This window comes from Marivita sp., from assembly GCF_965656765.1.
GTDB lineage: Bacteria > Pseudomonadota > Alphaproteobacteria > Rhodobacterales > Rhodobacteraceae > Marivita.
In genome coordinates this window covers 56616-112434 of record NZ_CBFHLV010000001.1, presented here as the reverse complement: position 1 = coordinate 112434, position 55819 = coordinate 56616, and the positions used below count along the sequence as shown (strand labels likewise).

General features: G+C 56.4%; 57 protein-coding genes (1 of these 57 running past the window's edge). 31 read left to right on the top strand and 26 right to left on the bottom strand.

Annotation, left to right across the window (positions count from 1 at the left end):
- Positions 1 to 110 precede the first annotated feature (110 nt).
- The 3 genes from ACTG4M_RS00565 to ACTG4M_RS00555 all read left to right on the top strand — a co-directional run bounded on the left by ACTG4M_RS00565 (position 111) and on the right by ACTG4M_RS00555 (position 3139).
- A complete protein-coding gene (locus ACTG4M_RS00565; RefSeq protein ID WP_439121680.1) occupies positions 111 to 521 on the top strand; it encodes a BLUF domain-containing protein in 411 nt (136 codons plus the stop codon).
- 466 nt (positions 522 to 987) lie between these two features.
- A complete protein-coding gene (locus ACTG4M_RS00560; RefSeq protein ID WP_439121679.1) occupies positions 988 to 2157 on the top strand; it encodes a type III PLP-dependent enzyme in 1170 nt (389 codons plus the stop codon).
- 136 nt (positions 2158 to 2293) lie between these two features.
- Positions 2294 to 3139, top strand: coding sequence for an urea carboxylase-associated family protein (locus tag ACTG4M_RS00555; RefSeq protein ID WP_439121678.1), 846 nt, complete (start codon positions 2294 to 2296; stop codon positions 3137 to 3139).
- Here the strand turns inward: ACTG4M_RS00555 and ACTG4M_RS00550 are convergent.
- The 5 genes from ACTG4M_RS00550 to ACTG4M_RS00530 form a co-directional block, all read right to left on the bottom strand.
- Positions 3136 to 3747: a hypothetical protein gene (locus tag ACTG4M_RS00550; RefSeq protein ID WP_439121677.1), complete on the bottom strand. Its 612-nt coding sequence runs from the start codon at positions 3745 to 3747 to the stop codon at positions 3136 to 3138. The two genes, ACTG4M_RS00555 and ACTG4M_RS00550, sit on opposite strands and share 4 nt — an antisense overlap.
- Positions 3748 to 3839: 92 nt before the next feature.
- Positions 3840 to 4544, bottom strand: a complete 705-nt coding sequence (deoD, locus tag ACTG4M_RS00545; protein ID WP_439121676.1) for a purine-nucleoside phosphorylase — start codon at positions 4542 to 4544, stop codon at positions 3840 to 3842.
- Between the two features lies 1 nt (position 4545).
- The gene (locus tag ACTG4M_RS00540) at positions 4546 to 4860 is read right to left on the bottom strand and encodes an H-NS histone family protein (protein ID WP_439121675.1); all 315 of its coding nucleotides are present in this window, start codon (positions 4858 to 4860) and stop codon (positions 4546 to 4548) included.
- Positions 4861 to 5031: 171 nt separating this feature from the next.
- Complete coding sequence (locus ACTG4M_RS00535) at positions 5032 to 5511, bottom strand: hypothetical protein (protein ID WP_439121674.1); 480 nt, start codon at positions 5509 to 5511, stop codon at positions 5032 to 5034.
- Positions 5512 to 5591: 80 nt separating this feature from the next.
- Entirely contained in the window at positions 5592 to 7568 is a 1977-nt protein-coding gene (locus ACTG4M_RS00530) for a methylmalonyl-CoA mutase family protein (RefSeq protein WP_439121673.1), read from the bottom strand.
- Between the two features lie 273 nt (positions 7569 to 7841).
- Between ACTG4M_RS00530 and ACTG4M_RS00525 the strand changes: the two genes are divergently transcribed.
- From ACTG4M_RS00525 to ACTG4M_RS00500, 6 genes are all read left to right on the top strand, one after another.
- Positions 7842 to 9185 carry a 1-acyl-sn-glycerol-3-phosphate acyltransferase gene (locus tag ACTG4M_RS00525; protein ID WP_439121672.1) on the top strand — a complete coding sequence of 448 codons (1344 nt, stop codon included), beginning with the start codon at positions 7842 to 7844 and terminating at the stop codon, positions 9183 to 9185.
- A gap of 161 nt (positions 9186 to 9346) precedes the next feature.
- Positions 9347 to 10633, top strand: a complete 1287-nt coding sequence (gene ccrA, locus ACTG4M_RS00520) for a crotonyl-CoA carboxylase/reductase (protein ID WP_439121671.1) — start codon at positions 9347 to 9349, stop codon at positions 10631 to 10633.
- Positions 10634 to 10839: 206 nt separating this feature from the next.
- A complete protein-coding gene (locus ACTG4M_RS00515) occupies positions 10840 to 11055 on the top strand; it encodes a hypothetical protein (RefSeq protein WP_439121670.1) in 216 nt (71 codons plus the stop codon).
- Positions 10994 to 11713 (top strand): helix-turn-helix transcriptional regulator, encoded by a 720-nt coding sequence (locus tag ACTG4M_RS00510; RefSeq protein ID WP_439121669.1) that lies wholly within the window; start codon positions 10994 to 10996, stop codon positions 11711 to 11713. The genes ACTG4M_RS00515 and ACTG4M_RS00510 overlap by 62 nt, the downstream gene beginning before the upstream one ends.
- A 116-nt stretch (positions 11714 to 11829) precedes the next feature.
- Positions 11830 to 12468 carry an acyl-homoserine-lactone synthase gene (locus ACTG4M_RS00505; protein ID WP_439121668.1) on the top strand — a complete coding sequence of 213 codons (639 nt, stop codon included), beginning with the start codon at positions 11830 to 11832 and terminating at the stop codon, positions 12466 to 12468.
- A gap of 38 nt (positions 12469 to 12506) precedes the next feature.
- Entirely contained in the window at positions 12507 to 14039 is a 1533-nt protein-coding gene (locus tag ACTG4M_RS00500) for an ATP-dependent DNA helicase (protein ID WP_439121667.1), read from the top strand.
- Position 14040: 1 nt separating this feature from the next.
- On the opposite strand, the gene ACTG4M_RS00495 is transcribed toward ACTG4M_RS00500, so the two are convergent.
- Positions 14041 to 15060, bottom strand: a complete 1020-nt coding sequence (locus ACTG4M_RS00495; RefSeq protein ID WP_439121666.1) for an NADP-dependent oxidoreductase — start codon at positions 15058 to 15060, stop codon at positions 14041 to 14043.
- Between the two features lie 91 nt (positions 15061 to 15151).
- Between ACTG4M_RS00495 and ACTG4M_RS00490 the strand changes: the two genes are divergently transcribed.
- A complete protein-coding gene (locus tag ACTG4M_RS00490; RefSeq protein ID WP_439121665.1) occupies positions 15152 to 16783 on the top strand; it encodes a long-chain fatty acid--CoA ligase in 1632 nt (543 codons plus the stop codon).
- A complete protein-coding gene (locus ACTG4M_RS00485) occupies positions 16773 to 17207 on the top strand; it encodes a MaoC family dehydratase (protein ID WP_439121664.1) in 435 nt (144 codons plus the stop codon). Before ACTG4M_RS00490 ends, ACTG4M_RS00485 begins: the two co-directional genes overlap by 11 nt.
- On the opposite strand, the gene rpe is transcribed toward ACTG4M_RS00485, so the two are convergent.
- From rpe to ACTG4M_RS00450, 7 genes are all read right to left on the bottom strand, one after another.
- Positions 17204 to 17881 carry a ribulose-phosphate 3-epimerase gene (gene rpe / locus ACTG4M_RS00480; RefSeq protein WP_439121663.1) on the bottom strand — a complete coding sequence of 226 codons (678 nt, stop codon included), beginning with the start codon at positions 17879 to 17881 and terminating at the stop codon, positions 17204 to 17206. The two genes, ACTG4M_RS00485 and rpe, sit on opposite strands and share 4 nt — an antisense overlap.
- Positions 17882 to 17911: 30 nt before the next feature.
- Positions 17912 to 18847 (bottom strand): 2-hydroxyacid dehydrogenase, encoded by a 936-nt coding sequence (locus ACTG4M_RS00475; protein ID WP_439121662.1) that lies wholly within the window; start codon positions 18845 to 18847, stop codon positions 17912 to 17914.
- 3 nt (positions 18848 to 18850) lie between these two features.
- Positions 18851 to 19990 carry a rod shape-determining protein RodA gene (gene rodA, locus ACTG4M_RS00470; protein ID WP_439121661.1) on the bottom strand — a complete coding sequence of 380 codons (1140 nt, stop codon included), beginning with the start codon at positions 19988 to 19990 and terminating at the stop codon, positions 18851 to 18853.
- On the bottom strand, positions 19987 to 21930 hold the full coding sequence (gene mrdA, locus ACTG4M_RS00465; protein ID WP_439121660.1) for a penicillin-binding protein 2: 1944 nt from the start codon (positions 21928 to 21930) through the stop codon (positions 19987 to 19989). The genes rodA and mrdA overlap by 4 nt, the downstream gene beginning before the upstream one ends.
- Positions 21927 to 22463: a rod shape-determining protein MreD gene (locus ACTG4M_RS00460; protein ID WP_439121659.1), complete on the bottom strand. Its 537-nt coding sequence runs from the start codon at positions 22461 to 22463 to the stop codon at positions 21927 to 21929. Before ACTG4M_RS00460 ends, mrdA begins: the two co-directional genes overlap by 4 nt.
- Positions 22463 to 23368 carry a rod shape-determining protein MreC gene (mreC, locus tag ACTG4M_RS00455; protein ID WP_439121658.1) on the bottom strand — a complete coding sequence of 302 codons (906 nt, stop codon included), beginning with the start codon at positions 23366 to 23368 and terminating at the stop codon, positions 22463 to 22465. Before mreC ends, ACTG4M_RS00460 begins: the two co-directional genes overlap by 1 nt.
- Before the next feature lie 97 nt (positions 23369 to 23465).
- The gene (locus ACTG4M_RS00450; RefSeq protein ID WP_292289349.1) at positions 23466 to 24512 is read right to left on the bottom strand and encodes a rod shape-determining protein; all 1047 of its coding nucleotides are present in this window, start codon (positions 24510 to 24512) and stop codon (positions 23466 to 23468) included.
- A gap of 332 nt (positions 24513 to 24844) precedes the next feature.
- Here ACTG4M_RS00450 and ACTG4M_RS00445 point away from each other — a divergent pair, with 332 nt between their 5' ends.
- On the top strand, positions 24845 to 25267 hold the full coding sequence (locus ACTG4M_RS00445; RefSeq protein WP_439121657.1) for a hypothetical protein: 423 nt from the start codon (positions 24845 to 24847) through the stop codon (positions 25265 to 25267).
- Positions 25268 to 25377: 110 nt separating this feature from the next.
- Entirely contained in the window at positions 25378 to 27876 is a 2499-nt protein-coding gene (locus tag ACTG4M_RS00440; RefSeq protein ID WP_439121656.1) for a GcvT family protein, read from the top strand.
- A gap of 75 nt (positions 27877 to 27951) precedes the next feature.
- Here ACTG4M_RS00440 and ACTG4M_RS00435 read toward each other — a convergent pair whose 3' ends face one another.
- The 4 genes from ACTG4M_RS00435 to ACTG4M_RS00420 all read right to left on the bottom strand — a co-directional run bounded on the left by ACTG4M_RS00435 (position 27952) and on the right by ACTG4M_RS00420 (position 31235).
- Positions 27952 to 28383 carry an EF-hand domain-containing protein gene (locus ACTG4M_RS00435; protein WP_439121655.1) on the bottom strand — a complete coding sequence of 144 codons (432 nt, stop codon included), beginning with the start codon at positions 28381 to 28383 and terminating at the stop codon, positions 27952 to 27954.
- Positions 28384 to 28464: 81 nt separating this feature from the next.
- Complete coding sequence (locus tag ACTG4M_RS00430; protein WP_439121654.1) at positions 28465 to 28800, bottom strand: carboxymuconolactone decarboxylase family protein; 336 nt, start codon at positions 28798 to 28800, stop codon at positions 28465 to 28467.
- 65 nt (positions 28801 to 28865) lie between these two features.
- Positions 28866 to 29345 (bottom strand): hypothetical protein, encoded by a 480-nt coding sequence (locus tag ACTG4M_RS00425; protein WP_439121653.1) that lies wholly within the window; start codon positions 29343 to 29345, stop codon positions 28866 to 28868.
- A 201-nt stretch (positions 29346 to 29546) separates the two neighbouring features.
- Positions 29547 to 31235: an acyl-CoA dehydrogenase family protein gene (locus tag ACTG4M_RS00420; protein WP_439121652.1), complete on the bottom strand. Its 1689-nt coding sequence runs from the start codon at positions 31233 to 31235 to the stop codon at positions 29547 to 29549.
- Between ACTG4M_RS00420 and ACTG4M_RS00415 the strand changes: the two genes are divergently transcribed.
- The gene (locus tag ACTG4M_RS00415; RefSeq protein ID WP_439121651.1) at positions 31234 to 31398 is read left to right on the top strand and encodes a hypothetical protein; all 165 of its coding nucleotides are present in this window, start codon (positions 31234 to 31236) and stop codon (positions 31396 to 31398) included. The genes ACTG4M_RS00420 and ACTG4M_RS00415 overlap by 2 nt on opposite strands.
- A gap of 50 nt (positions 31399 to 31448) precedes the next feature.
- On the opposite strand, the gene ACTG4M_RS00410 is transcribed toward ACTG4M_RS00415, so the two are convergent.
- Positions 31449 to 33047: a phosphoenolpyruvate carboxykinase gene (locus tag ACTG4M_RS00410; protein ID WP_439121650.1), complete on the bottom strand. Its 1599-nt coding sequence runs from the start codon at positions 33045 to 33047 to the stop codon at positions 31449 to 31451.
- A gap of 348 nt (positions 33048 to 33395) precedes the next feature.
- Here ACTG4M_RS00410 and ACTG4M_RS00405 point away from each other — a divergent pair, with 348 nt between their 5' ends.
- The 7 genes from ACTG4M_RS00405 to ACTG4M_RS00375 are packed head-to-tail and all read left to right on the top strand — an operon-like array spanning position 33396 to position 38842.
- Complete coding sequence (locus ACTG4M_RS00405) at positions 33396 to 34100, top strand: response regulator transcription factor (protein WP_439121649.1); 705 nt, start codon at positions 33396 to 33398, stop codon at positions 34098 to 34100.
- 2 nt (positions 34101 to 34102) lie between these two features.
- Positions 34103 to 35818 carry a sensor N-terminal transmembrane domain-containing protein gene (locus ACTG4M_RS00400; RefSeq protein ID WP_439121648.1) on the top strand — a complete coding sequence of 572 codons (1716 nt, stop codon included), beginning with the start codon at positions 34103 to 34105 and terminating at the stop codon, positions 35816 to 35818.
- 9 nt (positions 35819 to 35827) lie between these two features.
- The gene (locus ACTG4M_RS00395) at positions 35828 to 36262 is read left to right on the top strand and encodes an HPr kinase/phosphorylase (RefSeq protein ID WP_439121647.1); all 435 of its coding nucleotides are present in this window, start codon (positions 35828 to 35830) and stop codon (positions 36260 to 36262) included.
- A 22-nt stretch (positions 36263 to 36284) separates the two neighbouring features.
- Positions 36285 to 37208, top strand: coding sequence for an RNase adapter RapZ (gene rapZ / locus ACTG4M_RS00390; RefSeq protein ID WP_439121646.1), 924 nt, complete (start codon positions 36285 to 36287; stop codon positions 37206 to 37208).
- Positions 37205 to 37606: a PTS sugar transporter subunit IIA gene (locus tag ACTG4M_RS00385; protein WP_439121645.1), complete on the top strand. Its 402-nt coding sequence runs from the start codon at positions 37205 to 37207 to the stop codon at positions 37604 to 37606. Before rapZ ends, ACTG4M_RS00385 begins: the two co-directional genes overlap by 4 nt.
- 27 nt (positions 37607 to 37633) lie before the next feature.
- Positions 37634 to 37912: an HPr family phosphocarrier protein gene (locus ACTG4M_RS00380; protein WP_439121644.1), complete on the top strand. Its 279-nt coding sequence runs from the start codon at positions 37634 to 37636 to the stop codon at positions 37910 to 37912.
- A 48-nt stretch (positions 37913 to 37960) separates the two neighbouring features.
- The gene (locus ACTG4M_RS00375) at positions 37961 to 38842 is read left to right on the top strand and encodes a lysophospholipid acyltransferase family protein (protein WP_439121643.1); all 882 of its coding nucleotides are present in this window, start codon (positions 37961 to 37963) and stop codon (positions 38840 to 38842) included.
- On the opposite strand, the gene ACTG4M_RS00370 is transcribed toward ACTG4M_RS00375, so the two are convergent.
- Positions 38839 to 39714 (bottom strand): 3-hydroxybutyryl-CoA dehydrogenase, encoded by an 876-nt coding sequence (locus tag ACTG4M_RS00370; RefSeq protein WP_439121642.1) that lies wholly within the window; start codon positions 39712 to 39714, stop codon positions 38839 to 38841. The genes ACTG4M_RS00375 and ACTG4M_RS00370 overlap by 4 nt on opposite strands.
- 150 nt (positions 39715 to 39864) lie before the next feature.
- Here ACTG4M_RS00370 and ACTG4M_RS00365 point away from each other — a divergent pair, with 150 nt between their 5' ends.
- Entirely contained in the window at positions 39865 to 40833 is a 969-nt protein-coding gene (locus ACTG4M_RS00365) for a DUF6473 family protein (RefSeq protein ID WP_439121641.1), read from the top strand.
- Here ACTG4M_RS00365 and ACTG4M_RS00360 read toward each other — a convergent pair.
- The 5 genes from ACTG4M_RS00360 to ACTG4M_RS00340 all read right to left on the bottom strand — a co-directional run bounded on the left by ACTG4M_RS00360 (position 40733) and on the right by ACTG4M_RS00340 (position 47207).
- Positions 40733 to 41662 carry an electron transfer flavoprotein subunit alpha/FixB family protein gene (locus ACTG4M_RS00360; protein WP_439121640.1) on the bottom strand — a complete coding sequence of 310 codons (930 nt, stop codon included), beginning with the start codon at positions 41660 to 41662 and terminating at the stop codon, positions 40733 to 40735. The two genes, ACTG4M_RS00365 and ACTG4M_RS00360, sit on opposite strands and share 101 nt — an antisense overlap.
- Complete coding sequence (locus tag ACTG4M_RS00355; protein ID WP_439121639.1) at positions 41662 to 42420, bottom strand: electron transfer flavoprotein subunit beta/FixA family protein; 759 nt, start codon at positions 42418 to 42420, stop codon at positions 41662 to 41664. The genes ACTG4M_RS00360 and ACTG4M_RS00355 overlap by 1 nt, the downstream gene beginning before the upstream one ends.
- Positions 42421 to 42587: 167 nt before the next feature.
- Entirely contained in the window at positions 42588 to 43709 is a 1122-nt protein-coding gene (locus ACTG4M_RS00350) for a M48 family metallopeptidase (protein WP_439121638.1), read from the bottom strand.
- On the bottom strand, positions 43706 to 44923 hold the full coding sequence (locus ACTG4M_RS00345) for a DUF898 family protein (protein ID WP_439121637.1): 1218 nt from the start codon (positions 44921 to 44923) through the stop codon (positions 43706 to 43708). The genes ACTG4M_RS00350 and ACTG4M_RS00345 overlap by 4 nt, the downstream gene beginning before the upstream one ends.
- The gene (locus ACTG4M_RS00340) at positions 44892 to 47207 is read right to left on the bottom strand and encodes a DNA topoisomerase IV subunit A (RefSeq protein WP_439121636.1); all 2316 of its coding nucleotides are present in this window, start codon (positions 47205 to 47207) and stop codon (positions 44892 to 44894) included. Before ACTG4M_RS00340 ends, ACTG4M_RS00345 begins: the two co-directional genes overlap by 32 nt.
- A gap of 136 nt (positions 47208 to 47343) precedes the next feature.
- Here ACTG4M_RS00340 and ACTG4M_RS00335 point away from each other — a divergent pair, with 136 nt between their 5' ends.
- From ACTG4M_RS00335 to ACTG4M_RS00320, 4 genes are all read left to right on the top strand, one after another.
- Positions 47344 to 47889 (top strand): SH3 domain-containing protein, encoded by a 546-nt coding sequence (locus tag ACTG4M_RS00335; RefSeq protein ID WP_439121635.1) that lies wholly within the window; start codon positions 47344 to 47346, stop codon positions 47887 to 47889.
- A gap of 1 nt (position 47890) precedes the next feature.
- Positions 47891 to 48718, top strand: a complete 828-nt coding sequence (locus ACTG4M_RS00330; RefSeq protein WP_439121634.1) for an SDR family NAD(P)-dependent oxidoreductase — start codon at positions 47891 to 47893, stop codon at positions 48716 to 48718.
- A gap of 68 nt (positions 48719 to 48786) precedes the next feature.
- Positions 48787 to 48987, top strand: a complete 201-nt coding sequence (locus ACTG4M_RS00325) for a twin transmembrane helix small protein (RefSeq protein WP_439121633.1) — start codon at positions 48787 to 48789, stop codon at positions 48985 to 48987.
- Positions 48988 to 48990: 3 nt separating this feature from the next.
- Positions 48991 to 49563, top strand: a complete 573-nt coding sequence (locus ACTG4M_RS00320) for a cob(I)yrinic acid a,c-diamide adenosyltransferase (RefSeq protein ID WP_439121632.1) — start codon at positions 48991 to 48993, stop codon at positions 49561 to 49563.
- A 137-nt stretch (positions 49564 to 49700) separates the two neighbouring features.
- Here the strand turns inward: ACTG4M_RS00320 and ACTG4M_RS00315 are convergent, their stop codons facing one another.
- Complete coding sequence (locus tag ACTG4M_RS00315) at positions 49701 to 50018, bottom strand: DUF1244 domain-containing protein (RefSeq protein ID WP_439121631.1); 318 nt, start codon at positions 50016 to 50018, stop codon at positions 49701 to 49703.
- A gap of 16 nt (positions 50019 to 50034) precedes the next feature.
- Positions 50035 to 50772: an N-formylglutamate amidohydrolase gene (locus ACTG4M_RS00310; protein ID WP_439121630.1), complete on the bottom strand. Its 738-nt coding sequence runs from the start codon at positions 50770 to 50772 to the stop codon at positions 50035 to 50037.
- 180 nt (positions 50773 to 50952) lie between these two features.
- Between ACTG4M_RS00310 and pyk the strand changes: the two genes are divergently transcribed.
- The 5 genes from pyk to rplT all read left to right on the top strand — a co-directional run.
- The gene (gene pyk, locus ACTG4M_RS00305; RefSeq protein ID WP_439121629.1) at positions 50953 to 52398 is read left to right on the top strand and encodes a pyruvate kinase; all 1446 of its coding nucleotides are present in this window, start codon (positions 50953 to 50955) and stop codon (positions 52396 to 52398) included.
- A gap of 282 nt (positions 52399 to 52680) precedes the next feature.
- Entirely contained in the window at positions 52681 to 54402 is a 1722-nt protein-coding gene (locus tag ACTG4M_RS00300) for an AMP-binding protein (RefSeq protein WP_439121628.1), read from the top strand.
- Positions 54403 to 54407: 5 nt separating this feature from the next.
- Positions 54408 to 55289 (top strand): bile acid:sodium symporter family protein, encoded by an 882-nt coding sequence (locus ACTG4M_RS00295; protein ID WP_439121627.1) that lies wholly within the window; start codon positions 54408 to 54410, stop codon positions 55287 to 55289.
- Between the two features lie 110 nt (positions 55290 to 55399).
- Complete coding sequence (rpmI, locus tag ACTG4M_RS00290; protein ID WP_085628113.1) at positions 55400 to 55600, top strand: 50S ribosomal protein L35; 201 nt, start codon at positions 55400 to 55402, stop codon at positions 55598 to 55600.
- Between the two features lie 12 nt (positions 55601 to 55612).
- Positions 55613 to 55819: the 5' portion of a 50S ribosomal protein L20 gene (gene rplT / locus ACTG4M_RS00285; protein ID WP_439121626.1), read on the top strand. 159 nt of this gene lie beyond the right edge of the window; 207 of the gene's 366 nt are visible here — the first part of the coding sequence; the start codon lies at positions 55613 to 55615; its stop codon lies off the right edge, out of view.

The following is a 55819-nucleotide window of genomic DNA, read 5'->3' as shown; positions in this document are numbered from 1 at the left end:
AAACCGCGCTACATCATTTCGACAGGGACGTGGCGCGGGATTTGGTCTAGGCTACTTCTATACCTTCAGAGCATCAGGTGAAGTTTGGTGTTCGCGATGGGCTCATAGGAGTGGCTAGTATTTCCCAACTTATCCAGATCATCTATTCTTCGCGGCCTTTCGGGTATGACGACGCCATTTTGAACGGCGTTTTGCTCGATGCGCGGCGCTGCAATGCGCGAGACAACGTAACTGGAGCACTGGTTTGTCGACAGGATGTGTACCTGCAATTGCTTGAAGGGCCTGAGGCCGTTGTTCAGGCCACTTGCGATCGCATCAAGCGGGATGACAGGCATGTCGAAATGATTGTTCGCGTGACTGAAAACGTGACGGAGCGCCTGTTTGGAGACTGGGCGATGTTTCACGACCCGGCGCAAAGCTGGATATGGTCGGCGCAGGACATCTCGGATGGGGCGCTGGATCAAGCAAGCAGTGAAGCGTTCAAAACCGTTTTTGAGACCATCGCGGCGAAAGCGCGGTAATCCGCACTCGGCGCAGGGTTGCGTTCTGGGTCGGTGGATCGATAGACATCCGACATGCCCATCCTTCTGATCCTTTTGCTGCTTGGTGTGCTGGCGTATCTGTATTGGCGCCGCAAAACGACGAGTTTGACGCGGGAATGTCGATGGCGACGCACTGCACCCGGCGCGTGGCGTTGTGCCTTTTGTGGAGCCGAGATCGCGTCAGAGGACAGCCCGATTGTCTGTTTGCGGTGGGAAAACCGGCCGTCCTGAAAAAAATGATCTCAGTCTAAATTTTCTATTGCGTCGAATCCTGTTCGACTCCATATGCGCAAATATAGACGCCAACGCACGCGCCTCTGGCGAGGTGGGCAAGCTCAGCGCAAGCGATGCACCCACGCGGTTACGTAGCGACGGTAACGTCTCTGAAAGAAATGAGCGGTCTGTGCCGGAAAACCGGAATGGCCGAGTCTGTTGGAGATGACCAATGAACGCATACGTAACCGGGCTTTCCGCCCGCGAAGGCGCATCTGTATCTCGCGCCGAAGCCTTTATCTTAAGCAATCGTTTTGAGCGCCCGACGCTTGTGATCGATACCGAAGCCGTGGCGCGTCAATACGCGGCGTTGGCACAGGGTCTTGGCCGCGCGCGGATTCATTATGCCATCAAGGCAAACCCGGCACCGGAAATCCTGCAAACACTGGTCGCTTTGGGTAGTAACTTCGACGCGGCCTCCCGGGTTGAGATCGAAATGTGTCTTGCCGCTGGTGCGGACGTGTCGCGCATTTCTTTTGGCAATACCATAAAGCGGTCCTCTGACATTGCATGGGCGCACGGCATGGGCATCAGCCATTTTGCTGCTGATTCCGAGGAAGAGCTGCACAAGTTGGCGACCCATGCGCCGGGTGCCGAGGTTTACATCCGTTTGATCGTTGGCTCTTTGCACGCCGATTGGCCGCTGTCTCGGAAGTTCGGGTGTGCATTGGACAAGACACCGTCTTTGTTTGCTTTGGCGATCGAGTTGGGGCTGAAGCCGGTGGGGCTGTCGTTCCACGTAGGCTCGCAAACGCGTCATGCTGAAATGTGGGGTGAGACGCTCGATCAGGTGGCCGATGTTTGGCATGGTTTGAAAGCGGACGGCTTTGACCTGACGCTGCTCAACATCGGTGGTGGCTTTCCAGCCTTCCATGGTGAGGAGTTGGACGCGCCGCAGAATTATGCATCTGACGTGATGCGCCAGATCCATGAAAGGTTCGGTGACGTTCCTGCGATCATGGCAGAGCCGGGCCGCGGTTTGGTTGCTGAAGCAGGTGCTATTGCCGCGGAAGTGCTGCTGGTGTCGCGCAAGTCGGATAGCGAGCTGCACCGCTGGGTATATCTGGATATCGGCAAATTCTCGGGTCTTGCCGAAACAATGGACGAAGCGATCCGCTATCAGTTTATTACCGACCGAGACCATGAACCGACCGGTGCGTGCATCCTGGCTGGCCCGTCCTGTGACAGTGCCGACGTGCTTTACGAAAAGCAGCCGGTGCAATTGCCGCTGGGCCTGCAATCGGGTGATCGTATCGTGATCCGCAACTGCGGGGCCTATACCTCGACCTATGCGTCGGTTGGCTTTAACGGTTTTCCGCCGCTGGATGTGATCGCGATCTGATTGCGTCATTCCGAGCGCGCACTGGGGCGTGCGCGCCGGATTATTTTTGCCCATTTGTGCAAAAGATAAGGTGTCATGGGCTTGCGCCGGTGGTCGCTCTGCGGTCCTTTGATCCGAAGATAAAAGGATCTTGCCAATGGTACATGTCCCCGAGGATGCCGAAGCCCGCCGCGCGATTGCGCCCGTGATTTGCTATCCGAACGATACGCTGCCAGTGCCGGACCTTGGGCTTTATGCGCAGGCGTTGGCCGGGGCAGAGGAGGTGGATGTGGCGATTGCTGCACCGCGCGAGGCTTGTACGTTCCGGGTTCCTGCTGGGTCTTTCTTTCGGATCATGAGTGTTGGCGGCCCACAGGTGGGAGATTTGAACTTGTGGAACGCGAATGATCTTTCGGAGCGGTTTTATTCGGGCAAGACCCGCGCGTTGCACGGAACGCATGTGACAACGGGCGAACGGCTGTGGTCGTCGTTTCCGACGCTCCGTCCAATGGCAACGATCGTGGAGGATACGCTAGAGTGGTACGGGATCGATGCCTATGGTGGGTCTGTGCATGACGTTATCGGTACGCGGTGTGATCCTTATACCGGCAACTTGTTGTCGGGCGTTCAGTACCACTATTGCTGCCATTCCAACTTAACCCGGGCTTTGGCGGATGCGACCGGCTTATCCTTGGCAGAGGCAGAACCACATGTTCATGATGTGCTCAACGTATTCATGTGCACCGGTTTTACACGTGATACCGGGCAGTATTTCATGAAGGCCAGTCCTGTAAGGCCGGGGGATCATCTAACCTTCTTTGCCGAGATGGACCTATTGGGCGCCCTTTCGGCTTGTCCTGGTGGGGATTGTTCTGCCGAGCATACCAGTGATGCGGCTGAGTGTTACCCGTTGCGGGTGGAGGTTTTGAAACCCGCCGATGGTGCTTTGTCTGGTTGGGAGCCGCCACTGGTCAATCGGTATGACCGCAGCCACGGGCGTTAGTCTGATGGAGACCGCTTGTCATAGGGATGCGTTGCGAGGATTGTCCAGAACATCAGGTAGTGCAGTGCAATCGGGCCAAGTGTGATTGCGACGATCCAATCGAACGGTGTCCCGTACCTTGAGGTTATTTCATTCAGGAGGATCAGTGCGACGAGCCGCACGATATGCCAATTCGCTGCGTTATGTTGGCCATCGTCCCAGTCACAGGCGAACCAGCCGACTTTGTCTCCGTCGCCCAACAGGTAGAAAACCAATACGAACATCGCGATATAAATCGTGATTGCGAGGCTAAGCGCGAATTGCGCCACCGCCAGAGTAGGCAGGGCCATTATCCCGGCATAGGCGGCAAGGCAGATCAGCAGCAATTTTCCGCCGGGATTGCGTATGCCTATGCGGTCGAACGTCTGAAGCGAGTCCGGCAGTTTGACGGCAACCACCGCGACATGACCAAAGAGCGCGCACATAACGGGCAAGACCAATCCGACCTGAGCCAGTGTTTCATGATGATGTGCGGTCAGGGTGAAAAGCGACAGGGTCACAACGCTGAACAAGAACAGCATGCGAGGAAGCGGCACGCGGCTTGTCAGCAGAACATAAATGTCGATCATCCAGTTTGGCATATCGACGATGTTGCAGAAGAATGTGGCGGGAATAGGTAGCAACCGGGAGAAAACTAGTTTCCCCGGTCATTAAATCGTATTCAGCTGAAGGCGGCTGTCAGCGCGATATCGACCATGTCGCCAAAGCTTCGTTCGCGATCCTCGGGTGGCAATGCCTCACCGGTTTGTAGGTGATCCGAGACTGTCAGAACGGCCAGCGCCCTGACCGAATGACGCGCGGCCAGATTGTAAAGTTCGGCCGCTTCCATTTCGACACCAAGGATGCCGTGACGGGTCATTTGTTCATTCAGATCGGGGCGTTCGTCGTAAAACACATCGGACGAATAAATACCGCCAACATGGGTATTGGTGCCCTTTTCCGCAGCGGCATCAGCGGCAGCGCGCAATAGGCCGTAATCGGCGCAAGGGGCGAAATTCAGTTCTTTGAAAATGCCCCGGGACGGCGTCGAAATTGTGCTTGCCGTCATGGCGAGGATGACGTCGCGAATACCGACATGCGGCTGCATTCCACCGCAAGAGCCAATCCGGATCAAGGTTTTTGCACCGTAATCACGGATCAGTTCATTTGCGTAGATTGACAGCGAAGGCATTCCCATGCCGGAGCCTTGAATGGTCACACGGTGTCCATTCCACGTGCCGGTAAAGCCAAGCATCCCACGCACTTCGTTTACAAGCTGTGCGTCTTTCAGAAACGTTTCTGCCGCCCATTTCGCGCGGTACGGATCGCCCGGCAAAAGGACGGTTTCTGCGATCTCGCCTTCTTTGGCGCCGATATGGATTGTCATATCAGATTTTCAGGTCATCAATGGATTTGCCGGATGCCAAGGCATCGTTGACCCAATTGGGTTTGCGGCCCTTGCCGGTCCAGGTTTGCGACGCGTCTGCCGGGTTGGCATATTTCGGCGCGCTTTTTGAGCCCTTCTTTTGAGTGCGACCACCCAAAAGCTCATCCAGCGAAAAACCGTATTCCTTAGCAGCTGATTCTGCGGCCTTTTTGGCTTCTGACAGGCGGCGCGTTTCGATTGTCTTAAGCGCCTTTTCCGCGTCCTTGATCAGCTTTTTCAGCTCATCTTTGGACATATTATTGAGATCGATGCTCATATTTCCCTCCGAGAGGATTTGTTATTCACGGTGGGATTGGAATACTCCTCCTGTGCAACAAGTCAATTCAAGAACGGCCTTGCTATCTTTTGGCAAGGCTTGGTTACAATAGAGAGTTGTTTACATGGGCGGGTGCCGCAAGGATGAGTTGTTAGTGACCGTTTTCTGGAGTCATTGCCCGGCCATCGCTTGCATTACGGCTGCCATGAAGCCCGAATTCTCCATCCGATCCATCATCAACTCGTTCATCCCGCAATCAGAATTGACCTGCATTGAATATTCTTCAGAAACGCCCTCGGGCAAAAAGTCTTGATCGGCTTCAAGTGACTCAAGGTCAATCCCAGCCATCTTGGGAATAAAGGCTTCCATTTCGTCGAGCATTTTATCGACGGCGGACGTGCTTGACGCTTCGACATATTTCTCGAGCAGACACGACCCTGCCTCCCGGTAATCTGCGTCCCAATCACTGTCGGGCACCGCCTCGAGCAGGGGCGCAGGATCACCGCCTTCTTTTTCGACCATACGGACCATCGCCCCGAACATCGCTTCGCTCATCTGTTCGGCAACGTTTTCGAGGCGTTCCAATTGGGTATCGGCCATTGCCGCAACCGGGAGGAATACAAAAAGGGCAGCTGCAAATAGGTTTTTCATCTTATCTCTTTCGAAAGCAAAACACTGGAACGGGGTTAAGCGTACCTGCTCCATTCAACTTGTAAAAGTCGATGGTGCGATTATTCGGCTGCAACAGCTTTTGGGTCTGCAAGTGTGACAATGTCCATCATGATCGCGTTCAGTTCGAAGTCTTTAGGGGTATAGACCTTGGCCACACCCATCGCGCTGAGGCGTTTCGCGTCGTCGTCTGGGATGATGCCGCCGACGATTACTGGGATATGACCGAGGCCTGCATCGCGCATCTTGGTCATCATGTCTTCGACCAGCGGGATGTGACTGCCTGACAGGATCGACAGGCCAACAACATGGACTTCGTTTTCCTGCGCTGCGGTGACGATTTGATCTGGGGTCAGGCGGATGCCTTCGTAATCAATCTCCATCCCGCAGTCGCGGGCGCGGAAGGCGATTTGTTCGGCACCGTTCGAATGTCCATCAAGACCAGGTTTGCCAACCAGGAATTTGAGGCGTCGACCGAGTTTGTCGCTGACGGCGTTGACGGCATCGCGGATATCATCAAGACCTTCAGTTTTGTTGCTGACGGATTTCGACACGCCGGTTGGGCCGCGATATTCACCGTAAACGTTGCGCATTTCGCCCGCCCATTCGCCGGTTGTGACGCCCGCCTTGGCGCAGGCAATGGAGGCGGGCATGACGTTTGCGCCTTCCTTGGCTGCGGCGCGCAAGTCTGCGAGGGCTTTGGTCACTGCAGTCGCATCGCGTTCAGTGCGCCAGTTATTCAGTCGGTCGATCTGTTCCTGTTCGACCGCCGGATCGACGACCATGATCCCACCATCCTCGGTCTGGAGCGGTGAAGGTTCGCCTTCGACCCATTTGTTCACACCGACGACGATGGTTTCTTCGCGCTCGATTTTGTTAAGGCGGTCGGCGTTCGAATCAACCAGACGTCCCTTCATGTATTCAATCGCTCCGATTGCCCCGCCCATGCTATCGAGGTTGGCAAGCTCGGCGCGCGCACCCTCTTTCAGCGCTTCGACCTTGCGGTCCACGGCGGGGTTGCCGTCGAACAGATCGTCAAATTCCAAAAGATCGGTCTCATAGGCGAGGATCTGTTGCATCCGCATCGACCATTGTTGATCCCATGGGCGCGGAAGACCTAGCGCCTCGTTCCATGCGGGCAGTTGCACGGCGCGGGCACGAGCGTTTTTCGAAAGGGTGACAGCCAGCATTTCGATCAGGATGCGGTAAACGTTGTTTTCTGGTTGCTGTTCGGTCAGGCCAAGGCTGTTCACCTGCACACCGTAACGGAAGCGGCGGAATTTGGGGTTCTCTACTACGTACCGGGATTCAAGGATTTCGTCCCAGAGATCGACAAAGGCGCGCATCTTGCACATTTCGGTGACAAAACGGATGCCGGCGTTGACGAAGAAGGAAATTCGACCGCAAAGCGCTGGGAAATCTTCGGCAGGAACGCGGGGCTTCAATTCGTCCAACACGGCAATGGCTGTGGCCAGGGCAAAAGATAGCTCCTGTTCCGGCGTCGCACCTGCTTCTTGCAGGTGGTAGGAACATACGTTCATCGGGTTCCATTTGGGAATGTTCGTGTAGCAATACTCAGCCACGTCCCCGATCATCTTGAGGGATGGTTTCGGCGGGCAGATATAGGTGCCGCGCGACAGGTATTCCTTGATCAGATCGTTCTGCACGGTGCCTTGCAGTTTGCTGACATCCGCGCCCTGTTCTTCGGCCACGGCGACATAAAGCGCGAGCAGCCACGGAGCAGTCGCGTTGATCGTCATGGAGGTGTTCATCTGTTCAAGCGGGATCTGGTCGAATAGCGTGCGCATATCGCCCAAGTGGCTGACGGGAACGCCAACTTTACCAACCTCGCCGCGTGCGAGAACGTGATCACTGTCATAACCGGTTTGCGTCGGCAGGTCGAAGGCGACCGAAAGGCCAGTTTGGCCCTTCGATAGGTTCGAACGATAAAGCGCATTCGAGGCTTCGGCGGTCGAGTGGCCAGCGTAGGTGCGGATCAACCAAGGGCGGTCTCGGGTCGGTGTCTGTGAGTCTGTCATATCGGCTCCGTCAACGGCGAGATTCGCCCGGTAATCTTGTTGCGTTTTGCGATGCATACGTGAAACTTTGTGTCGCTGTCAATTCGCCGCGCTGCGGCGTTACGCTTTTTTTTGCGTAACAGCATACTCCATGCCCGCTACCTTGGAAAAGCCAAAGAGGTGTCGCAGGATACGCGCATGGACGCTAATTGAGCCGAAGCAAACAAGAGCCTGTCGTTTGGGTGGTCGTCATAAGGTGTTTACCCGGTTCAGCTTCGTTGCGAGAGTGCGGTCATGACATCGCAGGTGACATTACCTTTATGGGCTTTTTTGCTCATCTTGCTGTTCGCGGCGGTAACCTTTGCATCGCATTTCCTGTTTCCCTCGGTGCGGTGGTTCTTTCGCAGACGGATGGAAAAGGCGGTCAAGCGATTGAACGCGCGGCTTGAGAGGCCGATCCAGCCGTTCAAGCTGTTGCGCAGACAGGACATGATCCAGCGCTTGGTCTACGACCCCGAGATAACGCAGGCGATTGTCGACCACGCCAAGGTCGAAGGGGTTCGCGAGGACGTCGCCTTTGAACGTGCGCGCCGATATGCGCGGGAAATCGTGCCGTCGTTTTCGGCTTGGGCGTATTTCAGCTTTGCCATTCGTGCGGCGCGGTTTCTGAGTACAGCGCTTTACCGTGTGCGGATGGTACACCAAGACGCCGGATTGGCGGACGTTGATCCAGAAGCGACTGTCGTGTTCGTAATGAACCACAGGTCGAATATGGACTACGTGTTGGTTACGTACCTTGCTGCCGACCGGTCTGCGCTGTCCTATGCTGTTGGTGAATGGGCACGAGTTTGGCCCTTGTCACGGCTTATTCGGGCGATGGGCGCTTACTTTATCCGGCGCAAATCCCGCAATGATCTTTATCGCAAGGTTCTGGCAAAGTACGTGCAGCAAGCAACCGGGGCTGGTGTCACACAAGCGGTGTTTCCCGAGGGTGGGTTAAGCCTTGATGGCAGTGTTGCCGCGCCAAAGGTTGGCATTCTGAAATACATCCTTGAAGGTGCGGCTACGGCCCAAAGGGATGTGGTGTTTGTGCCGGTGGCGCTCAATTATGACCGGGTGCTTGAGGACACGATCCTGCTGCGTGCCCAAGTGCAGGGCGACCGCAAGTTTCGCGCTCGGATCAGTGTCGTGTTTCTAGCGATCTTGCGACAGCTTTGGCTTCGGATCACTGGCAAGTTTCACAAATTTGGATATGCCGCAGTGAGTTTCGGCAAACCTTTGACCTTGCGTGAAGTGGAGCTTGGGCACAGTAACCCTGATGTTCTGTCCGAGACCATCATGTCTCGCATTGCCGACGCGGTGCCCGTCTTGCCCGTGCCTTTGATCGCATACTTGTTGCTGACGAAGGGATCGATGGCGCGCGACCAGCTTGAGATCGCGTTTGGCGATGCGATGAAATCCCTTGAAGGCGCGCAGGTGCATTTGCCACGGAACAACCGGGATTATGCGGTCGAGTTCGGTCTGCGCAATCTGCTGGAACGGCGGATCGTGGTCGAAACGGATGACGTGCTAAGCATTCCGGCCGAGAAAGCGCAGCTGGCGCAGTTCTATGCCAACTCGATCAAGCACTTGCTATAGTTTCTGCTGCGGTTGCGAAGGCTTTGCTGCGGTTGCTGGGTCATAAAATTACAAAAACAGATGAAATCTTGTTGCATAATTTCAAGCGGCCCCCTATTTCAGGGTCAGACGCCGCGATTCTGCATTGCGGCACGAATTGAACATCACTGAAGGAGGCTCCGATGGCATTGGACCAGCAGACGGGCATCGCGGCATATGACGCGCCTGAAAAAGACCTGTACGAGATCGGCGAAATGCCTCCGCTTGGGTATGTCCCAAAGCAGATGTATTCGTGGGCTATTCGCCGGGAACGTCACGGTGAGCCGGAAAAGTCGTTTGAAGTCGAAGTCGTCGACACATGGGATATCGACAGCCACGAGGTGCTGGTTCTCGTGATGGCGGCCGGTGTGAACTACAACGGCGTCTGGGCCGGTCTTGGCCAGCCGATCAGCCCGTTCGATGGTCACAAGGCAGATTACCACATCGCTGGGTCTGATGCGTCTGGCATCGTTTGGAAAGTTGGCGATAAAGTTAAGCGCTGGAAAGTTGGCGACGAGGTTGTCATCCATTGTAATCAAGATGATGGCGACGACGAGGAATGCAACGGCGGTGATCCGATGTTCAGTCCCACGCAGCGCATCTGGGGTTATGAAACGCCGGATGGCTCGTTTTCGCAGTTTACCCGCGTTCAGGCGCAGCAGTTGATGCCACGTCCAAAGCACCTGACCTGGGAAGAAAGCGCCTGTTATACGCTGACTTTGGCGACAGCCTATCGGATGTTGTTCGGGCACCAGCCGCATGAGTTGCGCCCGGGTCAGAACGTTCTGGTTTGGGGCGCTTCTGGTGGCCTGGGGTCGTATGCGATCCAATTGGCCAACACGGCAGGTGCGAACGCAATCGGTGTCATTTCTGACGAAGACAAGCGTGATTTCGTGATGTCGATGGGCGCCAAGGGCGTCATCAACCGCAAGGATTTCAAATGCTGGGGGCAGCTGCCGACAGTTAACACGCCCGAATATAAAGAATGGTTCGCTGAGGCGCGGAAGTTCGGCAAAGCCATTTGGGATATCACTGGCAAGGGCAATAATGTGGACATGGTGTTTGAACACCCCGGTGAATCGACTTTCCCTGTGTCCACGCTGGTCTGCAAAAAAGGCGGTATGGTTGTGATCTGCGCTGGCACCACCGGTTTCAACTGTACGTTCGACGTGCGGTATATGTGGATGCACCAGAAGCGTCTTCAGGGATCGCACTTTGCGCATCTCAAGCAGGCGGCATCTGCGAACCAGTTGATGGTCGAGCGCCGTCTGGATCCGTGCATGTCGGAAGTTTTCCCGTGGGACGAGATCCCACAGGCGCATACCAAGATGCTGCGCAATGAACATAAGCCAGGCAACATGGCCGTGCTGGTTCAATCCCCCAAAACCGGGTTGCGCACGTTCGAGGATGCTTTGACAGCGCGGTCGTAACCTTCTGCTTACTTCTGTTTGCTATCTAGACCCGTGGGCCATCTGGCCTGCGGGTTTTTTTGTTGGGCAGCGTGTTTGATAAGTCAAAGTCCCTGATGTCACATCCTCGCCATATTTGGGGAGTTGGAATCAGGGAGTTTGCCAAATTTCTGCCACATGCTATGGTTGTGTTAACTTTCTGTTAACTATCTCAGGGTGACGGTGTCATGGGACATGACTGGATCATAGATGTGTTGACCGACCTCAAGACGTTTGCCGTGGCGAACGATCTGGATGCGTTGGCTGCCAAGCTGGATGATACGCAACTGGTAGCACAAGCAGAGATTGGTTCGCACGGCAAAGGGATAGACCGTGGGCTTCTTGGAACGAGTGCCGCAACTGGACGACGTGATCGCACGATTGGAGTGCGCCGCTCGTCTTGAGGAATTGCAGAACATCATGGAATGGCTGCGCGATTACTACGCGGTGGACGACATGGTGTATCATTGGGTGTCAAGCAACGGCACGCAATATGGATGCGGGACATATGATCCGAAATGGGTCGCACGATATCTTGAAAAGGGATACTTGCGTGTCGATCCGGTGGTGATTGGCTGCTATCAACGCTTTCATCCAGTTGATTGGAAACGGCTTGATTGGTCCGGCAAGGCCGCCCGTGCGTTCATGACCGATGCCGTCGCACATGGGATCGGAAATCAAGGTTATTCCATTCCGATACGCGGTCCGAATGGGCAATTTGCCTTGTTTACGGTCAGCCATACCTGCGCAGACGACGAATGGACGCGCTTTACCGAATTGAACCGACGCGATCTGATTTTGTTGGCGCATTACTTCAACCAAACCGCGTTAAAGCTGGAACCGGGACGCAAGCCTGAGCCGACGCAGCCGTTGTCACCAAGAGAGGTTGAAACGATGACCCTGCTGGCGGTGGGCTACAGCCGCGCGCAGGTGGCCGATACCTTGTCGATCTCTGAGCACACGCTGCGGGTCTATATCGAAAGCGCGCGGTTTAAACTGGGTGCTCTCAACACCACGCATGCGGTTGCGCGTGCAATGGCACGCGGGCAGATCGTGGTCTGACGACTGATTGTTTCCAAATTAGCTACAGTACTCCGCGCAACGGCCAACGTTCGGCGCTGAAAGACTCCCTTCACCTTTGAATACCAGCCTGTCCGCCAGCAACGGAGGATAGTCTCATGATTCGATACCTGTATGGCGATCAGCTGACAAAGTACCCGCTTTTGGCGCGCACCATGTTCGAGGATCGGGCGGATCAGTTTAAAACCCGGTTGGAGTGGGACGTCACGGTCAACAAGGCCGGGCAAGAGCGTGATGCCTATGACGACCTCAACCCGCTTTATGTGATTTGGGAAACTGCGCAGGGCACACATGGTGGATCAATGCGGTTCTTGCCCACGACGGGCCGCACTATGGTGAACGAGCATTTCCTTGATTTGACGGACGGTGTGCCCTTCCAAAGCCCGTTGATCTGGGAATGCACGCGGTTTTGTCTGTCTCAGAATGCAGAGCAGGGGACCGCAGCGGCGTTGATGCTGGCCGGTGGTGAAATCATGCAAGGCTTTGGTGTAAAACACTTTGTCGGCGTGTTCGATGCGCGTATGGTGCGAATTTACAATCGGATCGGCGCGGCGCCCGAGGTGTTGAGTATGCAAGGCGAAGGCCGACAGTCGATCAGCGTGGGACTTTGGGAGTTCTCGGAGGCGGCGCAGAAACAGGTGGCGCGCGTGTCCGACGTGACGCTGGAGGCATCGCGTGGCTGGTTCGATGCGGCGTTTCGTGACGTGGTGCCGCAACCCGATGTTAGTGCGGCCTGACGCTGGTGCCTTATGGCGGCTGAGGATAGTGTCGCGGCATGATAGTGCCCGCGCTTATATATTCGGAAGATCAGGCTGCCGCACATGATGCGGTGGCGGACATGCTGCGCGATGCAGGTGTCGATCTGGATGACGGTATCTTGCTGCCGCCGAATGACAGCAAAACCAAGATCATGGCGATCACCGGCAAGGCCGGATCCGGCAAGACGCTGCTTTTGGCAGAGCTGTGCAAGTCTTTGCAAAACGCGGGCGTCGACATCGTGTCGGCCGATTACGAAGGTCGCCGGCGTAAGGATCGGCGCACGCTGGCTGTTTTGGCGCCCACGAACAAAGCCGCGTTTGTCTTGCGTATGCGCGGCGTACCTGCAACGACGATCCATCGCATTCTCTATACGCCAGTTTATGACCCGGAATACGAGCGCATCGCCGAATGGCTGATGGGCAACGGCGAAAAGCCCGAGATTGAAGGCCTCACCGAAGAGGGCCTTGCGCGCGCTCAACTGTCTTACGAGTCGCATAAGTCGATCCCGGCGGCCTTGGCTGCTGCAGGACTGCGAGGATCAGATTTCATCACCGGATGGAAGCGGCGAGAAGATCCGTTGGATATCGGGTTCGTGGATGAGGCGTCGATGCTGGATGAACGTCAGGTCGAAGATCTGCGCGAGATTTTCCCGAACCTGCTTTTGTTTGGCGATCCAGCGCAGTTGGCCCCAGTGAACCAGTCCGGCAAGATGGTGTTTGAAACCCTTGCAACCAGCCAAGTGCTGAACCTTAGCCGTATCCACCGGCAAGATGCAGACAATCCAATCCTTGATCTGGCCCATGCGCTGGCTGATCCGCAGCTCGACTTTGAGGGTTTCGAGCGGATGGTCGAAGACATCGCGCGGACCGATGATCGGGTGATCTGGGGGCAGCGAGTCGAGGTTGATCTGATGGCACGGTCGCCGGTTCTGGTCTGGCGCAATGCGACGCGTATCCGTCTGATCAACGCATTCCGGGCCGTGCATGGCGCGCCGGAGGATTCGTTGCTGGAAGGTGAACCGCTGATCTGTGATGGGCTTGAATTGCCCCTGAAACACAGGAAAAAACGGCTCGATCTTGAGGCGCGTGGCCTGATCAAAGGGGCTCAGGTTATTTATCTGGGACCAGGGCGCAAGCCGGGGTTTTCACGTTTGCATGTGATCGGGGCGGAAGATCCGCAAGTGTCGGCGGCGTCGATTGTGAAGATCGAAAAGCCCGACGAAGAAGAACCATTCATCCCGTTTGCCGCACGGATGGGGGCAACCTTTTTGCACGGCGCGGCTGTGACTATTCACAAGGCGCAGGGGTCACAATGGGACGCGGTACAGGTCTTTGCGCCAGACTTATATGCCGCCGCACGGATGGGGCGGAGCGAGGCGGGTCAGCCTTTGTGGAAACGGTTGGCCTATGTGGCGATCACCCGCGCGTCGACCCGGCTGCATTGGGTGGTGCGCAACCGGTTGTCGAAACCTTCCGGGCCGTTGCAGCTTGATGATCTGAGGGCCGCACCTGCGGCCCCCCTGGCGCTTGAGGTTGAAGCCGAGTTGTAGCTCAGAGCTTTACGATCTGCTTGCCGGTATTGCCGCCTTTGAGCATGGAGATGAACGCATCCGGCGCGTTTTCCAACCCTTCCGCCACATCTTCAAGATAAGCGATTTCGTTCGCCGCAACCTTTGGGCCAACGTCTTTGAGGAACGCGGGATACTGATCCCAATGGTCGAAGATGATAAAGCCCGAGACCTGAAGCCGTTTGACCAGAATGCTGCGCCACATGGCGGGCAGTTGGTTTTCTGGCGCGATGTTTGAACCGCCATACCACGCGATCATACCGCATACCGGGATACGCCCGTGTACGTTCATCAGTGGCATCACGGCTTCCAAGACTTGGCCCGCGACGTTCTCCCAATAGATATCAACGCCGTCCGGGGCGGCCTCGGTAATGGCAGCGCGCAGAGATGTGGCGTCTGCGTGGGCGCGGTGGTCGATGGCAGCGTCAAAGCCGAAGGTGTCCGTGGCGAGGCGGCATTTTTCCGCCCCCCCGGCAATGGCGATGGTACGAAGGCCCATTTGTTTCGCCAATTGTCCGACCATGGACCCAACTGGGCCAGTGGCGGCACCGACGACCAGTGTTTCGCCAGACTTGGGTTTCCCGAATTCATTGAGGCCGACCCAACCGGTCAACCCGGGCATTCCAAGCACACCCAAAGCGGTCGAGGGCGGTAGCGACGGGTCAAGCTTGCGCAGTTCATTGCTCGGCAGGCAGGCATGGCTGGCCCATCCGGTCATGCCAGTGACCATGTCGCCTTTGGCAAAACCGTCTGATTTGCTTTCAAGCACGCGACCGACGCCTTGGCCTGTCATCGTGCCGCCCAGATCGACCGACGGGGCATAGCTTTTGACGTCATCCATGCGGCCGCGCATGTAGGGGTCCAGGGACAGATGGGTCACTTCGATCAGAACGTCGCCTGTCGATGGGGTGGGAACAGCACCGGTTTCCAGTTTGAAGTCTTCCGGCACCGGCGCGCCTTTGGGGCGGCGCGCGAGGGTGATGCGGGACATCGTATCGGACATGAATTCTCTTCCTCAAGGTTTGGGGTTGCGCGTGTTCAGTCGGATGCTCAGTGTATCTGGAACCACAGGGCAGAAGGCAAGGGAGGGCTTGATGCACGGATTGATGATGAACCGACCATTGTCGGTGATCGAATTGCTGCGCTACGCAGCAGAGATTCACAGCGCAGGTGAAATCGTATCGGTACGAACCGAGGGCGACCTTCACCGTCAGACGTATGCCGATACTTTCAAACGGACAGCGCAGCTTGCGCACGCCATGGCGGCTATGGGTGTGCAGCAGGGTGATCGTGTCGCGACTCTAGCGTGGAACGGGTATCGTCATTTCGAACTTTACTACGCGATTTCTGGCATGGGGTCTGTGTGTCACACGATCAACCCACGTCTGTCTGCGGAACAGATGCTATACATCATTGGCCATGCCGAAGATCGCGTGCTGTTTGTTGATCTAACCTTTGTGCCAATCCTTGAGGCGTTGAAGGATCAACTTCCTGTTGGATTGACGTTGGTGGTCATGACAGATGCGGCGCACATGCCCGACTCCACGTTGGATCTACAATGCTACGAAGACCTGATTGCGCCGCATCCAACGACGTATGACTGGCCAGATCTGCCCGAGGATACAGCGGCTGGGCTGTGTTACACGTCGGGGACGACAGGAAACCCGAAAGGGTCTCTCTACTCGCATCGGTCGACCGTGTTGCATGCCCTATTTATTGCGGTGTCGTTGCCGCGGTCGTTGCACGAGGGGGCGCGGCTTTTGCCCGTGGTGCCGATGTTCCACGTCAATTCCTGGGGCATGCCCTATGCCGCGCCTATTGTCGGAGCGTCGCTGGTCATGCCGGGGGGCAAACTGGATGGACCATCGCTTTATGATCTGATGGACCGTGAACAGGTCTCTGCAAGCTGGGGCGTGCCGACAGTCTGGCTCGGGCTGCGGGCAGAGATCGAAGCGCGCGGTAAGCCGCCATCAACGCTTGATCAAGTGGTGATTGGCGGATCTGCAGCGCCGCGCAGCATGATCGAGTTTTTCGAGAAGTTGGATATCGATGTCTGCCATGCGTGGGGCATGACAGAAATGAGCCCGGTTGGAACGCTGGGTCAGCTGCCCAAATCCATGGATGATGCACCGTTCGGTGACCGCATGGCGCGCAAGTCTTTGCAAGGACGGCGCATGTTTGGGGTGGACCTCAAGATTGTCGGTGAAGATGGACAACGCCTTCCGCATGATGGCGAGGCGGTTGGAGAGCTTTACGTGCGCGGCAACGGTGTGATTTCCGGCTATTTTGGGAACGATGCAGCAACCGAGGCGGCGATGGACGCGGAAGGCTGGTTTGGTACTGGTGACGTGGCGAGCATCACTCCTGATGGGTATCTGAGCATTCAGGACCGATCGAAAGACCTGATCAAATCGGGTGGAGAGTGGATCAGTTCGATTGATCTGGAGAACATCGCGATGGCCCATCCAGACGTTGCCAATTGTGCGGTGATTGCGATTGCGCATCCGAAATGGGATGAACGCCCGGTGCTGGTGGTTCAGTGCAAGGACGGCAAAGAGCCCGATCTGCAGGCCTTTCACACGCTGATGGAGCCACACTTCGCCAAATGGCAATTGCCGGATGACGTGCTTTACGTTGATGGTCTGCCGCTGACCGCGACGGGTAAGGTGTCCAAGCTTACGCTGCGCAAGCAGTTTGCTGACTACGTGTTGCCGGATGCCCGCTGACCTTTTGCGGAACCTGCCGCCCAGTCTGTCGCGGTGGTACGAGATCGGACAGGAGCGGATCAACGCGTTTTCGGATGTGACCGAGGATTGGCAGTTCATCCATTTGGACGAAGAGCGTATGGCCCCTTTGGGTGGGACAATGGCGCATGGCTTTCTCACGCTGTCGATGTTGTCGGCCATGTCCTACGACGTGCAACCCGAGATACCGGGGATGGTGCAAGGGTTGAACTATGGGTTCGATCGCATCCGTTTTGTCAGTCCAGTGCGCGCCGGACAACGGATACGCGGGCGATTCAGCGTGGCAGACGTGGTTGAAAAACCGGGCCGCTATGACATGACATGGGATGTCATGGTGCAGATAGATGGATCAGACCGGCCTGCACTGGTAGCGCAGTGGATCACCGTGTTTGAGGTTGCCACTTAGACAACGCTACGGATCGCGCGGATGTTTTCGCCGTATGGGGCAGGGTTTTCGACCGATCCGCCACGGAACACCGCAGAACCTGCGACCAGGACATCGGCACCAGCGGCCACAACCAGTGGTGCGGTGCTGGGATCAACGCCGCCGTCAATTTCAATATGCACTTCGCGATCGCCGATCATCTCGCGTAGCTCGGTGACTTTCTGCACGCAGGAATGAATGAATTTCTGTCCACCAAATCCCGGGTTCACGGTCATCACGCAGATCAGGTCGACCATATCGAGCAGAGGCGCAGCCGCCTCGGCCGATGTGCCGGGGTTCAATGCAAGGCCAGCCTTGGCACCGGTTGCGCGGATCGCCTGAAGTGTGCGGTGAATATGAGGGCCTGCTTCAACATGGGCGGTGATCACGTCTGCGCCTGCATCCGCAAATGCTTCAATGTAGGGATCGACGGGCGCGATCATCAGATGCACGTCCATCACCGTTTTGATGTGGGGGCGGATCGCTGCACATGTTGACGGTCCGAAGGTAATGTTGGGCACAAAATGCCCGTCCATGACATCGACGTGAATCCAGTCTGCGCCTTGCGCCTCGACCGCCTGGATCTCTGCGCCGAAATTGGCAAAGTCGGCAGACAGAATAGACGGGGCAATTTTTACCGAACGGTCAAATTTCATTGTGGCAGCTCCTGCTTGGTTGGTGCGGGCTTAGTACCCGGCGTCCCGATCGACAAGGTGCAAGAACGGCTCACCCGCCTCGCCGCGCCGGATATTTTCGGCAATGGCACGCGATGCGCTGGGCGGTCGGGTTTCAGACGCGATGTGGGGCGTGACAGTGACTTTCGGATGCGCCCAAAAAGGGTGGTCCTGTGGCAGGGGTTCAACGCGGAACACGTCAAGCGTCGCATGGCCGATCTGGCCACTGTCAAGCGCGGCCAGCAGCGCGTCATCGTCTATCAAAGGGCCGCGCCCAGGGTTGATGATAAAAGCGCCCTTGGGCAACATCGCCAGTGTTTCTGCATTGAGCGTGTTTTCTGTTGCAGGCGTGCTGGGCAGCAGCAGAATCAGGATTTGAGACTGTTTCAGAACTGCATGCAAACCGTCTGTGCCTGCGTGGCAGGAAATGCCGTCGATCTGTTTTTGGCTGCGCGCCCAGCCGCTGACCGGAAAGCCAAGGCGTGTGAGAGACTGACCGCACGCGGTGCCCAATTCGCCCAACCCAAGAATGCCGACTGGGCGGTCTGATGCCACTGGCGGTGCATCCGCGATCCAAGTGTGATCCGGGTTGACGATATGCGCGTCCATCCCAAGATGGTGACGCAGTGTGTGGCCGGTGACCCATTCGACCATGCCTTGCGTCAGGCCTTCATCATCGACCATGCGGGCGTAAGGCACTTTGAGTGTTGGGTTGCTCACCGCGTCTTCGACTCCGGCCCAAAGGTTCAGGACCGCCTTGAGTCGTGTGTAAGGTGTGAAATCCTGCACCGGGGAATTGGGGGCATAAACGATGTAGTCCACGTCCGCAGGGGGCATGTCGGTGTTCAGTGCGTAGTCCACGCCGATATCGTCAAACGCCGCGCGCAACGGGGCTTCGTATTGCGCCCAGCGTTTTTCGTGGGCGGCGAATAGAACATTGATGGGCATGGCTTACCTCGGTCGGTGGATATGAGCGCTCTGTACCAAGCCAAACGCGATCATCAAGACCAACATCGCAGATCCGCCGTAGCTGACCAATGGCAGCGGTACGCCCACAACCGGGGCAAGGCCCATGACCATTGACATGTTGACAGCAAAGAACAGGAAGAATGTCACGCCAATGCCGAGGATCAGGAGCGAGGAATACCGGTCGCGGTTTTGCAGTGCGGATACGATGCAAAAGACAAGGATCAGCACATAAAGAATCAGCAGGGAGATCCCGCCGATAAACCCGAATTCCTCGGCTAGAGTGTTGAAGATGAAGTCAGTATGTTTTTCTGGTAGAAAGTTCAGCCGGGATTGCGTGCCTTGCATGAAACCACGCCCGGTCCATCCACCAGAGCCCATCGCGATCTTGGCCTGTGTGATATGATAGCCCGCACCCAGCGGGTCAGAAGATGGGTCAAGAAACGTGTCGATACGGCGGAACTGGTAGTCTTTAAGCAGTTGCCATTCGGTGCCACGGCTTAGGAACACAGTGTAGATGCCACCGATGCCTGCCGCGATCACGGTGGCGAAATAGACCCAATGAACGCCCGCGATGAACATCATCAGACCACCACCAGCGACCAGCAGGATGGCGGTACCAAGATCTGGTTGCGTCAGCACAAGAAAAGTCGGCAGCAGGATGATGAACACCGGCACAAGCACCCAGAACGGATGCGAAGTTTTCTTGATCGGAAGCCAATCGTAATAGGCGGCGAGCACCATCACCATTGCGATTTTCATCAGCTCGGATGGTTGAAGGCGCATGAAGCCAAGGTCGATCCAGCGCTGGGCACCCATTCCCACAGAGCCGAAGAACTCGACCGCAACCAGCAAGGCAAGCGCGATGAGGTAGGCCATGACGGACATATTGCGCCAGAACCAAATAGGCACCATCGCCACGATGAACATAACCGCCAGCCCAAGCGCATAGCGTTTCATCTGAGGTTCGGCCCAAGGCGACATCGACCCACCGGCGACGGAATAAAGCATCAAAAGCCCGACGCCTGCGATGGCGGTCAAAAGAATGACCAGCGGCCAATTGATGAACAACATCTTGCGCCACCCGGCCGGGACGGTTTTGACGGTATACTCAAGGTAACTCATGCGCGGCTCCGGCCATCCGGATCGTTTTCGCGTAGAACCTGTTGCAGACGTTCCTGTTGAGTACGAATGCGTTGACGATCTTTCGATGGGTATGCGTCCAGAGGCGGGTCTTCGCCATAAAGAGCCTGCAATGTCACGTCGCGTGCAATGGGTGCGGCCGCCGTCGACCCGCCGCCGCCATGTTCGACGACAACTGACACGGCGATTTTGGGGGTGTCGTAAGGCGCATAGTTCACGAACAGCGCATGGTCGCGCCGGTTCCAGGGGAGGTCTTCGTTACGGGTCACGCCACGTGCGCGTTCAGCTGCGGTGATGTTTCGGACCTGACTGGTGCCGGTTTTGCCCGCCATTCGGAATGTCTCGTCAATAATGCGCGATCTATAGGCGGTGCCGCGGCGGTTGTTGCTGACGGCAAACATCGCGCGCCGGATCTGGCGCAGGTGGTTTTCGTTGAACCCCATGTCTTCGCGGCCAAGCTCTGCGGTCTCAATTCCATCGACACGACGCACGAGTCGCGGCGTGACGCCATTGCCGGTCGCCAGACGCGCGGTCATCACGGCAAGTTGTAAGGGGGAGCTGAGCACGAAGCCTTGACCGATTGAGGCGTTTACGGTGTCACCGATCACCCAGCCGGCCCCGCGTTCGCGTTCTTTCCAGTCCTTGTTCGGCACCAAACCTTCTGTGACGGCAGACATGCCGATCCCAAAGGCTTGTCCAAGCCCAAGCCGCCGTGCGGTTTCCGCGATACGTTCGATCCCGACCTCAAGCGCCAAGTCGTAATAATAGACGTCGCAGCTTTCCCGTAGGGATTGCTCTAGGTTCATGTGGCCATGGCCAGCTCGTTTCCAGCAGTGAAAGCGGCGTCCGGCAACTTCCATATGGCCCGGGCACCAGACGGTTTCATCAGGAGCCACGACGCCGGCATCCATTGCAGCCAGTGCTGTGACCATCTTGAACGTTGATCCAGGGGGATAGGCGTCTTGAACAGTTTTCGATGCAAGAGGACGATGATCATTGTCCCGCAGGTCGCCAAAATCGGCGACGGATATTCCCCGCACAAATTTGTTGGGGTCATAGGAGGGTGACGAGGCGATGCCGAGAAGATCACCATTTGTGACATCCATCACGACAACGGACGCGCTTTCTTCGCCAAGGCGGGCTTGAATGTAGCTTTGCAATTTGCTGTCTACGGTCAGTTGCATATCCGCGCCCGGCGTGCCTTCGCGGCGATCCAGTTCGCGCATGACGCGGCCAACGGCGTTTACCTCGACTCGCTTGGCCCCGGCGCGACCGCGCAAGGCTTCTTCGTGGCGGGCTTCTATTCCGACCTTGCCGATCTGAAAGCGCGGAATTCGCAGAACCGGATCGGGTGTTTCGTACCGAGCGAGATCACGTTCACTGACTGGGCCAACATAGCCCACCACATGCGCAAAATCGCCACGGCGCGGATAGATGCGCGACAGACCAACCTCGGGCGTGACGCCGGGCAGGGCTGGGGCATTGACTGCAACGCGGCTGATATCGTCCCAGGTAACACGTTCGGCCAGGGTGACAGGTAGGAACGGTGCGCTCCGCTGCATTTCGGTCAACGCGCGATTCAGTTCGTCTTCGTCCAGTTCGACCAGCGACGACAGGCGCGCGATCACGTCATCGACATCGCCTGCGTCTTCTCTGACCATCGTGATACGGTAAGACGGTTCGTTTGCGGCAAGAATGATACCGTTGCGATCAAAGATTTGGCCGCGCGTTGGTGGGATCAGACGAATGTTGATGCGGTTTTCTTCGGCGAGCAGGCGGAATTCATTGGCCTGATCGACTTGCAAATGCTGCATCCGCAGACCCAGCGTTCCGGCAAAGGCAAGCTGTACCCCGCCAAGGATCAGCCCCCGGCGCGAGATTTTGCGGACGCTTTCCGCGGTATCTTTTGGCGCTCGTCTCATAGGGTTCGCCCCACCCGATCCATGTCTCCGGGTGCGGATCGCCGCACTCCGAAAAGGAAAAAGGATACACCCACAACTGCCGGGTAGATGGCGATCGTCATCAGCACCTGAACAAGGCTCAGCATGAGCGTTCCGGGTGCAAGGATAAGGACCATCATCACCGTGCGATAGAGGATCGTAATCACAATCAGGGTACCTGCGAAGGTCAACCATTCAAGTACAAATGTTGTTTCGCGCTGCCGCCGTTCGCGGGATTTGAGCCACTCACACGCACAGACCACCAGCACTGACCAAAGTCCGGGGGGGCGTTGCAGCATCATGTCGGCCAATAGCATAACGCCTGTGACCAGTAGGATCGGGACGTATTCGGGACGGCGCACTGACCATGCAAAGACCATCGCAACCAGAACATCCGGGCTGGCCCATTGGCTGGGTGCCGGGTTCAGGGGTAGCAGGTGGAAAAACAGGATCAGCAAGGCGAGCAGCACAAACAGAAGCCGCATCCCCCAAAGCTGAAGAATACCCGAATCCATCACTGTTCTGGCTCCGGAACGGCGGCCTCTGCTTCGCCGGGAGGTGTTTCGGGTAGGATCAGCGCAGACGGATTCGACACCCGCCGCGCCCCGTGGTCGCGCAAGACACGCAAGAATTCGAGCCGTTCATAGTCGGCGGCCAATCGCGTGCGAAGGCGCCCGCCGGGGTCTTGGGCCACCTGTCCGATTAGAAGCCCTGGAGGGAATACATCGCCGTCGCCAGATGTGACGATGCGATCACCGGGGCGGACTTGATCCGGGTTTTCGAGAAAGTCGATTGGAGGAGCAGATGTATTGTCCCCAACGATAAGCGCGCGTTGGCCAGATGGCTGGATGGTTGCCGGGATCCGGCTTGTGGCATCGGTGAGCATGATTACGCGGCTGGTATTCGGCCCAACCCCGGAAATGCGACCGACAAGACCTGTGCCGTCCATTGTTGCCCAGCCGTCAACAATCCCGTCCCGCGACCCCACATTGATGAGAAGAGACTGCCTGAACGGTGAGCCGGAATCGGCCAGCACGACGCCCGTGACATAGGTTAGCCGTGGATCAAGTCGGACATTGTTCAAATCCCGCAGCTTGGCATTTTCCTGTTCGAGCTGCAGCGCGGCCTCTTTCCACGACGCCATTTGGCGTAATTCGCGGCGCAGTTCTTGGTTCTGTTCGTAAATGCGCTGATAGCTGCGAAAATCGCGGGCGAGGTTCACGGTTGCGGTTACCGGGGCCATTGCCCAGTCAAAGCTTGGGATCACCGCGTCAATCACTGCAGCGCGAAACCGTTCGACACGGGGACTATCGATCCGCCAGACAAAGAACAGACCAAGAAGGCACAGGATCACCACCGCCAGCAGCAAACGTCGCAGCGGGGTTGTGTAGTCTTCGCTATTGGTGCCGTTCTTTGCCAAAACTCCCCCTTCCAAGCGCAACCCGAAAAGTGGGAACGGTTTTTCGGATCAGATTGCGCGCACTCTTAACACATACTCGGGCAAATGGGTGGTCAGATCAGCTGTCGTAGTCAATCGCGTGGCGCAGTTGTTTTTCATACTCAAGTGCCTTGCCGGTGCCCAAGGCAACACAGTTCAGGCTTTCATCTGCAATCGACACGGCCAAACCGGTCTGTTCGCGCAGCGCCAAGTCAAGATCACCAAGCAATGCGCCACCACCGGTGAGCATCACGCCACGGTCAACGATGTCAGCGGCAAGGTCCGGTGGGGTGGCTTCCAAGGCGGTCATCACTGCTTCGCAGATCGCCTGAACTGGTTCGGACAGAGCCTCGGCAACTTGAGCCTGACTGATTTCGGTCTCTTTGGGCACGCCGTTAAGAAGGTCGCGGCCTCGGATCATCATGGAAGTGCCGCGACCGTCGTCAGGCATGCGGGCGGTGCCGATGGATGTCTTGATGCGTTCAGCGGTTGATTCGCCGACCAGCAGGTTTTGTTGGCGACGCAGATAATTGATTATAGCTTCGTCCATGCGGTCACCACCAACACGTACGGATCGTGCGTATACGATGTCGCCGAGCGACAGAACGGCAACTTCGGTTGTTCCGCCGCCGATATCGACAACCATGTTTCCCGTCGGGTCGGTGATCGGCATGCCAGCGCCAATGGCCGCTGCGATCGGTTCGGCGATCAGACCGGCTTTGCGTGCGCCAGCGGACAAGACCGACTGGCGGATCGCTCGCTTTTCGACCGGGGTCGCACCGTGCGGGACGCAAACGATGATCTTGGGTTTGGAGAACGTCGAGCGTTTGTGCACTTTGCGGATGAAGTGTTTGATCATCTCTTCGGCGACATCAAAATCTGCGATCACGCCTTCACGCATTGGGCGGATCGCTTCGATGCTACCCGGGGTCCGACCTAGCATCAGCTTGGCGTCTTCGCCCACAGCTAGCACTTTTTTCTGACCGTCCTTAATGTGGTAGGCAACGACAGATGGTTCTGAAAGTACCACACCACGACCTTTGACATAGACCAGCGTGTTCGCAGTTCCGAGGTCGATGGCCATGTCCGAAGAAAACATGCCTAGCAATTTGTCGAGTCCCAGCATCCGCGATTTGCCCCAAGTCAATGATATTTAGGCTCGCGACTCTATCGGGTCGCAAGCCGAGGGTCTTATAGGGTCGGTTGATGTGCTGCGAAAGGGTCAGTTCATGCTTTGCAGCATGAAATCGCCACATGAGGCAACCTGCCGTCCTGCGGGCCCTGTTTTGGGGGCGAATTAGGCGAATTATCGTAAAATTGTGAACGGTTTTTTGAGTTTGGCGCTTTTGGATCAACACCGGAACCAAAGACATGACCATTGCCGCTGAATAGCCATCAGACAATCGCATTCAGCGCGTGCGAGTGCGGCAAGATAGCGGCAAATAATAGGGTATGTTTATGATTGTTAAATTGGTGAAAAATCTGGTCAAATTAGGGTTTTATGCAGGCGGCCTTGGGGTTGTAGTTGGCGTGTGGGATTATACCCAGCAAGCCAAGGCTGCCGAGTATCAATATTCATTTGCAGCATATAAACAGTCAGTTATCGACCGTCATGGTGAACAGGCGATCTATGCCTTTTCCACCCTCGATACTGCCAAAGCTGGTGTGGATACAGGACTGCGTATGGTCGAACAAACGGGTGTTCTCGAAATGGTAGGATTGTCGACGCAGACGCTGATCGGCGCGGCTGACACTAAGGTGATTGCGAACGTCGATGCTGCTGGCGCCTTGACCGATGCTGCAACCGTTCAACTGGTGGCTGGTGAACATGTAGCGGCACCAAAAACGTCGCTTTTCCCACGGGCGCGGGTGATGCCTTGATGTGATGAAACGACAACGCGTCGTTTTCCTACCGCAACGTGTCGGGTCGGTTTGGTGGCGCGTTTGCACTGCGGGTATTCACGGGTTCAAACGCCTTGGAGTGAAGACCCATGAAAACGCATGTCAAAGCTTTGGTTGTCGGTGGCGGTGCCGTTGGAACCTCAATCGCCTATCATCTGGCTCGTGCCGGGTGGGATGATGTGATGCTGCTGGAGCGGGACGAACTTACGTCCGGCTCCACCTGGCATGCGGCGGGGCTTTTGCCGTATTTCAATATGTCGTATGCGACGACCCACATCCACGACTATTCGATCAAGTACTACAAGACGCTTGAGGAAGAGACCGGGTTGAACGCGGGCTTTTCGGTGGTCGGCAATCTGCGCATGGCACAAAGCCAAGAGCGGATGAACGAGTACATGCTTTACGCATCCACTGCAGAAACCTGTGATGTGCCGTACGAATGGCTGTCGCCTGCGCAGATCAAAGAGCGGTATCCGCTGGTGCATTCCGACGATCTGGTTGGGGCGATCTATCATCCGACGGATGGATACATTAACCCTGCTGACGTCACCATGGCGATGGCCAAGGGCGCGCGGCAACGCGGTGTGATGATCGAACGCAAGTGGCAGGCGGATGCGTTTCACTGGACGGGCGATCATTGGGATGTGACGTGTACTAAAATGGTGGAAAAGGGTGGCAACCTTGTGCCGTCCGACGAACAGATCGTCATTCATGCGGAACACGTGGTAACAGCGACGGGCAATCATCCGCAGCGCACAGCGAAATTGTTGGGCCTCAAGATCCCCGCGATTCCGGTGGAGCATCAGTTCATCGTCACCGAACCTGATCCAGCACTTGTAGAATGGCGCAAAAACAATGGCGAACACCCGGTGCTGCGCGATGCGGACGCCAAGTGGTACGTGCGTGAAGAACGCGGTGGCTGGATTCTTGGACCTTATGAGCGCAACGCGCCTGCGAGGTTCGAATACGGTGTGCCGGACAGTTTCCGGGCCGATCTGTTCCCGCTTGATCTCGACCGGATCGAAGAAGAATACATGAGCATGATCCACCGCATTCCGTCTTCGGAAACGGTGGGTCTCAAGGACGATTTCAACGGCCCGATCTGTTACACGCCAGATGGTAATCCGCTGGTTGGTCCTGCGCCGGGCTTGCGGAATATGTGGCTGGCTGAAGGGTTTTCATTCGGGATCACGGCAGCAGGCGGCACGGGTTATTACCTTGCGCAGCTGATGGTCGAAGGCGAGGCCGAGATCGACATGGCGTCGCTTGATCCCAAGCGTTACGGGTCGTGGATGACGACCGAATACGCGGCGCGGAAGAATGAAGAGGCGTACGAGCACGTCTACATCCTGCATCATCCGGATGAGGAACGGCCAGCCTGTCGTCCGCTTCGGACAGCTCCTGCGTACGACCGGCAAAAAGCGCTCGGCGCGCAATTTGGCTGTGTGAACGGGTGGGAACGTCCGAACTATTATGGCCCTTTGGATGCTCCTGAAACCTTTGACCACGATGCACGGTCGTTCAAACGCGGCGGTTGGTGGCAATACGCGGTGGAAGAGGCCAAGGCGGTCCGAGAGGGCGTTGGCCTTATCGACGCGACAGCGTTTACCAAGCATCTTGTCAAAGGCCCTGGGGCAACGCAGTTCCTTGACTGGTTCACTTGCAACAAGCTGCCGAAGGTCGGGCGCATCAATCTGACCTACGCGCTGACCGACCACGGGACAACTCGCACGGAATACACCATCGTGCGCTTGGGCGAAGATGAGTATTATCTCGTGTCTGCCGGTGCTTGGACGGCGTATGACGCGGACTATCTGCGCAAGGCTGCCGAGGATAAGGCGGCTGAGTTCGGCTATGTCGAGATTCAGGATGTGACCACCCAATGGGGTGTCTTTGCCATCGCTGGGCCAAAATCGCGTGATGTGCTGAAAGAGATCGTAAAAGATGCCGATCCCGAGACCGTTTTGGGCAACAAGCGGTTCCCTTGGCTGACGTGCCGCGATATCGAACTGGGCATGTGCCCGGTGCGCGCGATACGGGTGGCCTATACCGGGGAGCTGGGCTGGGAATTGCACCATCCGATCGAAATGCAGAACTATCTGTGGGATCAACTCATGGCCGCCGGTGCCAAGCATGATATGAAGCTCGTTGGTGCACGGGCGCAAAACTGGCTGCGTCAGGAGAAATCCTATCGTGCGTTTGGGAATGAACTCGGCCGGGACGCCACGCCTTTGGAAGCAGACTTGCCACGTTTCGTGGACTTGGCGAAAGACTTCCGCGGTAAAGACGCACTGGAAGAGACCGGGGTCCGGTCCAAGTGTTGTACTTTGTTGATCGACGGGCCAGACGATGCCGATCCGTGGGGCCGCGAAGTGCTATATAATGGCGAAACCCGCGTGGGTCGCCTGACCTCGGGCGGGTATTCGGTGGCGTTCGGGAAATCCATCGGGATGGGATACGTTAAGCCAGAGCTTGCTGTGCCGGGGACAAAGCTTCAGGTCAAAATGTTCGATCAGCTTTGGAGTGCCGAAGTGGTCGAGGACAGCCCCTACGACCCAAAAAACGAGGTCATCCGCAAAGACGGATGATTCGGATGGGGCCGGACGCATCCCAGCGTCCGGTTTTTCCTTAAGCGGGAAAACGCCCGTGGCTCAGGTGTGCTTTCAACCGCGCCCGAAGTCGGCTGTTGTGACCGCGCCGTCGCCATTGCGATCCATGCTGGTGAACCATGCTGGAACCGCGCCCATAAATTCTTCGCGGCTGACAGACCCATCGCCGTTTGTGTCTGTCACATCGCGCAACATACCATTGGCGGGGTTACGTTTTCCCTTGCCGTGGCCTTCGCCGTTTTCTGCCATGTCCATTTCGCGGGCTTCGTCAAAAAGGTCATGCTCTTCGGGTGACAAGATGCCGTTTTCATCGGCATCGAATGTAAGAAACACATCGCCGCGACGTTCGGTGGCTTCGGCCAATGTAACCTGCCCATCCCCGTCAAGGTCCCAATTTTCGACGAAGTGGCCGCCCGGGACACCCTGTTGTGCAGTTGCTGTTGTTGCTGCGAAGAGCAGAGCGAGAATAAGGGGGGATTTTGACATGATGGCCTCATACACATTAATTATTTGGAATATGTATGGGGGATACATCCGGCTTGCATCCCCCCAAAGTGTCGCAGCCATTTAGGCGGCGAGTTCGTCGTAGACCTCAAGCGCTTTGCCCGCATACATGAGTCCGGGTCCACCGCCCATCTGGACACAGGTGGCGAGAACCTCGCCAATCTCATCCCGTGTCGCGCCCAACCTCACCAAGGCTTCGACATGAAACAGGATGCACGGCTCGCAGCGTGTCGCGACGGCGATCCCCAGTGCCACATACTCCTTTTCCTTGAAGGTGAGGGCGGCGTCTTTCTTGACGGTTTTGCCCAAAGCCCCGAATGCGGCCGAGGTGTCAGGGATTTGACCATTCAGAGATTTCAGTTGCGTTTTGGTGTCGTTGAGTTTGGCTTTCCAGCTCATGGCATGCTCCTGCGATATGTTTGGCTTGCAAAAGCATTCCTGCCGGTGGTGGTCTTTGATGCAGATCAGGCCGACGCTTTGGTCCATGTCGCCACGCGCAAGGCGCGGCCAATAAAGGTGCCGGAGAGAGCGCCGGCGACGGCACAGATGGTTGCGATGTAGGTCACGCCACTCGCCATTTCCGGGACCATGCCATTCACTGCACCGTTCACGAAGTTCAGAACGAATAAACCCATGATTGTCACCATACTGAGCCATTCACCACGAATGGTGACGTAACGATCTGTGATGCCAGCGATCCATTTGGTCTGCGCAAGAAAGCCAAACCGTGCGCCCGACGCGTAACCGACCACGAAAAGAGCAACGGCAAGAAGCCGCAGATCAAAGGATAGGACGGTTCGGAGTGACAAGAGGCCGAGCAATGGCAGGCTATAGACCAGTACTTTGGGGACTTGGCGCGATCTGGTGGCGCGTAGGCTTACGATAAGCAGGCCGATGAAAAGTGGCAGTACCCATACGGGAACGTTGGCGAAAAAAGTGGTCATGTCGTGTCTCCTGATTGCTGTTTCGTCCATTGGGACGACAGGCACGACAACGGCCACACATCATGCGCTATATGCGGTGAAACTACGTGTTTGGTGGGTTAACGCTGTTCACGAAGCGCCAGTGGCGGGCCGGACTTTGGTCATGAGACATAGAAAAGGCCCCGCATCGCTGCGAGGCCTTTTGATTGGTTGTGCTTCGGATCAGCCCAGTAAACGTCGTGCGATCACTTGCGCCTGAATTTCGGCGGCGCCTTCAAAGATATTGAGGATGCGCGCGTCACACAGAATGCGGCTGATTTTGTATTCGAGGGCAAAGCCATTGCCACCGTGGATTTGCAGCGCGTTGTCAGCGGCGGCCCAGGCGACCCGCGCGCCCAGAAGCTTGGCCATGCCGGCTTCAAGGTCACAGCGCCGGCCTTCGTCTTTTTCGCGTGCCGAGAAATAGGTGAGCTGTCGCGCGACCATGATTTCGACCGCCATCATCGCCAGTTTTGACGCAACTCGGGGGAAGTTGATCAGCGATTTGCCGAATTGCTTGCGGTCCTGCGCGTATTTCATGCCTTCGTCGAGTGCCGATTGCGCCACGCCAATGGCGCGGGCGGCTGTCTGGATGCGCGCGGACTCAAACGTCTCCATCAGCTGTTTAAAGCCTTTGCCCTCTTCCATGCCCAACAGGTTTTCACCCTTCACCTTGAAATCGTCAAAGTTGAGGGTGTATTCCTTCATGCCCCGGTATCCGAGGACTTCGATCTCGCCACCGGAAATGCCGGGATCCTGCCAAGGCGCTTCGTCGGTACCAGGCGTCTTTTCCGCCATGAACATCGACAAGCCTTTGTAATTGTCGGTGTCCGGCACCGTGCGGGCCAGAACGGTCATCACATGGGTGCGCGCGGCGTGGGTGATCCACGTCTTGTTGCCGTTGATCGTCCAGTTCCCGTCTTCGCCTTTGACGGCTTTGGTGCGCAATGCGCCAAGGTCGGAGCCGGTGTTCGGCTCTGTAAAGACCGCGGTTGGCAGAATTTCACCGGAGGCGAGGCCCGGGAGCCACTTTTCCTTTTGTTCGTCCGTGCCGCCCGCGATTACTAGCTCAGCAGCGATCTCGGACCGGGTGCCAAGGGAACCGACGCCGATATAGCCGCGTGACAGCTCTTCTGAAACAACGCACATAGCGTTCTTGGTCAGGCCGAAGCCGCCATGTTCTTCCGGGATCGTCAGGCCAAAGACACCCATTTCGGCCAACTCGTCGATGATCTCCATCGGGATGAGCTCGTCCTTGAGGTGCCATTCGTGCGCGTAGGGTTCGACCTTATCGAGAGAGAAGCGGCGGAACTGCTCACGGATCATCTCAAGCTCATCGTCTAGACCACACGCACCGACGGTGTGTTCTGCGCTGCGTTCCTGCATCAATTCGACAAGACGTACACGGGCTGCCTGCGTGTTGCCGTCCTGGGTCAGGCGCATGACTTCGGGTGTCATCAAAACGCGCATATCTTCCTGGCCAAGGCCCATGTCCTGAAGTCGGACCATTTCACCCTGGTTCATTTGGATGCCGCCGTAGATTTGCCAGAGGTATTCACCAAAGGCGATCTGGTGGATCAGTTGTTCGACTTCCCCGAACTTGCCCTCGGCGTGTAACCGTTCGGCCCAGCCCTGCATCTGGCGCAGCGATTCGACATATGTGGCCAGCCAAGCAAAGCCATGTGCTGCGGTTTGGTTTTCTTCGATCAGGGCGCCAGAAATGCGACCTTCGGATTCGACCATGCTGTGCACGCGCGCCTTGGCCATATCCACTACCTTGATGGTAGGATCGACCGCCGCTGCTGTCAGGGACAGCAAGTCTGGCAGAATGGTTTGGGTCGTCAGGGTCAAGTCTTGTCCGTCATGGGCCATGAATCGTGTCCTTTCAGCTTTGCCGTTGGATATCTACTTTGCAGGTGCAGCGCAACAAAAATACCAAGAGAGCCTGAAATTTGTTTCAATCTTTCGCATTGAATTGCTGCCGTGCGGCGCTAAAGGCAATGCGGGTGCAGAAAAAAATGGCGAGTGCATCTGAATATGGTGCACTCGCCTCTTTGTCTCCAAGCGCCTTTCGACGCAGGTGGGTTAGCCGATCGCAGCGGCTTTTACGTCATCGTCGATGTAAGGAACGTATTGCGCAAAGTTGTCGGCGAACATCTGCACCAGCTTGGTTGCTTGTGCGTCATACGCGTCTTTGTCGTTCCATGTCCGGCGTGGGTCGAGCAGCATGTCCGGCACACCTTCGACCTTGACCGGCACTTCAAAGCCGAAGTTGGGGTCTTTACGGAATTCCGCCTCGGCAAGGCTGCCATCTAGGGCTGCGGTCAAAAGGGCCCGCGTCGCCTTGATCGGCATGCGCTGGCCAGAGCCGTATGCGCCGCCGGTCCAACCTGTGTTGACCAGCCAGCATGTTGCGCCATGCGACGCGATCTTTTCGCGAAGCAGGTTGCCATACACTTCTGGACGACGCGGCATGAACGGCGCGCCAAAGCATGTCGAGAAGGTGGGTTCTGGTTCTGTCACACCGCGTTCTGTGCCGGCGACCTTGGAGGTGAAGCCCGACAGAAAGTGGTACATTGCTTGAGCGGGTGTGAGCCGTGCGATCGGAGGTAGAACACCGAACGCGTCACAGGTCAGCATTATGATGTTCTTTGGATGCCCGCCAAGCGCGCTTTCCGACGCGTTCGAAATGTACTCCAGCGGGTAGGCGCAGCGCATGTTAGCAGTCAGGCTATCGTCGGTGAAGTCGAGTTCGAATGTGTCTGGGTCGAACACCATGTTTTCGATGACGGTGCCAAACTTTGTCGTCGTGGCATAAATCTCGGGCTCAGCCTCGGCCGACAGGTTGATTGTCTTTGCATAGCAGCCGCCTTCAAAGTTGAAGGTGCCACGGTCGGACCAGCCGTGTTCGTCGTCACCGATCAGAACACGGTTGGGATCAGCAGACAGCGTGGTCTTGCCGGTCCCCGAAAGACCAAAGAAGATCGCCGTGTCGACAGGGTTTCCAACCGCATGGTTGGCCGAGCAGTGCATCGGCATGATGCCTTTTTCGGGCAGCAAGTAATTCAGCAGGGAGAAGATGGATTTCTTGTTCTCGCCAGCGTATTCCGTGCCGCCAATCAGGATCAGCTTTTTGTCAAAGTTCATGGCGATCACGGTTTCTGATCGGCAATCATGTTTCTTGGGGTCTGCCTGGAACGATGGGCAATTGATCACTGTAAAGTCGGCAGTGAAACTATCGAGGTCTTCGCGCTCTGGGCGACGCATCATGTGACGGATGAACAGGTTGTGCCACGCAAGTTCCTGAATGAAGCGAACATCAATGGAGTGCTTTGGGTCGGCGCCGCCAACGAGGTCTTGAACGTAATATTCGCGACCCTTCATGTGCTCGAGCATATCTTCGTAAAGTGCATCGAACCCCTCGGGCGACATCGGAGCGTTGTTGTCCCACCAGATCGTGTCGGCAACGCTGTCGGTCTTGACGACGTGCTTGTCCTTGGGGGATCGGCCCGTGAATTTACCGGTGGTGCACAGAAAGGCCCCGCCATTTCCCAACGTACCTTCGCCACGTTTCAGGGCCGCTTCGATCAGAGCGGGCTCTGTGAGGTTGTAATAGACATTGCCAAGCCCGTTGATCTGTTGATCTTCCAGCCGGAATTCCGGGTTCACCCGCCCAAATGTCATTTGCCAAGCTCCTGTAGCCGCGCTCTTGCGGCGGTATTGCAGAGGGTCGCACAGCGCGCGTCCCACCCGTGACTGTGCGTCAGGGGTGCAGGCCTCTTAGCATGCCGTTTCCAAATCTGAACAGGACGCAATCGCGCAGTTAGCGCAACCAAAACGGGTTTAGCGCAACCATGGCCGGACTTCGCCGACGAGTGTGATGCAAATTAGCCATCCGTAAGGGATTATTCGCCCTAATATTCCTGCGGGTTATGAGTGATTCGCAGAATTAAGTTGGCGCATAGGTAAAAAATATTCATAATAGTCCGAAAAACATAATAACTGAGAGCAGCAGTACAAGGAACTTACTCCATGTCCAAAATCGCCCTTGTGGACGACGACAGGAACATCCTGACATCGGTCGCGATTACCCTAGAAGCAGAGGGTTTCGAGGTCGAGACCTACAACGATGGCCAGGCCGCGTTGGATGCGTTCAACAAAAAGATGCCGGATATGGCCGTCTTTGATATCAAGATGCCCCGCATGGATGGGATGGACCTGTTACAGCGGGTGCGTCAGAAATCCAAGATGCCGGTCATTTTCCTGACGTCCAAAGATGATGAGATCGACGAAGTGCTGGGACTCCGCATGGGGGCGGACGACTATGTGAAAAAGCCGTTTTCGCAGCGTCTTTTGGTCGAACGTATCCGCGCGCTTCTGCGCCGCCAGGAAGCCATTTCCGGAGATGCGGCTGGCACCGAGGTTGAAGAAACCAAACTCATGGTACGCGGCAACTTGTCGATGGATCCGCTGCGCCATTCGGTGTCGTGGAAAGGTCTTGACGTGTCTTTGACGGTCACGGAATTTCTGCTGCTTCAAGCTCTTGCGCAGCGTCCTGGCTTTGTAAAATCGCGCGACCAGCTGATGGATGTCGCCTATGACGATCAGGTCTATGTTGATGACCGCACGATCGACAGCCATATCAAACGCCTGCGCAAGAAGATGCGCACTGTTGATAACGATTTCTCTGCCATCGAAACATTGTACGGAATCGGTTACCGTTACAACGAAGAGTAACCATGGCACTGGTTGAAGGTGTGACCCACGGAAAAGCCGGTGGGCGCGAAGATGCGGATGTTGTGCTCGGGGACGATTGGGTCGCCCCCGACAGAACTGTTGAGTCCGAAGTTCGGAGTAGCCGCGAAAAGCGCGGTCTTTTCTCGCTCAATCGCTCGCCGCTGACCCGAAAAATTATCACATTCAACCTGGTTGCACTAAACTTCCTTGTTGCCGGAATCCTGTTTCTCAATTCATCGAGAGACACACTTGCCGAACAAAAAGCCGAAGCGGTTCGCGTTGAGGCGGAGTTGATCGCCGATGTGTTTGAAGCAAAAGCCTTGGGTGCGACAAGCGTCAACCTTGGCACCGGCGAAGGCGTTGATGTGTCCAACACGTTGGACAATCTGGAAATGCGCCCGGGGCTTCGGGTTTTTGTCTTTGATGCAGCCCGATTTCTGGTCGGTGATATCGACGCAACAAACGTTGGGCCTAATGGCCTGCCTGTAGCCGAAAAACCTACGGTCATTTCCGACTTCCTGCTGACGGTCTGGAGCAGCGTTTCATCGGTTTTTCAACCTGACGCGGCTTTGGAGCCTCTGACGCTTGAAGATATCCTGCGTCGCCAAATCGAAGAGACCGATCCAACCATGACCCGGGTCGAGCGATCCGAAGGTCCGAATGGCGAAACGCTCTTTACGGCACTCAGCCCGATTGAGGTGGAAAACGGTGTTGCGGGCACAATCGCACTGGTCAGCTATGCGCCCGAGATTGACGCTGCAGTCCGGCTTGAGCGCGAAAATGTTTTGCAGATGTTCGTGATCGCCACGTTGGTATCGATTGGACTAAGTCTTGTTGTTGCTTCGACAATTACGAATCCCATCTCGAATCTAGCCGATGCCGCCGAAGTGGGACGTGACCGCAATCGTCGGAATGTGTCATCTGGCCGTATTCGTATCCCCGATCTTACGGCCCGCCCGGATGAGATTGGACGTTTGTCTGGCGCTCTGCGCGGGATGGTTGCAGCACTCTACGACAGGATCGATGCCAACGAACAATTCGCGGCCGATGTCGCACATGAGATCAAAAACCCGCTTGCCTCGCTGCGGTCTGCTGTGGGGACATTGCGTGTCGCCCGGCGCCCCGATCAGGTGGATCGCTTGTTGGATGTGATTGATCATGATGTGCGCCGTCTTGACCGACTGGTCAGCGACATTTCCAACGCGTCCCGGTTGGACAGTGAACTGGTCAAGGAAGAAGAGGCTGAATTCAACCTTCTCGAAATGCTCGGTAACATCGCACAGTTTCTTGGTGAAGATGCCAAGCGGCAGGGGATCGAATTCATTTCCGATCTGCCGGATCGACCGATACCTGTGCATGGCCTTGAGGCCCGTCTGGCGCAGGTTTTTGTTAACTTGATCACCAACGCGATCAGCTTTTGCGAAGATGGCGACGCCATTCGCATCTGGGCGCGGCGCCGTGAAAACCGGGTTCTGATCGTTGTCGAAGATACAGGTCCGGGCATCCCGGACGAGGCGCTGACAAAAATTTTCAAACGCTTTTATTCGCAGCGTCCTGAAACCGATTTTGGCAATAATTCTGGCTTGGGTTTGGCGATTTCCAAACAGATCGTTGAGGCGCATGGCGGTGTGATTTGGGCCGAGAACATTCGTCCAACTGAGGCGGACGCAACGTCCGAGCCTTTGGGGGCGCGCTTTGTGGTCGGCCTGCCGCTCTGACGTTCGACAATGGCTGAAGCTGACCCACTCACCGTACATGCTACTGCGGTTGCCTTGGGCGACCGTGCGGTTCTTGTCACCGGCGCGTCGGGGACAGGGAAATCGACACTGGCGCTGGAAATGATGGCGCGCGGGGCGACTCTGGTTGCGGATGACCAGGTGATCCTAACCAAGTCGGACGGCTCTGTCTTGCTAAGCTGTCCGGAAGCGCTGTGCGGGATGATCGAAGCTCGCGGCGTTGGCTTGTTGCATGCCGCCTACTGCTCCCCCGTTGCGTTGGCGCTTGTTGTGGACATGGAGCAAGTTGAATCTGCGCGTTTGCCAGAACTGCGGACCATCACATACTTTTCACAAACGTTTCCGTTGCTTCACAAAGTGGCGTCCGAACATTTTCCTGCGGCAATTTTGCAATATCTACGAATATCAGGGCGTGTAGAAATATAGCCTTAATCGCGGAAACAGAAACATGTCGACCCAGTCCAATCCAGCGCGTGTTGTCTTGGTGACCGGTCCTTCGGGGGCCGGGCGTGGCACTGCAATCAACGTCCTTGAGGATTTAGGGTTCGAGGCAATTGACAATATCCCCTTCGGAATGATCCCGCGCCTTTTTGAAGGTGAACCGTTGACGCATCCGCTGGCGCTTGGGATCGACGTTCGGAATCGGGATTTTTCATTGTCTCGCCTTCTGGATTTGCACCGAGATCTGACGCGTATGACAGATGGAAACACGTCTTTGCTGTTTCTTGATTGTCGTCCTGATGTCCTTGTGCGCCGCTATTCCGAAACTCGTCGCCGCCATCCGTTGGCGCAGGAAGAGTCGCCGGAAATCGGTATCGCGCGCGAGGTCGAACTGCTGCGTCCGGTAGAGCAGCGAGCAGATATCCTGATTGATACGTCACATCTTTCGCCGCATGACCTTAAAGCGGAATTGCACAACTGGTTTGCAGATGAGACGTCACAAAAACTTGCTGTTGCAGTGCAGACTTTCTCTTACAAGCGGGGCATCCCGCACGGCGTAGATATGGTGTTTGATTGTCGGTTCTTGTCAAACCCGCATTGGGATGAAGCTTTGCGCGACAAAACCGGCTTGGACCCTGAGGTTCAAAACTATGTTCAGGCAGATGCGCGGCTGGCCCCTTTCACTGATCGCATCGTCGATATGATGACTTTTTTGCTGCCCGAAGTCGAAACCGAGGGCAAAACGCACCTTTCGGTTGGCATAGGCTGTACCGGTGGGCAACACAGGTCGGTTGTCGTTGGGGAAGTGGTGGCGCGCGCCCTTGCAGAAAAGGGCTGGCGAGTGTCAATTGGCCATAAGGAACTGGCGCGGCGGGGGATCGCGACCGCTGGCAGCGTGGTGTTGTCAAACAGCAAGAGGACGACAGAGTGATCGGAATTGTGATCGTGGCTCACGGCGGTTTGGCGCAGGAATATCTTTTTGCGGTAGAACATGTCGTTGGCCAACAATCTGGGATGGCCGCTGTCTCGATTGACGCCGATCACAATCGCGATGCCAAACAAAGCGAGATTTGCGCGCTTGCCGATGAGGTCGATACCGGGGACGGTGTTGTGATCGTGACGGACATGTTTGGCGGATCACCATCGAACTTGAGTTTGCGTGCCTGTCAGCCCGAAAACCGGCGGATCGTCTACGGTGCGAATTTGCCTATGCTGATCAAATTGGCGAAAAGCCGCGACAAATCTGTGCCCGAAGCCGTGCGGGCTGCACTGGATGCCGGTCGGAAATATATTGACAGCCAAGACATAACTCTGGATCAGAGCGCCTGATCATAGGGTTGAGGGAGGCCCGGCACCATGTCCACATCGGCTCAGCGCGTTTTGAACATCGTGAATGAAAAAGGTTTGCACGCTCGGGCGTCGGCAAAACTTGTCGAAGTCGTCGAGGGCTTTGATGCCTCAGCAGAGGTCCGCAAGGATGGCATGAACGCGTCAGGCGACAGCATTATGGGGCTTTTGATGTTGGCAGCTTCCAAAGGAACCTCTATTGAGGTAGTCACCTCTGGGCCAGACGCCGAGGCTTTGGCCGTCGCAATCGAATCTTTGGTGGCCGATCGCTTTGGGGAAGGCTGCTGATCATTCGGATCGGCTTGGGCAACCTGAAACAGGACCTCATACTGCCATATGGTTGAAAGCTATCAGCACAGTTCGACTGAAGCGCGCCCGTTGGATCCGGGCGACGTACCGTATGACAAGCGCAAGCTAAGCTATGCCAATACGTTCACTAACCCATGGAAAGCGAACACTATTCGCGCGATGGAGTGGATGACGGGAAAGATCCCGTTGCTGCGTCTTGTGCGTAAATTCGAACGTATGGGTCCTGCCGAGGGTCAAGCGTTCTGGGGGCAAGCCCTCAGCCTGATGAAGATCCCTCTTGAGACACCGGCTGAACAAATTGCCCGTATTCCGAAAGAAGGACCAGTGATCGTTGTGGCGAACCACCCGCACGGGTTGGTTGACGGAATGATACTGGCAGAGCTGATTGGCCGGGTTCGGACGGACTATAAGATCCTGACGCGATCTTTGTTGACGGGCGTTTCTGAGATCGAGGAATTTATGATCCCGGTCCCGTTTCCGCACGAAGAAGATGCGCGGGAGCAAAGCCTGGAGATGCGTAGCCGGGCTATGGCGCATCTCAAGCAAGGCGGCGTTATCGCGCTTTTCCCGTCGGGGGTTGTTGCCTCGAGCGACAGCTTTTTCGGTCCGGCGATTGAGCGGACATGGAACCCCTTTACCGGCAATCTGATCCAGCGTTCCGGTGCGACTGTCGTGCCGATCTTTTTCCCGGGACAAAACTCACGCGCGTATCAAATTGCCAATCAAGTTTCTGCCACGCTGCGTCAGGGGCTATTAATCAACGAAGTCATTCATGCATGCGGCAAACCGCAGGCTCCTGTGGTTGGAGAGCCTATCGCCGCTGAGGCGATTGAGGCGTTTGCAGGTCGTAGTCGTGATTTCGTGGCAGCGCTTCGGGAAACAACGATCAGTTTGGGCAAAAAGCCTTAACGCGTTGGCACAGGCGTTTCGCCGCGATAGTCATAGAATCCACGCTGTGTCTTGCGACCAAGCCACCCCGCCTCTACATATTTTGTGAGCAACGGGCAGGGTCGGTATTTTGTATCTGCCAACCCATCATGCAGAACGTTCATGATCGCAAGGCAGGTGTCGAGCCCGATAAAATCGGCCAATTCCAGCGGCCCCATTGGATGGTTTGCGCCGAGCTTCATCGACTGATCAATCGAGTTCACGTTGCCGACGCCTTCGTAAAGAGTATAGACGGCCTCGTTTATCATCGGCATTAGGATGCGGTTGACGATGAAGGCGGGGAAATCTTCGGCAGAAGCAGCTGTTTTGCCCAGTGTTTCAACAACGCCAAGGCAGGTATCATAAGTCTCTTTATCAGTCGCAATGCCGCGGATTAACTCGACCAGTTGCATCACCGGGACCGGGTTCATGAAGTGAAAGCCCATGAATTTTTCTGGCCGGTCGGTGCGGCTGGCCAGGCGTGTGATCGAAATCGACGAGGTGTTCGAGGTTAGGATTGTATTGTCAGCCAGATGCGGGAGCAGGCTGTCAAAGATCTTTTGCTTGATCACTTCTTCTTCCGTGGCAGCCTCGATGATCAAGTCGGTCTGAGCGACCTGGGGCAAATCCTGCGTAATCGAAATGCGTGCCATTGCTTGATTCCGCGCGTCCTGCGTGATTTTTTCACGGCTGACTTGCCGGTCCAGATTGCGCTCGATCAGGTCGATGGCGCGTTTGAGAGCGTCTGCGCTGATGTCGTTCAGTACAACATCATAACCTGCCAGAGCCATGACATGCGCAATCCCGTTGCCCATCTGTCCTGCACCGACCACGCCGATTGAATTGACCGTCATGCGATTGCTCCGTTCGTTTCGTCGCAACAATGACTTGTGGGGCAAGGCGCTGCAAGGCGGATCCAAGCGATCCATCGAAATTTAACTTTAGCGTTTTGAGAACCGAATCGCCCCAGATTCATCCTTGGGTGAATAGGAAAGGGTGGGGATATGGGAATTTCCTCCAAGCGCGATCAATCAATTGATTATGCGCCATGTCGTTACAATGGGTCACGCCTGTGGTTCAGGGGCCCGTATAATGATTTGAGGTCGCCCTATGTGGCGTGTCTGGGCGGAAGCGGGATTTACGGGCGCTACGTGACGCAGCCGTGGTCGGCTTTGCTTGAGGCGCAGATCGGGTGCAGGGTAGTAAACCTTGGTGTCGAGAACGCGGGCATCGATGCCTACTTGAACGATGCCGGGGCGCTGTCGACAGCTGCGAATGCAAAAATTGCGATCATTCAGTTGGCCTGCGTGCACAACACATCTAACCGATACTACCTTACGCATCCCCGCCGAAATGATCGGTTTCTTAAGGCGTCGGCATCACTGCAAACTCTATACCCCGAAATGGATTTTACCGAAGTACATTTCACCAGGCATATGCTGACGCGTTTGAACGCAATCTGTCCGACCCGGTTTGAAACCGTCGCGAATGAGGCGTGCGCTGCTTGGCTTGCACGAATGGGTGGCTTGATTTCGCAAATGAACGGCGTTGTCTATTTGCTTTGGTTTGCGCCCATGCCGTTGCCGGATGATCCCGAAATCAATCTGGGTTGTGAGCCGTTTCTGGCGCGCGCGATGGTCAATAGCCTAACCCCCAAAGCCAAAGCGTTGATCGAGGTTGTTCCAAACACGTGGCGCGGTATTGACGAGTTTCGACATGTGCCCCCGCTCGAAATGGGGCGGGCAGAGCAGTTGCCGGGGCCATTGGCGCATGCCCAAGTGGCAGATGCGGTCGCGTGTGCGATTGGTCCGGCCCTTCAAAAAAAACGGCGCGCTAATTCAAGCGCGCCGTCCAACAATCAAGGGTCAGCCTTTAGCCAAGCTTTTCAGTCAGTTCCGGCACAGCATCGAACAAGTCGGCGACCAGCCCGTAATCGGCAACCTGGAAGATCGGTGCTTCTTCGTCTTTGTTGATGGCGACGATGATCTTGCTGTCTTTCATGCCGGCCAAGTGCTGGATCGCACCCGAGATGCCCACGGCGATATAGAGATCAGGCGCAACAACCTTACCCGTCTGGCCAACCTGCCAATCGTTTGGCGCAAAGCCAGAGTCGACCGCAGCGCGGGATGCACCAACGGCAGCACCCAGCGTATCGGCCAGCTTTTCGATCATTGCAAAGTCGTCTTCAGAACCCACGCCACGGCCTCCGGACACAACCACACCTGCCGATGTCAGCTCGGGACGGTCGCTTTCGGCAACCTTGTCTTCGACCCATTCACTCAGCGCGGGGTTGTCGCCAGCGCCGATTGTTTCAACAGCCGCGGATCCGCCGGTTGCAGCCGCATCAAAGGTCGAGGTCCGGAACGAGATGACTTTTGTCCCGTCCGAGGATTTGACTGTCTGGATCGCGTTACCGGCATAGATCGGACGCTCAAACGTGTCGGCGTCGACCACAGCGGTCACGTCGGTCAGAACCATCACGTCAAGCAGCGCAGCAACGCGCGGCAGGATGTTTTTGGCGTCTGTCGTCGCAGGTGCGACGATGTGGGAATAGTCGCCTGCCAGCGATGCAATCAGCGCCGACACAGGTTCGGCCAGACGGTGACCATAAAGATCATCCTCGGCCAGCAGCACCTTTGATACGCCGTCGATGGTCGCGGCTTCGTCCGCGGCGGCTTTGGCGGTGGCACCTGCGGCCAGAACGACAACGTCACCCAGTGCTTTGGCGGCGGTTACAGTTTTGGCTGTGGCGTCCATCGCCAGTGCGCCGTCGGTGATCTCGGCAATCAGAAGAACGGCCATTACACTGCTCCCGCTTCTTTGAGTTTCGCTACCAGTTCGTCGACCGAACCCACCTTGATCCCCGCAGCGCGTTCTTCCGGTTCAGAGGTTTTGACGATCTCAAGGCGCGGTGTGACGTCGACGCCAAAGTCTGCGGCGGTCTTTTCATCCAAGGGCTTTTTCTTGGCCTTCATGATGTTAGGCAAGGATGCATAGCGCGGTTCGTTCAGTCGCAGATCGGTCGAAATAATTGCAGGCATCTTGACCTTGATCGTCTGAAGTCCGCCATCGACTTCGCGGGTCACAACGGCATTGTCGCCGTCGATGTCGACATTGTTGGCATACATTGCCTGGCTCCAACCGAGCAGGGCTGACAACATCTGGCCGGTGGCGTTCATGTCGTTGTCGATCGCTTGCTTGCCACACAGAACCAGCCCCGGCTCTTCTTCTTTAACGATGGCGGCAAGGATTTTCGCAACGGCCAGTGGTTCGATGTCGGTGTGAACATCATCTGCGGCGACAACGAGGATTGCGCGATCTGCGCCCATTGCAAGCGCGGTGCGCAGTGTTTCTTGGCTTTGCTTTACGCCGATGCTGACAGCGACGATTTCGTCGGCCTTGCCTGCTTCTTTCAGACGGATCGCCTCTTCGACGGCAATTTCGTCAAAGGGGTTCATCGACATTTTGACATTCGCGAGATCGACACCGGACCCGTCCGCTTTGACGCGGACCTTCACGTTGTAGTCGATCACACGTTTGACAGGCACCAAGACCTTCATAAGCGCGTTCCTCTTACTGGGATCGCAGGGCGACCTGCGATTCTGACAATACGTTCGGAGCAAGGGATACCGAACACTTGACCCAGGAAACAGGGCAAAATCGTCACGTTAGCGCCATCGGACGTCGCGTTTTTCAGTTATGGCCGATCTGATGCTGTGATGCAGCATCAATCGCAGATGTTTTGCAGGGCTTGCCATTCCTGAGCGGTCAACAATGGCACGGCTTCAAAGCCATCCGGTGTGGCATCACGCGCGGCTTGAATGCGGTCACCCAATTCTGGGTGGCTGAGAAAATGCGCTATGAACGGGCTGGTATCGCCGCCCATATCTTGAAACCGCTCGAACATTGTCGCCAGCGCTGATGGCGCGATTTGCGCGTCTTGCAGGACAGCGTGTGCAAAGACGTCGGCGTCCGCTTCGGCGCCTTGGCTATATTGCGCTTCGATCAGCCGCTCCGCCAACAGCAGCATCGCGGCTCCGCCCGCAAAATCGCCGAACAGCAAGCCCAGAACACCCAGAGATCCAGCAGATCGCAAGGCATGACGGGTCGGATCACGGCTTACCACGTGGCCTATTTCGTGGGCGAACACAGAGGCGACTTCTTCGGGCGTTTGGGCGTTGTCGATCAAGCCGCGGAAAAAGACGATGTAATTCCCCGGCAGCGCAAATGCATTGACCATCTCGTGATCGAGGACCGAAACGGTCAGTGGCTGTGCCTCGGGAAGGGCGGATTGCAGGCGGGTTTCCATCTTGGCCAGCGCTTCAAGACCGTCGCGATTGTCACAAACCGGCACGGGGTTCAGGCCCGATTGATCAAGCGCGCTGCGGATTTGTTCAAAGGTGACTTGACCCAGTGCGCGTTCGCCCTCTGGTGGAATAAAGCGCGCCAATTGGTTCGCCATGGTTGGCACGAGCACAAAAATGATCAGCGCGACTGACGCCACCGCAGCAGCGGCCCAACCAAACAAAGGTGCGCGTTTCGTCACTTTCGAGCGTTTGGTGCGGTTGGGCAGACGCGGTGCCAAGGCGCGGTCGGGCAAGACGATCCTTTGTATTTGGTCAGTCGCCATCTGAATGACCATCTCGTCCGTGTTTGCCTGATCCGGAGTTTCACGAATGTCGATCAGGGGCCAATGCACCTCAATCCCCGTGTCTGCCAGCCCAACCAAGGCATGGGTATCTTCATCGATGGATAGCGCGATGTACGCAGGTGCGGCCCGCGTGCCATCGAAATAGGTGCCGGTTGCGGAGAAGGGTTCGGGCGCACGGCCAACTCGCAGCACAGTCATAGCGACGCGCCAACATCCAGAGCGTCGGCAAAACCCTCTGCCTCGGCGAATTCATCGCGGGGGCGCTGGCGAATATCTGCAACTGCGGTGTCTGGCGACAGGGTTAGTGTGGAAAAGTAGTGTCGGATGACGGGCAGGGTTATGAACACGTTTGTCAGCGCTGACCACAATAGAAAGATGGTGAAATAGATCGCGATGCTGGCTGCGATGATGGCATAGCGTCCCAGCCCTGCGATCGGCGCGACCATATCTTCCATACCCATCTCGGCGAGCGTCTCTGCCGATTGGATCACCGCGAGCATCAGCCCCAAGATGACCATCGGAACAAAGACAGCGGCTGCCGCCAAGAGTGTACCAAGCGCATAGATCATCATCACTCGAAACGCATTCGGTGACAGGCGCAAAGACACGCCGTTGATTGTCTTCGCTTCGGTCAACCTGCGCAGCGTTTCGACGCGGTAGTAAACCAAGCCATAAAGTCCGATTAATCCGGCTATGATGCACATGCCGATGCCAACGGGAAGATTTCCCGAGGCGATCGCACCTCCACCGATCACTGCGATGAAGAGGGCCACAAACATTGGCCACATGGCCGGGTATAGCATGGTCCATGTCCCGCCCTGGGCCATACGCGCGGTGCCATAGAACGTGCGGTCGACTTTGTACTTTTCTAACCAGAAGGTCATGCGCGGCATCAAAAGACCAAGGCTCAGAATTGTGACGATCCAATGGAATACAGCGCGCCATGCATAGCCCCAAGCTCCGGGCTCAAGACCAAACCGCAGCCCGCGCCAGCGTGTCCGGGCCAAAATGTATCGCCGCGCGCGATATTTTGCGAAAAACCAAAGCGGTATGACGCCGACAAGGCTGACGGCGTAGGCGGCAAAATTGTCCTGAAACAACGAGAAACTGGCGAACATGAGGAACAGGTTCACGATCCCAATATAAAACGCCAACACGACTACGGCGAACAAAAAGCCCAGCAGCTTTTCAATTGGGTCGCCGACATATTCTAATGGATGACCACCGGGGCGGATTGCGGACCAGTACCAGCGCCGCAGTCGAGTGCGCATCCAGAAACGGTAGAATCCAAGCGTGAGAACCGTAAAAACACCAGTTTTCAGGGCTAGCCAAAACAATGCACCACGGCTGCCGGTCACGTCTGTGATCAGCGTGTCCGGATCAGGTGAAGGTATTGTCTCTGGGGAAGCCACGCGGGGCCATGCGGCCTGTTCCGGCGCGTTTGCCTGTCCACTCGGCAAGTTCGGCTTCGGTCCTGGTGCGTCCGGCTGGGTCGCGCCAGGAGAGGCCTTCTCCCAGGGTGAAGGTGGTTGCATCCGACAGGCCCCCGTCCTTGTACTTTTGCAGCCGCACGCCTTTCCCGCGTCCCATCTCAGGTAGTTCGTCCAGCGCAAAGACCAGTACTTTGCGGTTTTCACCAACCACTGCGACCGCATCACCAGTGACAGGTTTGCACACTTTCGCACGCACGTCGCCTCTGACGTTGAGCACTTGTTTGCCGGCACGTGTCTGCGCAACAACTTCGGTTTCGGGCACGATAAAGCCGTCACCCGCGCTGGAGGCCACAAGCAGTTTCCGGTCGGGATGGTGAATGAACAAATCCACAATCGCGGCCTCGTTCGGAAGATCGACCATCAGGCGCAACGGTTCCCCCATGCCACGGCCGCCCGGCAGATTGGCGGCAGACAATGTGTAGAAGCGTCCGTTTGATCCAAAGACCAACAGTCGGTCCGTGGTTTCCGCGTGAAAGATAAAACGTGGGCCGTCACCATCCTTGAACTTCAATTCCCGGTTCAGGTCGATATGTCCGGTCATTGCGCGGATCCATCCCATTTCGGAACAGACGACTGTGATCGGCTCACGTTCGATCATCGCCTCGATTGGCACGTCTTCGACCACACCCGCTTCGGCAAAGGTGGTTCGGCGTTCGCCGCCCGCATAGTTCTTGCCAAAGGTTTTCTTTGTTTCGCGCAGCTGTTCTGCAATGGCATCCCATTGCAGGTCGCCGCTTTCGAGCAAATCCTCAAGCCCGGCGCGTTCCTCCATCAAGCGATCGCGTTCGGCGACAAGCTCCATCTCTTCGAGTTTTCGCAATGACCGCAACCGCATGTTCAGGATCGCTTCGGTCTGGACTTCAGTCAGGCCAAGCTCTTCATCGCCAGCCACCATTGGAGGTGACACATAGTCGGCTTCGTCGCGGGCACGCGGATGGTCTTTGCCCCAATCCTCGCGCATGAGTGCGGCTTTGGGTTCATCATCGTACCGGATGATGTCGATGACGCGGTCGAGGTTCAGAAAGGCTACGATCAGCCCTTCCAACACCTCAAGCCGGTGATCGATCTTATCCATCCGGTGCTGGCTGCGCCGGATTAGAACCTCACGGCGGAAATCAAGGAAGGCGCGCAGTACTTCCTTCATTGAACAGACCTTGGGGGTCAGCCCATCGATCAGCACATTCATGTTCAGGCTGAACCGTGTCTCCAGATCGGAATTGCGATAGAGCATGTTCATCAGAACATCCGGGTCCACGTTCTTGGAACGCGGCTCCAAGACCATGCGGATGTCATCTGCGGACTCGTCGCGGATGTCGGCGAGGATCGGTACCTTCTTTGTCTGAATCAATTCGGCCAGTCGTTCGACCAGTTTCGATTTCTGCACCTGATAAGGGATCTCTGTGACAATGATCTGCCACTGACCACGACCCATATCTTCAATCTCCCACCGGCAGCGCAGGCGGATCGAGCCGCGCCCGGTGCGATAGGCTTGAGCGATGGTGTCTCGGTCCTCGACAATCACGCCGCCGGTCGGAAAATCCGGCCCAGGCACGTAATTCAATAACGTGTCGTCCCGCGCGTCTGGAACCTTGATCAGATGTAAACAAGCATCCACCAGTTCAACAATGTTGTGTGGTGGGATATTTGTCGCCATTCCAACGGCGATACCGCTGGAGCCATTTGCAAGAAGGTTTGGAAACTGCGCTGGAAGAACAACGGGTTCTTCCAGTGTGCCATCATAATTTGGGCGATAATCAACAGCGTTTTCGTTCAAGCCGTCAAGCAAGGCTTCGGCTACAGACGTAAGCCGCGCCTCGGTGTATCTGGCAGCAGCAGGGTTGTCGCCGTCGATATTGCCAAAATTGCCTTGGCCATCAACAAGCGGGTAGCGCACCGCAAAATCCTGCGCCAAACGCGCCATCGCGTCGTAAATCGCGGCGTCGCCATGCGGGTGATAGTTTCCCATCACGTCGCCGCTGATCTTGGCGGATTTTCGAAATCCGCCATTCGAGCTCAACCGCAATTCGCGCATTGCATAAAGAATACGTCGGTGAACGGGTTTCAGCCCGTCCCGTGCATCAGGAAGTGCCCGGTGCATGATCGTCGACAACGCATAGGTCAGGTACCGCTCACCGATTGCCCGGCGCAGCGGCTCCGCAAAGTCGCGGGGGGTCATCTTGGGGTTGTCGACATCATTGGCCATAGATGATGTGATACCCACCCCCTCTGAGGCCGTAAAGCAATTGCGGGAATATTTTTTCGCTTTCCCCTTCGGACCGGGCGGGGAATCGCGTTATCAGTCGTTCGTGGTAAACGGTTGGTCCACGTTGGGGGATGGGATGAACAAGTATATATTGGTCGCTTTTGCGGTCATGGGCATGGCGTTTTACGAAATTTCGGGTGGTTCGGAGTTTGAACCTGGCAATACGTCTTTGGTTGTCTTTGCCACACCCAAACCTGTTGTTACATCGCCCGTGCCGCAACCAGAGATCGTCGCGCGCGCCGACACGTCCACAACAGACCTGACCGATATTGCGCCTGCTCGGGCCGTCACTGATCCCGTGGTTGCCACAGCCGAGGCAGTGATAACACAGGCTAAGGCGGGAACGTCCATTCAAGCCGCTCCGGTTGTTCAAGAGCCCGTCGTTAACGTAGAGCCCGAGCCAGAAACCCAACCCGATTTTCGCTTTGTCGATGGTGACCGCGGTGACCGCGTCAACCTGCGCGGTGGCCCGGGCACGGACTATGCCGTCGTGGGCAAATTGTTCCGCAACGACATGGTTGAAGTGATCAAGGATGAAGGCAACGGCTGGCTGCATCTGCGCGCTCGCGCCACAGGAGACGAAGGTTGGATGGCGGACTGGCTTGTGACGGCTGCCAACTGACGTGACAATCAAATCCATACTGATCACTGGTTGTTCGTCGGGCATTGGCCTGGATACGGCCCACAGACTGAAATTGCAGGGCTGGATGGTTTTCGCATCCTGCCGCGCGCAGGAGGATTGCGCCAAGCGCGAGGCGGAAGGTTTTCTTGCACCCCACCTTGATTACGAAGACGCCGCCAGTATCGCCCGCTGTGCGCAAGAGGTTCTGGACCAGACGGGTGGTTGTTTGGATGCGGTTTTTCACAATGGCGCCTACGCTTTGCCTGGCCCTTTGGAGGATGTCCCCGCCGAAGGGATGCGCGCGCAGTTTGAGGCGAATTTCCTAGGATGGCATGACCTGAACCGTCATCTGCTCCCGGCTATGCGGTCGCGCAAAGAGGGACGGATTTTGTTCAATTCGTCGGTTCTCGGCATCGTTGGCATGAAATACCGAGGGCCTTATGTCGCCACAAAATTCGCACTTGAAGGCTATGCCGACGTGTTGCGTATGGAGATGGCCGAAGCAGGGATTTATGTCGTGCTGATCGAACCCGGCCCGATTGAAACCGAGTTTCGCAAGAACGCGATCAAGCAATTCGACAAATGGGTCGATTGGAAGTCGTCGGCGTTGCGTGACCAATACGAGGCATCGCTGCTCGACAAGCTCAAGAAGGGTGGCAGTTCTGGCAAGCAATGGCCTGCCTCTGCCGTGACCGATCAGGTTGTATCGGCACTCACGGCAACACGTCCCAAAGCCCGCTATCGCGTCACAGCGCCGACACATGCCATGGCTTTCGCGCGTCGTATTCTGCCGACCAGAGCCTTGGATTGGGTTTTGTCAAAAGGCTGACTTTTCATTCGCCTTGCGCCGCGATACGGCTACATCCCCGGAAACATCAACCGAAGGAAGACCCCGCCATGATGCAAGACCCCCTGTTTATCGTTGCGGCCATTGCCTGTCTGGCGGTGGTGGCAGTTCTGCTATTTGGCATCGGCAGTTTTGCCAAGGGTGGGGATTTCAACAAGAAATACGCCAACAAAGCAATGCGCTGGCGGATCATCGCACAATTCGTGGCAGTGATCCTGATCTTGCTTTTCGTTTGGCTGCGGGGGGAATGAACGATGGTTGTTCTTAATAAAATTTACACCAAAACCGGTGACGATGGTGAAACCGCGCTGGGCAATGGCGCGCGTGTCGCAAAACATTCGATGCGTGTGACCTCTTACGGGACGGTCGATGAATTGAATGCGATTGTTGGTCTGGCGCGTTTGCAGGCCGATGCGGATCTTGACGCAAACCTGTCGCGCATTCAAAACGATCTTTTCGATCTTGGGGCAGACCTGTGCCGACCAGACATGGAGCAAGATGAAAAAGCCGAATATCCGCCGTTGCGGATCGTGGCGTCGCAGGTGGATCGACTGGAATCTGAAATTGACGCGATGAATGCCAAGCTTGAACCACTTCGCAGCTTTATCCTGCCTGGGGGATCAGCGCTTGCTGCTCATTTGCATCAATGCCGCACTGTCGCGCGGCGCGCGGAACGGTTGACGGTCGAATTGGCCACGATGGAGGGGGTGAACCCATCGGCGGTCAAATACCTCAACCGATTAAGCGATTGGTTCTTCGTAGCTGCGCGGGTTGCGAATGATGATGGCAAAGCGGATGTGCTTTGGGTGCCGGGTGCCAATCGCTGACCAGAATCTGCGCCTGAGCTTCTTCGGTTTCCAAATACCTCGGGAGTGTGAGGGCAGCGCCCTCACGCCCGCCCTTGGCGGGCACGCCCCGGTTTATCGGGACGCGATGTGCGTTAAAGCATCCTAGCCTGATCTGGCTATGCTTCTTTGTCGGTCACGTTCTCTTTGAAGGCCACCTCAAACGCCTCTTTCTGCGCGTCGGTTGCCTCGGTCTGATGGCGGGCTTTCCATTCTGACATCGGCATGCCGTAAAACGCCTCGCGCCCGGTGTCTTTATCCATCTCGATCCCGCGTTCATTGGCGGCTTCTTGATACCAACGGCTTAGGCAGTTACGGCAAAAGCCGGTAAGGTTCATCATGTCGATGTTCTGCACATCGGGGCGATCTTCGATCAAATGCTGGCGCAAACGGCGAAAGGCGGCGGCTTCGATCTCGAGTTGCGTCTGTTGGTCCATATCTTTGTCCTCCGGTTCAGTCTGTCGTTTTGGCCAGCGCATCGATCAGCATTGGAGCCAGTCGTTCGCCCCAAGCGGCTTGGGTGGCTTCGGTTTCGATCAGATCGTTTCGCAATTCGATAAGTGTGTTCTTCCGGCCATGATGCAAGGCATGGCGGTCAATCGCATCTCCGGGCAAATGGCCTGGATAGGGTTCGTTGCGGCCCACGACAAGATCGGGTTCCGCATCAAGCGTTTCAATAAGCGGATCCGACAAACGCCGATCATAGGCATGTAGAATGCCTACATGCCACGGGCGACTGGGGCGTGATTTAAGCTGGCGGGTAAAGGAATGCACTGCCACGATCACGGTGTTGTCCTGACGCGCCGCCAATTTGGCGTAGGCGTCATGATAGGGGCGGTAGTACGCGTTCAGCCGACGCTCTTTTTCGCGTGTATCGGCGTCGCGGTTGCCTGGAATGACCGATCCGTCATAGAGCCGCATCAAGAGCGTCGGATCATCTTCGCCTCGGTTCGGATCGATCACAAGCCGTGAAAAATTCGACAGGATCGCAGGTGCACCCAGCGCATCTGCCAGCGCGCGGGTCACACCGGCTGCACCCGGATCAAATGCAATGTGTCGCGCCATATCCGAATCCGGCAGACCAAGTGTGCCGTCAAGATCAGGGGGGACCGTGTTTGCGGCATGATCGCAGGTGATCAGCCAGCGTGAGGATCGGTTCTCTCCATGCACAAAAAATGGTACGTACGTCATAGCTGTATGATCTCCCGGGCGCATCAGATAGTTGAGTTGCGCAAGAAAGGGAAATGGGCAATAAGACACGCAGATAGTTAGCGGTAACATGGTGCGTTCATCTTACCCAGCACGGCGGCTGCCAACGCGCCTTTACAGGCTGGTAAGCTGCCCAAAACAAAACTGAAGGACGGGATCCCAATGAGACGTTTGCGGAGTGTGAAGATCGTGGCCACCTTGGGCCCAGCGTCGAGCAGTTATGAGATGATCCGTGCCCTGCATGAGGCCGGCGCAGACGTGTTCCGCCTTAATATGAGCCATGGCAGCCACGAAGAGATTGCCGAGCGTCACGCAATTATCCGTCAGGTCGAAAAGGACCTAAGCAGCACGATCGGAATTCTGGCCGACCTTCAAGGACCAAAACTCCGTGTTGGTGTCTTTGCCAATGGCGAAGAAGAACTGGTTGAGGGTGCTTCCTTCCGTCTTGATCTGGCCGAAGAGGAAGGCACTCTGACCCGCGTCACGCTCCCTCACCCCGAAATTTTCGCCGCACTTGAACCGGGCGCGCATCTTCTTGTGAACGATGGTAAAATCCGCTTGAAGGTGGATGCTTGTGGCGCTGATTTTGCCGATTGCACAGTTATCACGGGCGGGATGATTTCCAACCGCAAAGGTGTAAACGTGCCTGACGTCGTTCTGCCCTTGGCAGCTTTGTCTGAGAAGGACCGCGGCGATCTGGAATTCGTGGCAGAGCTGGGTGTCGATTGGCTTGCCCTTAGCTTTGTACAGCGCGCGGAAGACGTCATCGAAGCCCGTGAATTGTGCAAAGGCCGCGCTGCGATCCTTTCCAAGATCGAAAAGCCTGCGGGCGTTAAGGCGTTCAACGAAATCCTGGAAGTGTCCGATGGCATCATGGTGGCGCGCGGCGATCTGGGTGTCGAATTGCCCGTGCAGAACGTGCCCCCGATCCAGAAGCGTCTGATTCGTCGCTGCCGTGCGGCGGCCAAGCCGGTAATCGTGGCGACCCAGATGCTTGAGTCCATGATCGAATCGCCGATGCCAACCCGCGCCGAGGTGTCCGATGTCGCCACCGCGATCTACGAAGGCTCGGACGCGATTATGCTGTCGGCGGAATCTGCGGCAGGCGACTATCCGATCGAAGCTGTGACCACGATGAACAACGTGGCCGAAGAGGTCGAGAGCGACCCCACCTATACCGAGATCATCGAAGCCTCCCGTGCCGCCAAGCGGGCGACCGTTGCGGACGGTATCGTCGCGGCCGCTCGCGAAATCGCGGAAACAACCGATATCAAAGCAATCTGCTGCTACACGTCCTCTGGCACGACTGCGCTGCTTACCGCGCGTGAACGTCCGCGTGTTCCGATTATCGCGATGACAAACTCGATCGATACTGCCCGCAGGCTTGCTCTCACATGGGGCACTGAGTGCGTGATAACTGGCGAATTGGAGCGGTTCAAACAAGCCGTGGTCAACGCGGCTCAGGCCGCGCGTGCTGGTGGATACGCTGATGAGACCGACCAGATTCTCGTGACTGCGGGTGTCCCATTTAACACACCAGGCACAACAAACATCCTGCGCGTGGCACCGTGTGACGAACGTTTGATCTACAATACTGATCCAGAGTAACCTTTTCACCGGTTATTAGTAGGAGCAGGTCACAGTGAATCCTGACACATTGTTTGTGGTCGGCCTTGGGCTGGGCGATGTCCAATAAACCCGGTGGCTATTCTATCGAAGCCATCCCCGAAGTTGTCGGGCGTGTTTTGCAGGGATGGACCTGATCGCATTTTGCCGACGGTGTGACGTTCGATCACTATAGATCCATTAGGGATATCGCTTTAGCTGTTCTTGGACCGCAACCTTCAGTCCTCACAGACGGGATGGACGTTGCTTTGGGAGGAGGATGGCATGAAAGATGAGGCGCGTCCGTGGACGGCCTATTATGGGCCGAATGTCCGCAAGGATATCGACAAAGCATCTTACCGGACACTTCCGGATCTGATCCGTGCCGTGTCAGGCACCTACGGTAACGCAGCGGCTTTCACGACGTGTTTGCCCAATGGCATGAACGGCACGCTAAGTTTTCAACAAGTGGACGAAATGTCAGATGCGTTTGCTGTTTACCTGCGCGAAGTGGCAGGATTGGGGCTGGGGGACCGTGTCGCGCTCCAGATGCCTAATTGCCTGACATTCCCAGTCGCAGCGTTCGGTATCTTCAAGGCAGGCTGCATTCTGGTCAACGTCAATCCGCTTTATACTGCGGAAGAAATGGGCAAGCAGTTTGCAGATGCTGAACCGCATGCGCTTGTCATTGTGGATATGTTCGCCGACAAGATCCCAGCCGCGACGCAAGGTCACCCAATCCCCAATATCATTGTCACCCGCGTTGCCGAATTTCTGCCTGCGTTGCCGCGTGGCATTGTCGGGCTGGTGCAAAAGCACTGGGACAAATCTGTCAAACCGGTTGAGGTGGCCCATATCCGGTTCCTGGATGCATTGGCTTCTGGTCGCGACCACATGGCCCGCGAACGGATTGCGCCGGATGCTTATTCTCAGAGCGTCGATGCCAATGATGTGGCCTGCCTGCAGTATACCGGTGGTACAACAGGTGTTGCGAAGGGGGCGATGCTAAGCCATGCCAACCTGATCCTGAACATGGAACAGACGATGGAGATGCTGGAAGGCGTCGAAAAGGGTAAGGAAATCGCCCTGACTGCGCTGCCACTCTACCATATTTTCGCATTCACGGTGAATATGCTGGCCTTCTACTGGCTTGGCTCGCGCAACATTTTGATCCCAAGTCCGAGGCCCTTGTCTAACCTCAAACGTGCATTCGAGAATTACAAAATCACTTGGATGAGCGGCGTGAACACATTGTTCAACGGATTGACCAACGAAGTTTGGTTCACTGACAGCCCGCCGAAATCACTCAAGTTTTCCTCTGCCGGGGGGATGGCGCTTCAGGCGGCAGTGGCACAGAAATGGGAAAGTGTGACCGGCAAACCGGTGCTCCAAGGGTACGGCCTGACCGAAACATCGCCGGTGCTAACGTTCAATCCGTTGGGCAAGACCCGTGATGGGTCTATCGGGATTCCGGTCCCTGGTACGAGGATTGCCTGTCTTGATGAGGCCGGTACCCCGGTGGCTCAGGGTGAGACCGGAGAGATCGCTGCCTCTGGTCCACAGGTCATGTCCGGATATTGGAACAAACCCGAGGAAAGTGCGCATGCGCTGCGCAATGGGTGGTTTTTGACGGGTGATATCGGCGTGATGGATGACGATGGCTATTTCCGCATCGTGGACCGAAAGAAAGATATGGTTGTAGTGTCTGGCTTTAATGTCTACCCGAACGAAGTCGAAGACTGCCTCGCGCTACATCCTGGCATCCTCGAAGCTGCTGTAATCGGAGTGCCGGATGATGCCACGGGAGAGGCGGTAAAAGCTTATATCGTCAAACGCGACGATGGGTTGTCCGAGGCCGATATCCGGGCGCATTGCAAGCAACACCTGACCGCATACAAGGTGCCCAAACGCGTCGAATTCCGCGATGAGCTGCCGAAATCGAATGTCGGTAAAATTCTCAGAAAAGACCTGCGTGCCGAAGAAATGGCCCGTATCGCAGCGGAGTAACGGGCATGGTTGGTGCATTTGAACAGGCGCTGCTGGCGCTGATGATCTTCGTCATCATGCTGGGCATGGGCGCATCACTCACCCCGCGCGATTTCTATCTTGCCCTGCGACGCCCCTACGGCCTCGCCATTGGTGTGATCTCGCAATATGGGTTCATGCCCTTCATTGGCTTTTTGCTCGCGACGTTCCTTGTGGTGCCGGAAACCATCGCCCTGGGTATCCTGATCATGGCCTGCATGCCCGGCGGAACAACGTCCAATATCTTTACCTATTTCTCAAAGGGCAATCTGGCCCTGTCGGTCCTGATGACAGTGACGTCCACAGTCGCGGGCGTCGTGATGATCCCGATTGTTTTGGTGCTATACGCATCAGCACTTAACCTCGAGATCCCGCGTGAGAATATCATTGCCACATTGGTGCTGCTTCTGGTCCCGGTGGCCATTGGGATGGTGCTGCGCAAAGTTAGCGCGAATGTAGGGGCGGTGACCGAGTTCTTTGGCTCTGCACTTGCGCTGTTTTTCATCCTCTTCCTGATGGTCAGCTGGATTCCCCGTAATTGGCAGTTCCTGCTTGAAACCACACCAGCGACCTATGTCGCGTCCATCGGGCTGGGTGTTTTCGGGATCAGCATCGGCTATCTATTCGCCCGGGCTTTGCGATTGCATCCCCGCAACGCCCGAACGGTGGCGCTTGAGACTGGCATTCAGAACGGACCATTGGCAATTGCGATCATCGTGTTCACGTTTCAGGGAACGGAAGCGCAGGCGATCATGGCGGTGCCTGTGCTCTATTCTTTGTTCATCGTGATCGTCGCAACCTGCGTCACGTTGATCTTCCGTCGCGCCAACACGGCAGCTGAACAGAAAATCCCTGACAGCCTGCTTTGAAACAGTTGCATTGCCCCGCAAGCCCGCCTATACGGCGCGCTCTACCCGTGCGGCCGGTCGAATTGGCATACCGAGTCGCGCGCAAACCGATCGACATACAGGAGACGGAAATGCCGAAGATGAAGACGAAATCGAGCTGCAAAAAGCGGTTCAAGGTCACGGCCACTGGCCGGATCAAGGCAGGTCAGGCCGGCAAACGCCACGGTATGATCAAGCGCCACAAGAAATTCATCCGCGACGCGCGCGGAACCACCGTGCTTTCTAAGGCTGATGAGCAAATCATCAAGCCGATGATGCCATACGCGCGCTAAGGAGGAATTGATATGTCCCGAGTAAAAGGCGGAACCACCACACACGCCCGTCACAAGAAGGTCATCAAGGCCGCCAAAGGTTACTACGGCCGCCGTAAGAACACCTTCAAGGTTGCACGTCAGGCCGTCGACAAGGCGAACCAGTACGCCACACGTGACCGCAAGAACCGCAAGCGCAATTTCCGCGCTCTGTGGATCCAGCGGATCAATGCGGCTGTG

What these genes read in the sequence shown, in the direction of transcription:
- ACTG4M_RS00560 (WP_439121679.1), top strand. Translation starts at nt 988, where the DNA reads ATGAACGCATACGTAACCGGGCTTTCCGCCCGCGAAGGCGCATCTGTA.
- ACTG4M_RS00555 (WP_439121678.1), top strand. Translation starts at nt 2,294, where the DNA reads ATGGTACATGTCCCCGAGGATGCCGAAGCCCGCCGCGCGATTGCGCCC.
- ACTG4M_RS00550 (WP_439121677.1), bottom strand. Translation starts at nt 3,747, where the DNA reads ATGATCGACATTTATGTTCTGCTGACAAGCCGCGTGCCGCTTCCTCGC.
- deoD (WP_439121676.1), bottom strand. Translation starts at nt 4,544, where the DNA reads ATGACAATCCATATCGGCGCCAAAGAAGGCGAGATCGCAGAAACCGTC.
- ACTG4M_RS00540 (WP_439121675.1), bottom strand. Translation starts at nt 4,860, where the DNA reads ATGAGCATCGATCTCAATAATATGTCCAAAGATGAGCTGAAAAAGCTG.
- ACTG4M_RS00535 (WP_439121674.1), bottom strand. Translation starts at nt 5,511, where the DNA reads ATGAAAAACCTATTTGCAGCTGCCCTTTTTGTATTCCTCCCGGTTGCG.
- ACTG4M_RS00530 (WP_439121673.1), bottom strand. Translation starts at nt 7,568, where the DNA reads ATGACAGACTCACAGACACCGACCCGAGACCGCCCTTGGTTGATCCGC.
- ACTG4M_RS00525 (WP_439121672.1), top strand. Translation starts at nt 7,842, where the DNA reads ATGACATCGCAGGTGACATTACCTTTATGGGCTTTTTTGCTCATCTTG.
- ccrA (WP_439121671.1), top strand. Translation starts at nt 9,347, where the DNA reads ATGGCATTGGACCAGCAGACGGGCATCGCGGCATATGACGCGCCTGAA.
- ACTG4M_RS00515 (WP_439121670.1), top strand. Translation starts at nt 10,840, where the DNA reads ATGGGACATGACTGGATCATAGATGTGTTGACCGACCTCAAGACGTTT.
- ACTG4M_RS00505 (WP_439121668.1), top strand. Translation starts at nt 11,830, where the DNA reads ATGATTCGATACCTGTATGGCGATCAGCTGACAAAGTACCCGCTTTTG.
- ACTG4M_RS00500 (WP_439121667.1), top strand. Translation starts at nt 12,507, where the DNA reads ATGATAGTGCCCGCGCTTATATATTCGGAAGATCAGGCTGCCGCACAT.
- ACTG4M_RS00495 (WP_439121666.1), bottom strand. Translation starts at nt 15,060, where the DNA reads ATGTCCGATACGATGTCCCGCATCACCCTCGCGCGCCGCCCCAAAGGC.
- ACTG4M_RS00490 (WP_439121665.1), top strand. Translation starts at nt 15,152, where the DNA reads ATGCACGGATTGATGATGAACCGACCATTGTCGGTGATCGAATTGCTG.
- ACTG4M_RS00485 (WP_439121664.1), top strand. Translation starts at nt 16,773, where the DNA reads ATGCCCGCTGACCTTTTGCGGAACCTGCCGCCCAGTCTGTCGCGGTGG.
- rpe (WP_439121663.1), bottom strand. Translation starts at nt 17,881, where the DNA reads ATGAAATTTGACCGTTCGGTAAAAATTGCCCCGTCTATTCTGTCTGCC.
- ACTG4M_RS00475 (WP_439121662.1), bottom strand. Translation starts at nt 18,847, where the DNA reads ATGCCCATCAATGTTCTATTCGCCGCCCACGAAAAACGCTGGGCGCAA.
- rodA (WP_439121661.1), bottom strand. Translation starts at nt 19,990, where the DNA reads ATGAGTTACCTTGAGTATACCGTCAAAACCGTCCCGGCCGGGTGGCGC.
- mrdA (WP_439121660.1), bottom strand. Translation starts at nt 21,930, where the DNA reads ATGAGACGAGCGCCAAAAGATACCGCGGAAAGCGTCCGCAAAATCTCG.
- ACTG4M_RS00460 (WP_439121659.1), bottom strand. Translation starts at nt 22,463, where the DNA reads ATGGATTCGGGTATTCTTCAGCTTTGGGGGATGCGGCTTCTGTTTGTG.
- ACTG4M_RS00450 (WP_292289349.1), bottom strand. Translation starts at nt 24,512, where the DNA reads ATGCTGGGACTCGACAAATTGCTAGGCATGTTTTCTTCGGACATGGCC.
- ACTG4M_RS00445 (WP_439121657.1), top strand. Translation starts at nt 24,845, where the DNA reads ATGATTGTTAAATTGGTGAAAAATCTGGTCAAATTAGGGTTTTATGCA.
- ACTG4M_RS00440 (WP_439121656.1), top strand. Translation starts at nt 25,378, where the DNA reads ATGAAAACGCATGTCAAAGCTTTGGTTGTCGGTGGCGGTGCCGTTGGA.
- ACTG4M_RS00435 (WP_439121655.1), bottom strand. Translation starts at nt 28,383, where the DNA reads ATGTCAAAATCCCCCCTTATTCTCGCTCTGCTCTTCGCAGCAACAACA.
- ACTG4M_RS00430 (WP_439121654.1), bottom strand. Translation starts at nt 28,800, where the DNA reads ATGAGCTGGAAAGCCAAACTCAACGACACCAAAACGCAACTGAAATCT.
- ACTG4M_RS00425 (WP_439121653.1), bottom strand. Translation starts at nt 29,345, where the DNA reads ATGACCACTTTTTTCGCCAACGTTCCCGTATGGGTACTGCCACTTTTC.
- ACTG4M_RS00415 (WP_439121651.1), top strand. Translation starts at nt 31,234, where the DNA reads ATGAATCGTGTCCTTTCAGCTTTGCCGTTGGATATCTACTTTGCAGGT.
- ACTG4M_RS00420 (WP_439121652.1), bottom strand. Translation starts at nt 31,235, where the DNA reads ATGGCCCATGACGGACAAGACTTGACCCTGACGACCCAAACCATTCTG.
- ACTG4M_RS00410 (WP_439121650.1), bottom strand. Translation starts at nt 33,047, where the DNA reads ATGACATTTGGGCGGGTGAACCCGGAATTCCGGCTGGAAGATCAACAG.
- ACTG4M_RS00405 (WP_439121649.1), top strand. Translation starts at nt 33,396, where the DNA reads ATGTCCAAAATCGCCCTTGTGGACGACGACAGGAACATCCTGACATCG.
- ACTG4M_RS00400 (WP_439121648.1), top strand. Translation starts at nt 34,103, where the DNA reads ATGGCACTGGTTGAAGGTGTGACCCACGGAAAAGCCGGTGGGCGCGAA.
- ACTG4M_RS00395 (WP_439121647.1), top strand. Translation starts at nt 35,828, where the DNA reads ATGGCTGAAGCTGACCCACTCACCGTACATGCTACTGCGGTTGCCTTG.
- rapZ (WP_439121646.1), top strand. Translation starts at nt 36,285, where the DNA reads ATGTCGACCCAGTCCAATCCAGCGCGTGTTGTCTTGGTGACCGGTCCT.
- ACTG4M_RS00380 (WP_439121644.1), top strand. Translation starts at nt 37,634, where the DNA reads ATGTCCACATCGGCTCAGCGCGTTTTGAACATCGTGAATGAAAAAGGT.
- ACTG4M_RS00375 (WP_439121643.1), top strand. Translation starts at nt 37,961, where the DNA reads ATGGTTGAAAGCTATCAGCACAGTTCGACTGAAGCGCGCCCGTTGGAT.
- ACTG4M_RS00370 (WP_439121642.1), bottom strand. Translation starts at nt 39,714, where the DNA reads ATGACGGTCAATTCAATCGGCGTGGTCGGTGCAGGACAGATGGGCAAC.
- ACTG4M_RS00365 (WP_439121641.1), top strand. Translation starts at nt 39,865, where the DNA reads ATGGGAATTTCCTCCAAGCGCGATCAATCAATTGATTATGCGCCATGT.
- ACTG4M_RS00360 (WP_439121640.1), bottom strand. Translation starts at nt 41,662, where the DNA reads ATGGCCGTTCTTCTGATTGCCGAGATCACCGACGGCGCACTGGCGATG.
- ACTG4M_RS00355 (WP_439121639.1), bottom strand. Translation starts at nt 42,420, where the DNA reads ATGAAGGTCTTGGTGCCTGTCAAACGTGTGATCGACTACAACGTGAAG.
- ACTG4M_RS00350 (WP_439121638.1), bottom strand. Translation starts at nt 43,709, where the DNA reads ATGACTGTGCTGCGAGTTGGCCGTGCGCCCGAACCCTTCTCCGCAACC.
- ACTG4M_RS00340 (WP_439121636.1), bottom strand. Translation starts at nt 47,207, where the DNA reads ATGGCCAATGATGTCGACAACCCCAAGATGACCCCCCGCGACTTTGCG.
- ACTG4M_RS00335 (WP_439121635.1), top strand. Translation starts at nt 47,344, where the DNA reads ATGAACAAGTATATATTGGTCGCTTTTGCGGTCATGGGCATGGCGTTT.
- ACTG4M_RS00325 (WP_439121633.1), top strand. Translation starts at nt 48,787, where the DNA reads ATGATGCAAGACCCCCTGTTTATCGTTGCGGCCATTGCCTGTCTGGCG.
- ACTG4M_RS00320 (WP_439121632.1), top strand. Translation starts at nt 48,991, where the DNA reads ATGGTTGTTCTTAATAAAATTTACACCAAAACCGGTGACGATGGTGAA.
- ACTG4M_RS00315 (WP_439121631.1), bottom strand. Translation starts at nt 50,018, where the DNA reads ATGGACCAACAGACGCAACTCGAGATCGAAGCCGCCGCCTTTCGCCGT.
- ACTG4M_RS00310 (WP_439121630.1), bottom strand. Translation starts at nt 50,772, where the DNA reads ATGACGTACGTACCATTTTTTGTGCATGGAGAGAACCGATCCTCACGC.
- pyk (WP_439121629.1), top strand. Translation starts at nt 50,953, where the DNA reads ATGAGACGTTTGCGGAGTGTGAAGATCGTGGCCACCTTGGGCCCAGCG.
- ACTG4M_RS00300 (WP_439121628.1), top strand. Translation starts at nt 52,681, where the DNA reads ATGAAAGATGAGGCGCGTCCGTGGACGGCCTATTATGGGCCGAATGTC.
- ACTG4M_RS00295 (WP_439121627.1), top strand. Translation starts at nt 54,408, where the DNA reads ATGGTTGGTGCATTTGAACAGGCGCTGCTGGCGCTGATGATCTTCGTC.
- rpmI (WP_085628113.1), top strand. Translation starts at nt 55,400, where the DNA reads ATGCCGAAGATGAAGACGAAATCGAGCTGCAAAAAGCGGTTCAAGGTC.